Source organism: Saccharopolyspora sp. NPDC045941 (assembly GCF_056431445.1).
Map to the genome: position 1 here is coordinate 1 of NZ_JBWKKU010000075.1, position 44,518 is coordinate 44,518.

Below are 44,518 nucleotides of genomic sequence, written 5' to 3' on the forward strand. Positions count from 1 at the left end.
CCAAAACCTCAGCGAACACACCACACAGAACTTCCTCAACAAAATTCCCCGGCCCCCGCGACACAACCCGCCCCGAAAACCCAGGAACCGGAAGAGCCCCACGATCCAACTTCCCATTCACCGTCACCGGCAACTCATCCAACACCACCACAACAGCCGGGACCATGAACTCCGGCAACCTCACACGAACAAAATCCCGAACCCCACCGACATCCAACCCCCCACCCGAACTGGGCACCACATACCCAACCAAACGCCTATCCCCCGGCACATCCTCACGCACCACCACCGCCGCCTGCCCCACCCCAGGACACCCGGCCAACACACCCTCCACCTCACCCAACTCAACCCGAAAACCCCGAACCTTCACCTGATCATCAACACGCCCCACAAACTCCAAAACACCATCACAACTCCACCGCACCAAATCCCCAGTCCGATACATCCGCGAACCCACACCACCAAACGGATCCGCCACAAACCGCTCCGCAGTCAACCCCGCACGACCCCAATACCCCCGCGCCAAACCCACACCCGCCACATACAACTCCCCCACCACACCCACCGGAACCACACCCAAAAAACCATCCAACACATACACCCGCATATTGCGCATGGCCCGGCCGATCGGAACCGTGTTCCCGATCGAATCGGCGGTCCTCACCTCGCGGTAGGCGCAGAACGTGGTTGTTTCCGTGGGCCCGTAGACGTGCACGAACCTGGTGTTGGGGCAGGTTTCGACGGCGCGCCGGAATGCCTGCGTCGACACCACTTCCCCGCCCGTCCACACCTCCCGCAGCGCCGAAACCAGTTCGATGCGCTCGCCGACGAGGTGGTTGAAGAGAGCCGTGGTCAAGAAGGCGTGCGTCACCCGGTTCCGCGTGATGGTCGAATGCCACGCGTCGAGATCGACCGCTTCCCCGGGGGCCAACACGAGCCGTGCGCCACGGAGCAGCGGAACCCAGATCTCGTAGGTCGACGCGTCGAAGGCCAGCGGCGAGTGCACCAGCACCCGCGCGTCCGCATAGTTGTCGAACGCGCGGTCCCCGGTCAGCTCGACCACGTCCTCGTGCGTCGCCACAACGCCTTTGGGGGTTCCCGAGGAACCGGAGGTGAAGATGACGTAAGCCGCTTGCCCGGGGTGCAGTGCGCCTCCGCGCTCCGCATCGGTGAGCTCGGCCGTCGGCTGCGCGGCGAGCCGCTGCTGCACCTCCGCCGAGTCGAGCACGACGATCGGCGTGCCGCCGTCCTCGACGCCAGGCCGGGTGGCCGCGGTCGTCAGCATCAGCACAGGCGCGGCATCGCGCAGTATCGACCGGACCCGTTCGGCGGGATTGCCCGGATCGATCGGCAGGTACGCCCCACCGGCCTTCAGCACGGCCAGGACGGCGACCACCGCTTCGACCGAGCGGGGTAGCACCAGGCCCACCACCCGTTCCGGGCCGACCCCCGACGCCACCAGGTGGCGTGCGAGCTGGTTCGACCGGGCGTCGAGTTCCGCGTAGGTCAGTTCCGCCTCGCCGGACACGACCGCGATCGCCTCGGGCCGGAGAGCCACCTGCCGGCCGAACAACTCCGGCACGACCGCCGACGGGGTCACCACTGCCGGGGCGTTCAAGCCCAGCAGGCGTTCCCGCTCGACGTCGCCGACCAGGTCGACGTTGCCCACGGGGCAGTCCGGGTTCGCGCACAACGCTTCCAGGAGGCGGCCCAAGCGCCCGAGCAACTGCTCCACAGTGGACTGTCCGAATACGTCCGAACGGTAATCCAGCCGGAGGACGATCTTCTCGCCGGGGAAGACGATCAGGCTGAGTGGGTAGTGCGAACCATCGTGACCGGCGATGCCGGCGGCCCGCAGCTCGCTTCCGGCCGGCGTGATGCCCGCCGTGTCCAGCGGATAGTTCTCGACGACGACCAGGGAGTCGAAGAGCTTTCCGTGCCCGCTCAACCGGCCCGCGTCCGTGAGGCTGAGGTGCTGGTGGTTAACCAGGGCGGCCTGCTCGTCGCGGAAGCGCCGAAGCGCGTCAGCCAGGGGTTCGTGCGGATCGAGCCGGACCCGGACGGGCACCGTGTTGATGAACAACCCCACCATCGATTCCACGCCGGGCAGTTGAGGCGGCCGCCCGGCCACGGTGGTGCCGAACACGACGTCGGAGCGGCCGGTCAACGACCGGAGCAGGATCGCCCAGGCGCCCTGGACCAGGGTGCCGGTGGTCAGCTCCCGGCGGCGGCCGAGAGCGCGAAGGTCCGCGGTCAGTTCCGCGGGCAGTTCGAGGGTCGCCTGTGCGCGCCGGCCCGGTCCGGCCGGGCCCGCTGTCGGCGCGAGCAAGGTCGGCTCGGACAGCCCGGCCAGGGCGCGTCGCCACGCGTCCTCCGCGGCCTGCCGGCCCTGCCCGGCGAGCCAGGCCAGGTACTCCCGGTACGGCGTGACCCGCGGCAGCTCGCTGTCGTCACCACCGCGCTGGTAGAGCTGGAACAGCTCGCGAAACAAGACCGGATACGACCAGCCGTCCAGCAGGATGTGGTGGTTGGTCAGCACCAGCAGGTGCCGCTGCGGTTCGAGCCGGATCAGACCGAACCGGAGCAGCGGGGGGTCGAACAGGTCGAAGCCGGCCTCCCGCTGCTCAAGCAGCAGGCGCTCGCGCTCGGCGCGCTGCTCGTCCACGGTGCGGCCGCGGAGGTCGAACTCCGCCCACGGCAAGGTCACCGAGCGGGGGACGACCTGGACCGGGCTGTCCACCCCCTCGAACCAGAAGGCGGCACTCAGGTTCGGGTGGCGTCGCAAGATCGCCTCCGCGGCACCGCGCAGCTCGGCGGCGCGCAGCGGTCCATCGAGCTCCAGGACGACCTGGACGACGTACTCGTCCGGGCCGCTGCCCTGGTGCAGGGCGTGGAATAGCAGACCTTCCTGGAGCGGGGACAGCGGCAACACGTCTACGAATCCGGGCTGCTCCATCGTGATCTCCTCCACGCTGACTCGAGCTGGTCGATCTGCTGCTGGGTGAGGTTGACCAGCCCGAAATCGGACGGCGTGTGGCCGCCCGCGCCGGGTTGGTCGGTTGCTGTCGTGACGCCGCGAAGCACCTCGAACCAGATCTCCGCGAGCGCCGTGAGCTGGTCCCGGTCGAGTGGCGGCTGCCAGGACCAGGTCGCGACCAGCTGCGGCCGCCCGGCGGTGGACAGCACCGCCGCGTTGAGGTCCAGCAGGTGGACCGGGGGCATTCCCGGCCCGGCGGCAGTAGCAACCCTCAGGGGTTGGCCCGCACCGTCCGCGAGCGGTGCCCACGCGGTGTCCCCGTCGGCGTCATCTGCGGCGGAGAACCGGCCCAGGTAGTTGAACCCGATCTCGGGACTGGGCAGACCCGCGAGTTCCTCGGCCGTCTCCGGGTTGAGGTAGCGCAGCAGCCCGTAGCCCACGCCGTGGTCGGGCACCGCACGGATCTCTTCCTTCAGGTGTTGGATGGTGCGCCGTAGTTCCGGCCCGCCACGCCGAACGTCCTCGCGTTCCAGGGGGCCAGGGGTGAGGCGCACCGGGTGCAGCGTGGTGAACCAGCCGACCGTGCCCGACAAGTCCACGCCATCGGCGAGTTCTTGGTGCCGCCCGTGGCCTTCGACATCGACCACCACTGCCCGGCCCGACCACCCCAGCCGCCGTCGCCATTGCGCAACGGCGGTTCCCAGCGCGGCGAGCAGCACCTCGTGGGTGTCCGCGTGGTAGACGGCGGGCACCCGCCTCAGCAGCGGCTCAGTGTCCGCCACCGGCAACCGCAGCGTCAGCTCGCCGGAGCCCTGATGCCCGGCTGCTCCCCCGCTCTTGGGCACGGCGTCTGCCAGCGTCCGCTTCCAGTGGTCCAGCTCGGCGATTCGGTCCGGACTTCGCGCTTCTGCGGCAAGAATTCGCGTCCAGCGGCGCAGCGACGTGCCGCGCGACGGCAGCGACGGGGTTCGCCCAGCCGCTATCGCCTGCCACGCGGTGGCCAGATCCGCCAGCAAGATCCGCCAGGACACCCCGTCGACGGCCAGGTGGTGGATCACCAGCAGCAATCGGCCCGCCCCTCCGGCTCCGGCATCGAAGAACACGGCTTGCCACACCGTTCCGGACCTCGGGTCCAGACGAGCCTGTGCAGCGGCGAAGTACTCGTCCGCGGCCGCGTTCAACTGGTCGCCGGAAAGACCGCGCACGTCCACCTGCGTCACGCGGTCCGCCACGGGCGACGACCCGACGGGCGCTACTCGCAAGCCCTGCTCGGCACCGTCGTCCACGTACAAGCGCAACGCGCCGTGCCGCTCCACCAGCGCTTCCAAGGCGGCCACCAAGTCCGGGCGGTCGATCCCCGTCGGCAAGGCCACCACCATCGCCTGGCACAGCCCGTCGAACTGCTCGCCCAAACCCCGGAACCAATCCACGATCGGCGTCGAGCCGAGGGCGCCCACGTCGTCGTCCTCGACCGGCTCGGCATCCGCGTGCACGCCGGCTGCGGACGCGATGCCGGCCACGGTCCGGTGCACCAGCACGTCTTGCGGGGTGAAGGTGATGCCGGCGGCCTGTGCCCGGCTGACCAGCTGGATGGCGGAGATGCTGTCCCCGCCGAGGTCGAAGAAGCTGTCGTCGATCCCCACGTCCGGGACGCCGAGCAGATGGTCGAAGAACTCGCACAACGCTTCCTGGACCTGGGTTCGCGGCGGGCGGGACGACGCGGCACGCGTGAACTCCGGCGCAGGCAAGGCCCGGCGGTCCAGTTTGCCGTTCGCCGTCAGCGGTAGTGCGTCCATGGGCACGATCGCCGCCGGCACCAGGTGATCCGGCACGCGGCCGCCCAGGAACTCGCGCACCTCGCGAACGTCCAGCTCCGCGGACGGCGCGGGAACCACGTACCCGACGAGGCGTTTGTCCCCCGGCCGATCCTCGCGGGCGGCGACCGCAGCGCGGGCGATGCCCGGATGCTCGGTCAGGACGTTCTCGATTTCGCCAGGCTCGATCCGGAAACCTCGCACCTTGACCTGGTCGTCGACCCGGCCGACGTACTCCAGCCGGCCACGGTCGTTCCACCGCACCAGGTCTCCGGTGCGGTACAACCGATCGCCGGCACCCGCCGACACGCTCCCCGCCACCGGGTTCTCAGCCGGGCCGAAGGGATTGGCCACGAAGCGTTCCGCCGTCAGCCCCGCCCGGCGCCAATAGCCGCGCGCCACCCCGAGCCCGCCGACGTACAACTCCCCGACCACGCCGGGGGGAACCAACGCCAGCCTGTCGTCCAGCACGTAGACCTGGGTGTTGGCGACCGGACCACCGATTCCACCGCCGTCCGCGTCCGACCCGCACCAGCCCGCCGTTGCGTACACGGTCGCCTCGGTCGGCCCGTAGGCGTTCATCACCCGGCATCCCGGGAACGCCGCCTCCAGCGCGGCCACCACCCCCGTCGGCAGCGCTTCCCCCGCGCACACGACGACACCCGAGAACCCGGAATCCCGCACCGCTGCGGCCACCTGGCCCAGCACCGACGGAACGCCGCTGATCGCGCTCGGAGCCGGCCCCGCGGACAACCGCTCCGCCAGCGCCGAGCCGTCCCGCACCACTTCGACGCAGCCCCCGCAGGCCAAGGGGGCAAGCAGTTCGAACACCGATACGTCGAAGCTCAACGACGTGGACGCGAGCACCCGGCCGAGCCGCTCCCCCAGGGCGCGAACCGCCCAGGACACCAGGTTCACCGCACTGGTCTGGGACACCACCACGCCCTTCGGGACGCCGGTCGAACCCGAGGTGTAGATGACGTAGGCGGGATGCGAACCTCGCAGCGACGACCGGCGGTCGTCGTCGCCGAGCTCGGAGCTCGGCTTCTCGGCGAGCGCGCGGCGCACGTGCCGGTCGTCCAGCATCACGATGTCGACGGGCAGTTGCGCGACGCGCCCGGCGGTGTCCGTTGTGGCCAGCAGCAGGACGGGGTTCGCGTCGGCGAGCATGAATTCGACGCGATGGGCGGGATAGGTGGGGTCGACCGGCAGGTAAGCACCGCCGGCCTTCAGCACCGCAAGCATCGCGATGACCATGTCCGCCGTGCGCGGCAGCAACAATCCGACCACTCGCTCGGGCCCAACGCCCAGCTCGACCAGGTGGCGAGCGAGCTGATTCGCCCGCGCGTGCAGCTCCGCGTAGGTGAGGCTCTTCCCACCGCACACCAACGCGACCTCGTCCGGACTGCGCGCCACTTGGTCGTCCAGCAGCTCTGGCACCACCGAGGAAGTCAGCTCGGCCGCTGCGCCGTTCCACTCCCCCAGCAGCTTGTTCCGCTCCGCGGCGGACAGCACGTCCAATTCACCGACTTCGGCGTCCAAGTCGCCGGCCAGCACGTCCAGCAGGGCGAGGATTCGATCCTGATGGGTGCCCAGGGCATCGCTGCTGTAGCGGTCCGCGTTCCCGTTGAAGTCGACCCGGACAGCACCACCGTCGGGGCGGTCGTAGGCCATGATGGACAGATCGTCGACCAGCCCGTTGGACAAGTTGTGCAGCCGCGCGGCGCACTGCCCGAAGCTCAGGTCGAAGTCGAACGGCATCACGTTCACCTCGGGGCCCATGAGGTGGCGCATGCCGGTCGTCAGGTTGAGATCGCGAGCCAGCTGCTCCGCGCGATAACGCTGGTGCGCCAAGGCCCCGCGAACCTCCCGCGAGGCCTGCCGGAGGAGCTCGTGCACCGTGGTCCCACCATCGACCTTCACCCGCAGCGGAACCACGTTCGCCAGCGTGCCCGGGTTGCGGCGCAGCGTTGCGTTCTTGCGGGCAGCCACTGCGAAACCGACCGCGATGTCCTCCTCCCCGGTGAGCCGGTGGAGGTACACCGCGGTCGCCGCGAGCAGCATGACCGACCAGTGCGTGCGGGCGGCTCGGGCAGCCGCCTTGATCCGGTCCGCGGCTGCGGCCGGCACATGGCTGGTGTGCCGAAGGAAGCTCCGCGGCAGATCCTCCGTCATGGCGGAAATCCGTGCCACGTTGGGCCGGTCGGCGAACCTCTCCAGCCAGTACTTCCGATCCCGTTCGAATTCCCCGGAGTTCCGGTACTCGGCGTCTTCCGCCACCAGTTCCCGCAGTGACGAGAACGGCGCGGGCTCCGCGGGCAGACCTTGCACGCTCGTCGTGTAAAGATGCGCTGCGCGTTGCGAGATCAGGATGCTGCCCGCACCGTCGGTGACCAGGTGGTGGTAGCCCTGGTACCAGTAGAAGCGGTCCGACGCCAGCTTGAGCAGGGCGTACGAGAACAGCCGGTCGCGGGTCAGGTCCATCGGGACGGCGAGGTCTTCGTACATCCAGCGCTCCGCCGCCGCACCCGGATCGGGTTCGGTGCTGAAGTCGAGCACGGGGAAGTCCCAGTCGGGGACGGGGTTCACGGTCTGGTGCGCAACGCCGCCCACCTCGTGGACGCGGCAGTGCAGCACATCCACCTCGGCGACGGTCTTGCGGACCGCGGCTTCGAACTCGGCGCCGTCGATCGCCCCGTCGATCTCGACGTACTGGCCCACGCGGAAGTGCAGGCTATCCGGGTTGAACCGCTGCGCCAGCCAGATCTCCCGTTGGGCGTCCGACAACGGGAAAGCGGAGTCGGCAGCCAGTTGGTCCATGATCCCACCCATCGACACGCCCCTTGCGCCTCAGGACACGGCGACCGCGGTCCCCGCATCACCACTCGACCGGGAGCCGGGACACCCCGTACACGGGCATCTCGGTGCAGATTTCGAGTTCGTCCACCGGAACGGCGAGCCGCAGGGCGGGGAACTCCCGGAAGATCCCGGCATAGCTCGTGCGCAGGATGTTCCGAGCGAGGTGTTGGCCAAGGCATTGGTGCACGCCGTAGCCGAACGCGAGGTGCCCGGCCGACGAGTTGTCGATGTCCAGTGCGGCCGGGCGCTCGACGTGCTCGGGGTCGCGGTTGGCCGCCGGCAGGGCTATGGACACCGAGTCACCGGCCTTGATGGTTTCGCCGCCGAGCTCGACGTCCCGCAGCGCGGTGCGGATAGGTCCGACGTGGGTGACGCTGAGGTAGCGCAGCAGTTCGTCGACGGCCTTGTCGAGCTGGGCCGGGTTGGAAAGCGCCCGAGCCCGCTGGTCGGGGTGTTCCAGCAACGCGAGCGTTCCGAGGGCCAGCATGTTCGCCGTTGATTCGTACCCCGCGGTCAGCAGCACCATCCCGACGGTGGCGATCTCCTCGTCGGGCAACTCGCCCGAAGCCGCCAGGTGCCCGAGGACGTCACCGCTGGTCCCGGCCCGCTTCTTCGCGTCGACGAACTCCTGGAACTGGGTGTGGATCGCCTGGGTCGCTGCCCCGACGTCGGCGGCCTCGGCGTGCTGGTCGAACAGGACTGAGACGCGCCGCACGAAGCGGTCGTGCTCGTCCTCGGGGACGCCCAGGATCTCGGAGACCACGTTCAGCGGCACGAGTTTCGCGAAGTCCCGCACCAGGTCGGCGGGTGGGCCCCCGCGGGCCATCGCGTGCAGGCGTTCGTCGACGATCCGCTGGATCGTCTCGGTCAGCGAATCCATCCGGCGCACCGCGAAATGACCGGCTAGCAACCGGCGGTACCTGGTGTGCTCCGGCGGGTCCATGCGGTGGAACACGCCCGGCGGGATGTCCTTGCGCGCCTGCTCTGCCTCGGCGGGCAGCTCGACGGGGATGCGGGCGAGATCGGCGCGGCTGCTGAAGCGGCTGTCGGCGAGTACCGCGCGGGCCAACGAGTAGCTCGTCACCAACCAACCCAGGTGGCCGTCCCCGTAGACCATCCGTCCGATGGGCTTCCGATCCCGCAGCGACTCCAGTTCCACGGGCAGTTCGAAGATCCGGTCGCGTTCGGTCGGAATACCGACGGGAACACCGATGGTGTCGGACAATTCAGGCTCCTTCCCGAGTTTTCGTCGCGCTGGCGCGAGCCGACTCACCGAACCGCACCACGCGCCGCCGCGGCGCTACCGCGGGTTCGCCGCTCTGGGGTGCTCCTGGTGACGGCGCGGCGGAAACGCCGGCGCGGCCAGCATCCGCAGGCGGCTGTGATCCGGCGGATCGAGTTCGAGCAGCGAAATGTGGAGGTCGACGGGGGCCGCGGTGGGTCACCGTAGGACTCGTCGCTCTTGCGCACCCCGAACCGCCGATCTCTCAACACTTCGTCGCACAAGTCGTGGGTCGTGCAAGTCAGCAACCCGAGCTTGCGGCGGACCAGCGGCCCCTGCGCGCGCATGCCCGCGTAGAGCGGGTACGGGTTGTCCCGCCACGGAAAGTGCGGCAAGCGGGCGAACGGATCGCCTCCCCTGGCGAACAGCCAGGCAACCGCCCCTTGGGCGAACAAGCGCGCGCGAAGGCCGACTTCGGCGAACAGATGCTGATCAGCCCGAGAATGCTGACCGGACATCGGCGCACCTCCGTGACTGCCGACGCAAACGCGACAGCGTCCGGCACGCCGCGTAGCCCTCATGCGCAACCTCACCATGGCCCGCTGAACACCACCCGCCACGCCGCAAGCCACGCTTTGCCATGCACGCCAACAAAATTTGATCATTGTGGGACAGGCTTCAGACGCTATTGCCGACCCATTCGAACAACAAGACGTGCGGCCACAAGCTGTCATGCGCGGTCAGTCGCATGCCGCCGGACGATCTCGTTGGCAAACAACTGCCATTCGCCTGGACAGCGACCATTCGCAGGCCACCGGAAACGCCATGGGGAGCTGCGGGCAGCAATCCGACCTCGGCGGCCGCATCCCGGCTTGGAAACGCGATTTGGCCCCCGGAGGGCACCCGCACCTCCCCGGCCGCCGCTGCGGGGCAGAAGAGCGGCGGAGGAACCCCGCCGCTCCTTCCTCCCGGAACCGCTGGACGTCCTTGTAGAACACCGTGCGCGAGATCTTGTGCTCAGCACAGAACCTCGACACGTTGATCTTGTCCCCGCCAGCCACCGCGGCCACCGCCGCGACCAGGTCTGGATCCATCGAAAACCCTGTTCCGCCCACCACTGATGATCACAGACAGCAGGCCAGCCAGTGTTCACGAGGTCCTGAGACACAAACTGTTCACGAGGTCCTGAGCGAGGACACCCGGTAAGCACCGGATTCGTCACTCACGAGCCCTCACCAGCCCAAACCGTGGCCGAACGGGTACTCGTACTGGTTCGGGTCCACCGGCACCGGCACCGGCAGCTTGCCGACCGGGGCGATCTCACCGAACAACACCTGCGTCAACGACTCCATCGCCACCGCCTTGTCCGAATAAGTGGCGACCCAGGCAGGAAGCTCGACGCGGGCCGCGTCGTAGGGATCCCGAACCGCGACGGCCACGACCGGCTTGCCGGTCTGCTGCAAGGCGCGCACCAGGTCGAGCTGCGACGCGTTGTCGTCATTCCACGCCGCGTTGGTCAGCACGACCGTGACGTCGTTGCGCTTGGCCTGCTCGGCAGCCTGGCTGATCTGCTCCTGCGTCGGGTCCCGACCGGTGGCCAGCGCCGAGGTCTGCGGCCCGCGCGCCTTGATCCGCTCCGCCAACGCAGCAGTGGCCTTGTCACCGGCACCGGTCACGAACACCGTCCCCGGCGGCTTCAGCGGCAGCAGCATTCCTTCGTTGCGCACCAGGGTCGTGGTGCGATCCGTGATGGTCTGCGCTGCTTCCAGGTTCTTCACGGTTCCGACGACGTCGTCCACATTAGACACAGCAACGAACGGGTCCGCCAGCACACCCCGACCGGCCTTCAACGCCAGGACGCGCTCCACGCTCTGGTCGATGCGCTGCTCGCTGAGCCGGCCGGTGACCACCGCGTTGATCACACCGTCGATGGCGACCGGCAGGCTCTTGGGCATCAGCAGCAGATCGGCACCGGCCTGCAGGGCGAGCACCGGGATCTCGGCGTCCGGGTGCTCTTTCCGGACCCCGTCCATCTGCAGCGAGTCGGTGACGATCACTCCCTCGAAGCCCAGCTCCTCGCGCAACAACCCGGTGAGCACCTTCGGTGACAGCGTCGACGGCTCGCCCGAGTCGTCGAGCTTGGGCACCACGATGTGCGCGCTCATCACCATATCGGTCCCGGCGGCGATCGCCTCCTTGAACGGCGGCGCGTCCAGCTGCTCCCACTGCTGCCGGTCGTGCTTGATCACCGGCAGCGAGGTGTGGCTGTCCTGTTTGGTGTCGCCGTGCCCGGGGAAGTGCTTGACCGACGCCGACACCGACTCGTCGGGCGGTTCCGAGTCCTGGTACCCGCGGATCTGCGCGGCGGTCAGCTCCGCGGCCAAGGATGGATCGGAGGAGAACGAACGCACCCCGATCACCGGGTTCGCCGGGTTGACGTTGACGTCGCCGCTCGGCGCGAAGTTCTGGTTCACCCCCATCGCCCGCAGTTCCCGCCCGGTGATCGCGGCCGCGCGTTCAGCGTCCTCGACGCTACGCCCGGCGCCGAGCGCCATACTCCCGGGGAACTGTGTGGCGGGCTCCAGGATGCGGGTGACAAGGCCCTGCTCCTGGTCGGTGCAGATCAGCAGCGGCACCTTCGCCCCGGAGGATACCGCGGCAGTCTGCAAGCCGTTGGACAGCTCGGCGATCTGCCGCGGGGCGTGCAGGTTTTCGGTCCGGGTGAAGTAGATGATGCCGCCCAGGTGGTACCTTCGAACCACCTGCGCCGGGGTGTCGACGCTGAACTCCTCCTGGTTCTTGGGATGCGCGGTGTCGGCAGTGCCCCCGTACGCGTAGGTGACGAACAGGTGGCCCACCTTCTCTTCCAGCGTCATCTCCTCGACCAGCTGTTCATCCTTCAACATTGGGGCTTCCCTTCGAACAACGCAGTGCCTGGAAGACATCAGATATTCGATTTGGTGAACACTGCACGGAGGCGGCAGCAGAAGCCGTGTTGGACAACGAGTTGCTCGTCGCGGTGGTCTCCAGCACCTCCGCGCGCGTCATCTTGGTACCCCCCGTCGGCCCTCAACTTGTTGGCCTCGCAGCAGATTCCGAACAAGAGGAGGACCGCGCATACTCAGGGTCGCGCGAAGGTGCTTACACAGCAAGGGGAACATTCGTGCGCCGCGAGCTGTCCGAACGCCGCTACCACTGGTAGAGGTGCTGTCCCCAGTCGTCGTGCCAGCTGGTGCCGTAGTACGCCCAGGTGTCGGAGTCCAACAGGACCACGTGCCCACCCCAGTAGACCGATTCCTTGAGCTGGAAAACCGCCCACCAGCCGGTGTTGGGCTGCAGCGTGGTACTCGTGCGCACCGCCTTCTCCTGGAACCAGCTCCACATATTCCTGGCCCGCAGGGGCCTTCTGCCTGGTGTGCATCGGGCGTGGATGTGCGGGTTCGCCACCGACAACTCGCCGTACCCGGCACGGATGAACGCGTTCGAAAGGAAGTGTGCGCAGTTGTTGGCGTAGACGGTGTTGTCCCCGCCCGCACATCCGTCCTCGTAGTACGCACCCACCGCGGAAAGCGGCGCATTCGCCTGCGGGGCGGGTCTGTGCAATGTCGACGGATCCCCGCGCACGGGCGTTCCCGGCAACTCCACTGCCAGAGGGGCAGCGACGAACTCCATGGCCACCTCGGGTGGTGCGGTGACCTCCCCGACCGTGAACGGGCTGATGCGGAACGCGCGCACACCGGGACGCACCCAAGCCCGGACCCGTTGGGCGTCGATGTCCTCGCGCTCGACGACATCCGATTTCGCCACGGAGTACACGACGTTCGGGGACTGCACGATCACCAGGTTCCCCGGAATGTTCTTGTCCTCGGCGACGTACCCCTCGAACATCACTGTAGAACTGCGCCTCTCGGCCAGGTCGAGGAGCGACATGAAGTCTTCGAGGTGCTCCTTCGCGAGTGCCTTCGCCATGATCGACCTCCGGAATTCCGAATGGGTGTTTCCTGGACCAACGGCAACGTTCCTCTGCCCCGCCGTACGCGGGGAAGACCGTCTCCCGCATCACCAGCCCATGCTGGGATTCAGCATCCGTGCGGTCGGAGGCGGCAGCCAGAGGCCTACGTACCTGTTTCCCATCCTGCGGGCACCCCGCTGTCCCGCAACGCCATCGCGCGCTTGGTCGCCAGACACGCCAAGGCCGCCGAAGCCACCTGCCCTTCGCCGACCGGCGAGAACGTCACACCGCACATGCTGCGGCACTCCATCGCGGCGAAACCGGAATCGGCTGTCCACTGAGGCCAATGCCCTGCGCGGGATCCACTGCAGGTCGATGGGCTTCGGGCCGTGTGTGGACAGGAGGCCGTCGCGCGCTGGCGCGAGCCGACCGGGCTGACGACCCGCTCGGTGCTCCAAGACCCGAATGCCAACGGACTCATTGGATACCAACTTTCCGGTACGCATCGTTGATCGCGTCGATCTTGTCCGTCTTGTCCGCGTTCCCGCCGAAGTACGTTTGGGCGACGTCCACGATCGACTGCCGCGCTTGGGAGAACGTCGCCAGGGGCGTCAGGCGGGCCATTCCCAAATAGGTCAGCACCGCGACGTCGGTGACTGTGAAGACGCGGCTCCCGTCCCGGGACTTCTGGGTCAGGAGATTGTGGACGGCCTTGTTCGGAATCCCGCTGTTGAAGTGCACCCATCCGTTGTCGTTGGCTCCGTTCGGCAGTTCGCTGGGCCTCAGTGCCCGGAAGCGGTCCATGTGCGCGGGTTGGCCGAGGCGGGTCGGGTCCGCGAAGTCCCGCAGGGCACGACCGTCGGATCGGAGCCCCGGCCCGATCTCCCAGTTCCAGGTGTCGACGTTCTCGCGGTCCGCGGCCATGTACCAGTTGTCGATGATCACGCCGACCACGTCGGCAAAGGACTCGTTGAGCGCTCCGGACTGCGTGACGTACTTGAGCGCCGACGTCGACTCGATCACGCCATGGGTCAGCTCGTGCCCGATGACGTCGAGGAAGCGGGAGAGGCTGACCAGCCGGCCGTCGCGCCGGACCTGGCCGTACCACATCCGACCGTCCGCCCAGAAGGCGTTGAGCAGGGTCGGCGGCGGCTCCTGGCTCGCCCATGTCGTGTTGATCTGCGAGATCAGGTTCATACCCTGGTCGTCGATCCCGTCGCGCTGCAGGACGACGCGGTAGAAGTCCTGCACCCGGGAGGCGTTCACGTGCGCGGAGACCGCGGCCTTGCTTGAGTCCGCGTAATCGCTCGTGGCGGCCTCGACCGGACTGTCCGGGACGGGAGGGTTTGAGTCGATGTCGGCAAATTCGAGGTCGTAAGTCAGGCACCGGCGCAGGGGGTCTTCGAGCTGGACCCTCGTGCCCGACGTGCTGGCCAGACGCCCCCAGAACGTCTGCTTCTTGTCGTCCTCGTCGACTCCCGTACAGCGCGCCGGAGTCGGCAGAGCTGTCGGGACGGCGCTGTACTGGAAGAGGACCTCGCCGTCGTGGGCGTCGACGAGGTAGTCATACCGCGGCGGCGCCGGACGCGGCCCCATGCCGTGGCCGACCGGCACCTCGTCGCCCGTCTCGGGCGGGCGCGCGGGCACGGCGCTGAACAGCCACACGAGGTGCCAGATCTCCTCGTTGTCCTTGTAGAAGTGGAGCCGGCCCGAAACCGCAGCCTCGGCCGGGAGTTCTGTGCCGGTGTACGTGGCCACCCGTCGGAGGGCCTCGGCGCGGCTCAACGACTCCACGGGGTTGACGCCGCTGACCTCGTCAAGCTGGGCGTTCACGCTCACCAGATCCCGCGCCCCGGTGAGCTCGACGACCGCGCGTGCCCCGAAAACGGGGATGCCGCGGTGGGTCTGGGTGAACTGCAACTGGTTGGTTCCCAGTGCGCGGAGGTCCTGCTGGCGCTCGATGACCAGCCCCGGGACGCGCTCCGGGCGCTCTGGCGCCACGACGGCGAGCATAGCCGGGCGGTCGTCGCGACGAAGCAGAGCGTCGAGGAAGTAGCGAGCGGCCGCCTCGTCGCTGGTGAACTCCACCGACGGGCCGTCCTCGTCGGACGCCGCCGCCAGGTCGCCCAACGACAGCGGAGACCGGGCTGTGACGGAGTCAGCGACCTCGGCATCGTCCGCGACGTGGTAGTGGAACGAGGGCAGGGACGGAGTCATGGGAATTCCCTTTCGCTCAATGCACGGTCGAGTTGGTCGACGTTGTTCTCATCGCGTGGCACTCCCCACGCGGCTGCGGCCACGAGGCGTGCGATGTCGGCGGCGTGACCGACGTTGACCTTCGTGTCGGTGGGCAGGTGGTACTCCGGGTTCATCTCCTCCGGTGGCGCCCCCGGACCGGGGCCGGCGAATAGGTCCTCCGAGGTCAGGCAGGCGGCGTAGCCCTCCATCTGGAAGCTGGTGTGATCGCTGCGCTGCTCGGCCGGGTCGCCCTCGCCCTCGACGGCGTAGATCTGAGGCGGCGGCAGGTCGGGTGACACCTGCCCGACCAACTCGTTGAGCGTCCGGGCGAGGACAAGCGATCGCTCCTCGACCGCGGGCGATGGGCCGAACCCGACGTGGACCTCGAACGTCCGGTCGGGCACGATGTCGTACCCGATCATGTCGAGCTGGTAGACGGCGGCAATGGGCGCGTCGAGCTCGGCCTGGTCGCGGGCGTAGGCCAGGCTGCCGATCAGACCGTGCTCCTCGGCGTTGAAGAGGACGAATCGCACGATGCGGCGAGGTACCCCCAGGGCCTCCAAGCTGCGCGCCCTCATGCTGGAACCGCATGCCCGCCCCCCGTTAGCCCGTGAACGCCGAAGCGGCGCTGTCGTCGACGAACCCCAACGTCGACGACGCGCCCCTGATGTGGTCGCTTGCGTAGCGCCAATCAGGTTCGGTGTTGGCCTCTCTCCATAAGCACACATATCTGGATTCGGTGGCAATGGAGCGTAGGATCCAAACGGGATCCATCAGGGTTCACCTAGCATGGCACGGACCCGTCTCGAATCGCCGTGCCAAAGACAGGTTCATACCTTGACACAATCAGTCTGATGCGTTGCCCGGCTCAGCCGAGAGCGGAGCACACTCTGCACGGATGTCGAGGCGTGCCAATGCCACGACGGCGACAGGCGCCGAGGTTACGTGATTCCTCGAGGGCGCGGGCATCAGACCTTGACGTTGCCGCGGACCTCCGCGCACCACATCGACACGTCCTTCTTTGCATCGACCGCTACGACCTCATCAAAGGTCCGCTTGAACCCCAGTTCGGCAGTCGGAAATCCTCAAGACCTTCACCGCCCGAATGTCCAGCATCGACCACGTCACTGCTGACTGCGTCGACGCGATCGTGAACGACGACTACGAAACCGACCAGGCGAAGCTTCACATCGCAGACGCAGTCGGGACTGACATCCGGCTGCGCGATCGCCGGATGCGTCCCCCGCCCCCCTGCGCCGGCCGTTCAGCACCTGGTCACTGAGCAAGCTGTGCGACTACCTCGTCGCCGAGGGCCTCGATCTCTTACGACCACCCGCCCGCCGACGGCGGTGCGCGTCGACGAGTTCGGCCCGCTGAACCTGTTGCCCCACAAGGGAAAATGGTGGCTCCGGGGCACCGATCCCGCAGCGTGCACATCGTCGATCCGCAAACTGGCAAGATGCGGGAACAGGACCCCGAGCACTCCAAGATCAGCGCTCCGAGCAAGTGATCAACTACCCGGCCGGCGCGCAGCGCCCGGATCCATCACGGAAATCGTGCCAGAGCCGTTGATTTGACAGCCCCTCCAGGCTAAAGCCTGTGCTGTGCCGACCAGTGCAGGCCGTGACCAAAGCCGAAGAGCGGAGCGCGAGTGTCGAACGGGACGTCCTCGCGGGCCGCCGCAACGGTGGCATCGGAGCGTGGCAGATCGAACGGAAGCCGACCGCTGACCGTGGCCCGGCCGCTCACCGCGTCCAGCAGGATGTCGTCGTCCACGCCGAAGGTTCCGATCAAGGTGACCCCGGGGAGGGCAGCGAACGGTGTGAGCACAGCGGCGCATTTCTCCCAGCTGCTGCAGTGCGACAACGCCCCCATGCGTTATTGGGCTGCGCAGGGCCTTCTGATGCTCGACTCACTACCGCGCGACGTTGTCGACGTGGTTGCCCGGCGGGGTTTCCGCGACGACGAGCGGACATCGGTCAAAATTCCGCTCCTCGAACTGCTCGCCAAGGAAGGCTCGGACTGCGACGCGGTCGGCGAGCTCGTGCGGGTGGCCCACACCGATGATGTGCCGGCCCAGCTCGCTGCGCTGAACGCCCTGACGTATCTGCCACGCGATCTCGTGGTGCCGCACCTCGATGCTCTCGGACCGCTGTCCCGGCACGACCAAGTTCATGGCGTATACCAGCGAGCTGGCCGAAGCCAAGCGGGCCAACCCGGCTGAGGACGTCATCTCCGACATGGTGTTCGCGCAACGAGCTTTCCCCACCTTCACCGACGAGGACATCGCGCGACTTTCCGCAGGGCTGATCTTCGCCGGCCACGAGACGACCGCCGGTCGCATCGACCTCGGCGTCCTACTGCTCCTGTCCGATGTGGACCGTCGAGACGCCTTCGCCGCGGACCCCGACGACCGAGCCGAGTCCACGGTGGAGGAAATCCTGCGCCGGACCTCACCGAGCGGTCTGGGCCTGGTGCGCTACGCACACGACGATGTCGAGATCTCAGGCCAGACGATCTCCGCCGGTGACGCGGTGATCATCGCCGTCGGCGCCGCGAACCAAGATCCGGCGGTGTTTGCCGAGGCAGATCAGTTCGATCCCGAGCGCAGCCCCAACCCGCATCTCGCGTTCGGCCACGGCGTGCACTTCTGCATCGGCGCGAACCTTGCCCGGACCGAGCTGCGCGCGGTCTTCCCCGCGCTGTTCCGGAGGTTCCCCCGTCTACGACTGGCCGTGGACCTCGATGACATCGAGGTCCGCACGGACCGGCTGACCGGAGGTTTGAACGAGCTCCCCGTCACCTGGTAGCGCCCCGGCTTGCGCAAAATGCCTCACATCCCTTACCAGACGAGGAATCCCGATGAACATCATCGCTGACAAGGACAAGTGCATCGGTGCGGGACAATGCGCACTGATCGCAGCCGACGTCTTCGACCAAGACGACGGTGATGGCCGGGTGATGCTGCTCAACCCCGACCCGCCACGCGAACTGCTGGCGCAGGTCGAGCAGGCTGCGGCCGGCTGCAAGTGCGCGATGGCGAAGTCGCCTCTTCCCCGTCTTGGCCAGTGGAGGGGTATGCGACGGCGCGGACTGCGGTGGTGTGGCTTCGAGCGGCAAATACATGACTCCTTTGCCGTCTCCCGGATTCCAGCGGAGCGTCAACCGGACTGGGCGGTCCGCTGGGGCCGGCGGCCTTCGGAAGCGACGGGTCGCTCGTCGCGCGTCTGCATCAGCTGCACCCAGCGCTGGATCAGCTCGGTGGTGCGGGGCCGGTCGGGGGCGTGCCAGGAGACGGGCACGTTCAGGGCGGCGAGGCGCCCTTCCAGGTCTTCCGCCAAATGCGCGCGGCCGGTGTCGCGCAGGTGCTGGGCATAGCGCGCGGGATCGCTGTAGTACGTCGGCCCGGTCTGCAGGGTCGTCTGCATCGGGTCGGGCAGGGCACCCGGGTGGCCCGCGTACTTGTGCCACCATTCGGCCAGGTACGAGCGCATCCGCGCGGCCAGCTTCGGTTCCTGCTCCAGCAGGTCCCGGGTGAGGTGTGGGTCTTCGGTGACGTGGAAGAGCTGTTCCCACTCGGCGCGGAAGCTGCCGGGGTGGTCGGTGCGGACGTAGAGGTGGTCGCGGGTGCGCACGGCCCGCTGGTAGGTGTGGGCGCCGTGCCCGAGGACCAGGTACTCGCGGGAGTCGATGCGCTGCCCGCGCACCGCCGGCGCGAAGGACTTGCCCTGCCAGCCCGCCGGGACGTCCATGCCGAGCAGATCGCACAAGGTCGGTGCGAGGTCGATGTTGTACAACAGGGCGTCGTTGCGGCGGGCCTCGTCGGGCAGATCGTCGGTCAGGCCCGGCCAATGCACGACCAACGGCAGGCGGTGGGTGGGCTCGTTGGCCAGTCCGTGCTCGGCGTACGAGCCCTGCTCACCGAACGACTCGCCGTGGTCGGCGCTGACGATCACCGCGGTGTCGTCGGCGATGCCCAGTTCCTCCAGGGCAGCCATGAGCTGGCCGAAATGGTGGTCCCAGTAGGCCACGGCGCCGTCGTAACCGTTGATGAGATGCTCGAAGTCGGCGCGGGAGCGGATCGCATCAGGCATGTTGTGGGGGACCGGGGATTTGCTCGCCCCAGTTAGGGAGTAGTGCAGGTCGAGGGCGCTGCGCGGGCCGTAGATCTCGGCGTGCGCGGCGATCGTCTCTTCGTCGGGCCAGGCCTGCACCGGGCCGGAAGCGGCCATCTGGTCGGTCCACTCGGCGGGCTGGGTGTAGTTGGTGTGCGGGTCCCAGTAGGTCAAGTGGAGATACCAGTCGTCCTCGTCGGCGTGGCGCCGCAGCCATTCGATTGCCGCCCGGTTGACGTCTGGTGCCTCCTCGTCACCGAAGCGGTCGGTGGCGCGGATCGACTCGCGGAAGTTGCCGTGGAAGAAGTAGGCGCGGTGACGCTCGGCGAACACAGAGACTGCAGCCGTGTAGTAGCCGCCCCATCCGAGCCGCTGGCCGAGCAGCGGGCGGTCGGGTTCGGGCCCGTGGCCTGCGTCGAGCCGGAACTGGGCGGCCGGCCCGAAGTGCCCGACGACGCCGTTGGTGATGCCGAACTGGCCGCTGGTCAGGGCCGTGCGGGAGGGCAGGCAGGGCGAGTCGGAGCAGTAGTAGCGGTCGAATGTGACGGACTTGTCCGCCAGCTTCTGCAGGTTGGGCGTGGTGGGTCGGTGTAGCCGTACGGGGTGGTGTGGTCAGCGCGGAGGGTGCCCACGTCGATGTAGATGATGCGCATGCGGGAAACTCCAAGGCTCGGTGCGGGGTGTGTCCGGGTACACGTCCGTGCGGGCTCACCCGGCGGCTGCGGGCATGGCGATGCTGCGGGCGGCAGCCCGAGGGCGGATTGGATGTGGATCAGCCGCTCAGGGCGGCGGAATCAGCGGCCGAGTTTGGCTTCAAGGCGGGCCTTCGTCACCTGGAGCCAGGCGATGTACGAGGCGGAGAAGGCGTATCCGTGTTCGTGAGCCAGGGTGTGGACCTCGCGTGCCCAGTCGGCGTCCAATTCGGGGATCTGCGGTTCGTACGCGGCGACGGGCGGTAGGTCGGGCGGGTTCACGTCATGCTTGAGCCGGTACTCCAGCTCCGTGGTCACCAAGTCGAGCGCGATCTCGGGGCCGAGCTGTCCGGCGAAGACGAAGCGGAGAGTGAATTCGGGGTCCTTGGGGCGCGGCGAGGGCTCGTAGGGGGACCGGGCCCACTCCAGCAGCGCCGCACGCCCCTCTTCGGTCAGCCGGTACACCTTCGCGTCGGGGCGCCCCTCGCGCGGGTCGACCTCGAAGCCGACCCAGCCGCGCTCCACCAGCTTCCCGAGCCGGCGATAGATCTGCGGCAGCTGCACGCAGTAGCCGATGTACCGGCCCGGGCCCTCCATCCACCGGCGCAGGTCGTAGCCGGAGACAGGGCGCAAGGCCAGCATTCCGAGGATCACGTAGTCGAGCTGCATCGGGCCACCTATGTTCCTAAGAACCTATGTTCCGATATTCATCCCCGGAGCCGGACGATGTCAAGACCCCGTCACGCGGACGCAACGCAGCGAAAGCCCGCGCCCATGATCATGCCCCTGCTCAATGCCCCGAAACCGAGCACCCGCTACACATGCCGTGGCAGCTACTCGGGCACAAGCCGGGACACCCAACGGCAACCTATCCCACCCCTGCACCAGTCGAACTTTCCGCAGCTCACAAAGCACACCCACCTGTCCCACATCAAGGCGTCCCAGGTGGACGCCGAGTGGGACAGGCGGGACAGCAAAAAGCCCCTGACTCAACTGTTTTTGGGAAGCAGAAGGCGTGTAGTTAGCGCGCAAGTCCGTCTTGGACACTGCTTTGCCCCACGGGTTTCCCGGATCTGCGGCTAGGCGCCTCACGTCGTTGCTTGCCCTCGACATCACGCACCCGGGTGGCCTCACCCGGGAACCCGGGCAAATCGAGCGTGCGGCGGTCGAACCCGGCGGCCGTCGAGGTCATCACCGCCCGCACGACCGGGATTTGCTGCCACGGCGTGTCGGCACCCATGGTGCCGAGCCGGACGGGCGCGCATGTCAGACTGCCAGGCGATGCATACCCCGTCCGACCTCGCCGACCTGCTCGAATGCGAACACCGCAGCATCCTCAAGCAAGCGTTGGCGGCGGGACTGCCCGGCGCGCCGCGCCCGGGCTCCGGGCCCGACCGGCTGGCCGTCAAGCACGGCCATGCACACGAGGCAGCCACGCTCGAACGGCTGCGTGGCGAGCGCAAGACCGTGGTCGAAATCGACGAGCCCGACCAGGTCGCCGCCGCGAAGGCCACCGGGGAAGCGCTGCGGGCAGGCGCGCCGGTCGTCTACCAGGCCGTCTTCCACGATGGCGAGTTCTCCGGCCGCGCCGATTTCCTGCTCCGCGACGACCAAGGCCGCTACGAGGTCTACGACACGAAGCTCGCGCGGCACGCGAAGCCATCCGCGGTCGTGCAGCTCACCGCGTACGCCGACGCGTTGCGCCGCGCTGGTTGGCCGGCCGGGCCGGAGATGCACCTGCTGCTCGGTGACGGCACCACGCGCAGCCTGCGCGTCGACGATTTCCTCCCGCTGCTCGATCGCCTCCGTGACCGGCTCGTCGCGCGGCCGCCACGGCTGCCGGAACTCATGTGGGCCGACGAACGCCCCGCCTGCACCGGCTGCGGCTTCGCCGACCACTGCTCGTCCGCGCGCGAGAAGGACCGGGACCTGTCGCTGGTCGCGGGCATGCGTGGCGAACAGCGGCGCAAGCTCGTGACGGCCGGCCTCGGCACGATCGACGCGCTCGCCACCGCCGAGCCGTCGGACCGGCCGCGTGACATGTCGACGGGCACGTTCGCGACCTTGCGCGCGCAGGCCGCGATCCAGGTGCGGCAGGACGAAACCGGAGAATTGGCGTACGAGGTCATCGACCCGTCGGCGCTGGCCGAGCTGCCGCCACCGAGCCCGGGCGACATCTTCTTCGACATGGAAGGCGACCCGTACGCGCTCGCCGGCGCCGGGCTGGAGTACCTGTTCGGCGCCGTCACGCCCGACGCGCGCTTCACACCGTTCTGGGCGCATACGCGTCGGCAGGAGAAGCGTGCCTTCGAGGAGTTCGTCGACTTCGCCACCGCCAGGCTGACCGACGATCCGGACGCGCACATCTTCCACTACGCGCCGTACGAGGTCACGGCCGTCAAGCGGCTCGCCGCAGTGCACGGAACGCGCGAGGAGGCCGTGGACGAACTGCTGCGCAGCAGCCGGATGGTCGACCTGTATGCCGTGGTGCGCAAGGCTTTGCGCGTCGGCCAGCGGTCGTACTCGATCAAGTACCTCGAACCGTTGTACATGCCGGAAGCCCGCGACGGCGACGTGAAGACGGCCGCGTCGAGCATCGAGGCGTACGAGGACTACCTGACGCTCGCCAAGGCCGGCGACGTCGAAGAGGCCGACGAGGTGCTGCGCGGCATCGCCGACTACAACGAGTACGACTGCGTCTCCACGTTGCGGCTGCTGGAATTCCTGCACCGCGTCCGCGAGGAAGCGGGCATCGAGCTCGCAACCCCGGCGCCGGAGTCCGAAGTGGACGCCCTGCTGCGGCAGACGGAGGAGGAAGAGGCCGCGCTGCGCCGGGCCGAACGCGCGGCCGCGCTGGCGGCGCTGGTCGACCCGCTGCTCGACGGCCTGCCCGACGACCCCGCCGACTTCACCCCGGACGACCACGCTCGCGCGCTGCTCGCCGCCTCCGTCGGTTACCACCGTCGCGAGACGAACCCGGCGTGGTGGGAGTTCTTCCGGCAGCTCGCCGCACCGGTCGGCGACCTCGAGGTGGACACGACCTGTGCTGTGCCGGTGTCGGTGTCCGCAGGCGAGTGGGTGCCGCCGTCGGGACGGCTGCGCACGGCCAAGCGCACGCTCGTGGTGGCGTGCGACCCGGACCGGCCGCATCCGTTCGCGGTCGGGGACGGCGTGCGGCTTCGGTACAGCGCCGATGCGCGGGACGCGAAAGTCGTGGCGGCGTCGGCGGTCGAGCTGACGCTGGAGGAGAGCAGCACACCGGACAGCACGTCGGACGAACGACCGGTCGCGGTCCTGCCGGGAGGCCCGGTGCGGCCCGCGCCGAAGGACGAGGCCGTGGCCGACCTGGCCCGGCTGGTCGGGGAAACGCTCCCGGAGCTGCCCGCGCATCCGGGCGTGGACCTGCTGCGCCGGATCCCGCGGTTGCGCGGCGGTGCGCTGCCCGCGCCCGGCGAGGACTCGGTGGCCACCGTGATCGAGGCGGTCGACGCGCTCGACGGGTCGGTGCTCGCGGTGCAGGGCCCGCCCGGGGCGGGGAAGACGTACTTGGCGGGCAAGCTGATCGCGCACCTCGTGCGGTCCGGGCGGACGGTCGGTGTGACGTCCAACAGCCACAAGGCCGTGGAGAACGTGCTGTCCGCCGCGCTCGGCAACGCGCCTTCGATGGCGTGCGCGAAACGGCCGCGCCGGACGCCGGATCCCGCGCTGCCGTGGGAACAGCCGAAGACGAACAACGCGTTGGCGAAATGGCGCGAGGAGCACAACGACGGGCACCTCGTCGGCGGCACCGCGTGGACATTCGCGAACGCCGCCGTGCGGGAGGAACCGTTCGACGTACTGGTGATCGACGAGGCCGGGCAATTCGCGCTCGCGGACGCGCTGGCCGTGTCGATGTGCGCGAAGAACGTGGTGCTGCTGGGCGATCCGCAGCAGCTGCCGCAGGTCGTGCAGGGCACGCACCCGGCGGGCGCGGAGGCGTCGGCGTTGGGGCACCTGATCGGCGACGCGGACATCATGCCGCCCGAGCTGGGCTACTTCCTGGACCAGACACGGCGCATGCATCCGGCCGTGTGCGCGCCGGTTTCCCGGTTGTCGTACGCGGGTTTGCTGCACTCGCACCCGTCCGCGGACCGTTCGGTCGACGGCTTCGCCTCCGGGCTGTACCTCGCGTCGGTGGAACACCGCGGGAACACCACGCGGTCGATCGAGGAGGCGGCGCAGGTCGTGTCGGTGATCGCGGACTTGCACGGGCGCACGTGGCAGGGCCGTCCGCTGACGGACGCGGATTTCCTCGTGGTGGCGCCGTACAACCTGCAGGCGCGGACGGTCACGCACGCGCTGGCCGACGCCGGTTTCGGCGACGTGCGCGTCGGCACGGTGGACCGGTTCCAAGGCCAGGAAGCCCCAGTGGTGGTGACGACGATGACGTCCTCGTCGGCGATCGACCTGCCCCGCGGACTGGATTTCCTGTTGTCCCGCAACCGGCTGAACGTGGCACTGTCGCGAGCGCAGTCGGTGGCGGTGCTGGTGTGCAGCCCGCGGCTGCTGGAGGCGGACATCCGGACGGTCGAGCAGATGCGGCTCGTCTCCGGGATGCTCGGACTGCTGCGGGACGCCCACCCCTGGCCCGCTCGCTGACCCCCAACCCCGAGTTCCCGTGCGATGCCGGCCACGCTGCACCCTGCGGCACGCTGCTCGAAAATCCACCGCACCCACGGCGCCGTAGCCAGATCCAGCGCCGACCGACTCGGGTGCGGCCCCGCATCAACGAGGCGATATCCATACGGCGGCCGCCGGTTCTGGTGCGATTCCCCCGACGCCTTGCCGCACGCGGGACACCCTTTTCACAGGTCAACGCTCACCTGCTCCTCGAACATGCCGGGCAAGAAGGCCGGGACGCCGGGGATACACCCGCTGTTGTTGACGTCCACGATACGGCGCCAATTCTCCGGCGGGACTTCCCCGAGGTAGCCGAACTCTCGATACCGGCGTTGTTGACCAGCAGCCGGACCGAGCCCAACTCGGGCCGCGCCGAACTCCTCTTCCTGCGCGGGCATCGTGCTCTCCTTCAGGATCGAGACGGCCGAGAGCCTCACGTGCACGCGCCACAACGGGCGAGGTGGCTCGCACCGCTACCCCGGTGCCTGAGGGACCGCACCAATGCCCTTCGGTCGACCTGTCACATGCTCGCTCCGCAAAGCTCCGTTCAGGGCAGGGCCGCGAGGTCCGCCGAAGTCAATGTCCAGCTCGCGGCCGCGGTGTTCGCGTGCACCTGATCCGGCGTGGTGGCTCCCGTGATCACTGACGCGACGCCGTCCTGCGCGGCGAGCCACGCCACGGCCAGCTCCAGGATCGAATGCCCCCGCTCCTCGGCGAACGCGGTCAGCGCCTCGACCCGCTCGAAGTTGTCGTCGCTGACGACCCGGTCGGCGAAGAACGACATCGCGTCGAACCGCGAACCCGCCGGAAATCCGCCGCCTCGGCGGTATTTGCCGGTGAGCATCCCGGACGCCAACGGGAAGTACGGGACGACACCCAGCCCGTTGGCCCGTGCCGCGGGAACGACGTCCCGCTCGACCTCGCGCGAAAGCAGGTTCCACTCGATCTGGGTGCCGCAGAAGCGGGCCAGCGAGCGCTCGGCGGAAGCACCCGCCGCCGTCGCGATCTGGTCCGCGCTGACGTTGGATGACGCGATGTGGAGCACCTTGCCCTGCTGGACCAGCTCGTCGAGCGTCTCCAATGCCTCGTCGACCGGCGCCTCCGGATCGGGGTAGTGCTGGTAGTACAGGTCGATCCGATCGGTGCGAAGCCGGCGCAGGCTCGCCTCGCAGGCTTCGAGGATGCGCCTGCGCAGCGCGCCGGGCACGTACGGCTCGTCCTCCGGACGGGGCAGGAACTTCGTGGCGAGCACGACCTCGTCGCGTCGCGCACCCAGCGCGGCCCCGATGAACTCCTCGGAACGGCCGCCACCGTACATCTCCGCCGTGTCGAAATGGGTGACGCCCGCGTCGAGAGCGGCATCGATCACCGCGGCGCTGGCCTCCTGGTCCAGCTTCATGCCAAAGTTGTTGCAGCCCAGGCCCACCACCGACAGTGCCGGGCCATCACCACCGAGTTGGCGGGTCTCCACCGAATAACCTCCTGATCATCGATCCGGTCAGGGTGCGAGCGAGTTGAACGGGTTGCGCTCGCGCCCGGGACCAGTGAACACGAAGTCCAGCTCCACGACCGACCCGCCGATGCCGATCCCCGTGCTGAACAGGTCGGTCCGGATGTGGACCTGCGCCGCATGCTTGCCGTAGGCGAACCCGTCGGCGTGCGAGAAGACCGGGGACTCGGCCATCCGCTGATCGATCCCGGTGTCACCGTCCTCCCCGCGCGCCTTCAGCACCTGCAGGCTCTGGATCCGGGCCGCGAAAGCCGGGTCGGCGGCCATCTCGTCCCGGATCCGGGAGACCGCGCCTTCGAGTTCCGCCAGCTCCGCGAAGTGCACCCCGAAGTGCAGGTACGACTCCGGCCACTGCGCCCGGTGCTCCAGGAACGTCCGCAGTGCCGGATGCGGGGCGTCCGTGCTCGCGCCGAGCTTCTCCGCGATCACGGCCTCCAGTTCGACCTGGGCCGGCTTCATCGCGAACAGATAGATGATGTTGTCGGCCCCGTCGGGCGCGGCGCTGTCGATCGAGACGATATGCAGCGGCTCGTCCGAGAGCTGGTTGGGGAACGCCCGTACCCGCGCGCCCAGCAACTGGAAGAACCGCGTGGCCGGGGCGCCCTCGCCGGGCCGGAAATGCAGCGCGAGGTGCCCGATGCTGGTCGGCGTGGACGCCAGCATCTCGAAGGCGTTGCCCGGCGCATCTGCGTCGGTTTGCCCCATCTCTCCTCCTTCGTGCGTGCGCTCGGGACGCTCCGGCACCCTCCGCGAGGACCACGACTGTCCTCGTTGGACGCACCGGGCTCAACCCGAGACCGGGGTGCGAGTTCTGCTGGTCCCCGCCAGATCGCGGCCGCGGGTTTCGCCGGTGCGCCAGACGGCCACCAGGGTCACGAGTCCGCATGCGGTGGCGAGGATGGCGAGCGGAGTGCTCGACGGGGCGCCGGAGGCGGTGAACACGCTGCTGGCGAACAGCGGCGTGAAGCCGCCGCCGATGAGCGCTGCCGCCTGGTAGCCGAGCGAAACGCCGGTGTAGCGGACGCTGGTGCCGAACATCTCCGACAGCAGCGGGCCGAGCGGCGCGTACATCGCGTTCTGGATCAGCTGGCCCAGCACCATCCCGGCGAACAGCAGGGCCACGGTCTTCGCGTTGACCAGGGCGTAGATCGGGAAGGCCAGCAGCACGATCGCCACCGCTCCGCCGAGCACCACCGCCCGCCGTCCGACGCGGTCCGACAGCGCGGAGAACAGCGGAATGGTCACCAGACCCATCACCGCGACGATCAGCACCCCGTTCACCACGTCGGCGGTGGCGTACCCGATGGCCTTGCCGTAAGTGATCATGAAGGTGCTGACCAGCGCAGTCAGCGCGAAGGGGCCGATGCCGACGGCGCAGGCGAGCGCGCAGGTGCCGGGGTTGCGCAGCACCTGCACCAGCGGAATCCGCGGCTTCTCCGCAACGGTTCGCGCCTGCTCGAACAGCGGGCTCTCGGTGACGCTGATCCGCACGTACAGGCCGACGCCGAGCAGCACCGCGCTGAACAGGAACGGCAACCGCCAGCCCCACGACAGCAACTGCTCCTCGGGCAGCCGGGTCACGAGGGCGACCGCGATCGTCGAGAGCACCGACCCCAGCGGCGACCCCATCTGCAGCAGGCCGTTCCACAGGCCCCTGCGCCGCGGGTCGGCGTGCTCGACGACCATCAGCGTGGCGCCGGCCCATTCGCCGCCGATGGCCACGCCCTGGACGATCCGCAGCAGCACCAGCAGGGCGGGCGCGCCGACCCCGAACGCGGAGTAGGTCGGCAGCAGGCCGATCAGCACGCTCGCCAGACCCATCATCGTCATGGTGAGGATGAGCATCGACTTGCGGCCGATCCGGTCGCCGAAGTGCCCGAAGACGATCCCGCCGACGGGCCTGGCCACGTAGCCGACGGCCAGCGTGCCGAAAGAGGCGATGGTGCCGACCACCGGATCGGATCCAGGGAAGAACAACCGCCCGAACACGATGGCGGCCATCGTGCCGTAGAGCAGGAAGTCGTAGTACTCGATGACGGTGCCGAGCAGGCCGGAGAACGCCACCTTGCGCAGCACCGCGGAATCCGGTCTTGGCGCGACTGCTTCGGACATCTTGACTCCGTTGTCAAAGGATCTGCCGGATGGCAGGGCTTTCAGTCCAGCGCGGCCAGCGCCGCGACCAGCGGGGCGACTTCGGCGGCATCGGCGGCCCCGAAGTCGACGTAGTTCAAGCCCAGTTCCTCTCGGCGGTGCTGGAGCTGCTCGACGCACTGCTCCACGGTGCCGACCAGCAGGCCCGTCGACCGCCGACCGACCGCTGGATCGACTCCGTAGGCCTGGCATACCTCGGCGAGTGCCGCGTCGGTCTGTTGTGGACCGTCCACCACTCGGCAGGTCCAGGTGATCGAGAGGTGATCCAGCTGGTCGGGGTCGCGTCCGGCACGCTCCGCCGCCTCCCGAACCCACGCGACCTTGCGCGCCATCCGTTCGGGCAGCATGTCCTCGATGACCGCCGCGTTGTAGGCGGAGCCGTGCCGGAGGTTCGAGTGGATCCCGGCGATCTGCGCGTGCTCCCCGGCCATGGTGAGCATCCGCTTCCCGCCGCCGCCGATCAGCAGCGGCGGGTGCGGGGTTTGCACCGGTGCCGGGGAGCCGGTCAGGCCGGTCACCGCGTAGGCCTCGCCTTCGTGGCGCACCGGCCGGCCGGTGAACAACGCCTTGATGACCTCGATCGACTCCGCGAGCCGGTCGACGCGCTGCCCCGGCGGGTCGTAGGGCAACCCGGCCGCCGCGTACTCGGCGGCCAGGTAACCGGCCCCGAGTCCCAGGTCCAGCCGCCCGCCGGAGAGCACGTCGATGGTGGCCGCCGCGTGGTGGGTGATCACCGGGTGCCGGTAGTCGTTGCACAGGACCAGCGCCATGACCCGTAGCCGCCGGGTGCTCATCGCCAGCGCGGCCAGCGCGGCGATGGGATCCTGGCGTCCCACGAGGAAGTGGTCGGACACCGAGACCGCGGTCAGCCCGCTGTCGTCCAGCCGACGCAGTGCCTCCCGCCACGCGTCCACATCGCGCCCGATCGGTGGCGCGTACAGCGCGGTCTTGATGGGTTTCTCCGGCAACACCATCACCTCCGGCGGTCAGCCAGCCGAAGCGGGCGCGAAGCGCGATGCGAAGGCGCGGATGCTGGCCACCACGTGGTCGAGTTCCTCCGCCGTGGTGCCGTGGCTCATCCCCAACGACATGCCACGCTCGAACACGGCGTCCGCGTTGGGCAGCCCGTCGTCAGGAAGCCGGTGTTCGACGCCCCGCATCATCGGGTGCCGGGTGATGTTCCCGCTCCACACGGTGCGCGTGTCGATGCCCGCCGCTTCGAGGGACTCCTGCAGGTCGCTGCGCGCGAACCCGGCGTCGGGCCGGACCAGCACCGGGTAGCACAGCCACGCGGTGTGGAAGCCCTCCTGCTGGCGGGGCAGCGAGAACAGCGTCGGGTAGCTGCCGAAGGCCGCGTTGAAGGCGTCGAAGATCTCCGCGCGGCGTTCGAAGTTCGCGTCGAGCTTCTTCAGCTGCTGCAACCCGAACGCGGCACCGAGCTCGGACGGTTCGAAGTTCCACGGCAGCACGTCGAAGATGAAGTCGTTGTCGTAGGCCACGCCGTCGAGGTCCTCGCGGAACACCCGCCCGGTCTTGGCGGAGCCGAACAGGTGCGGTTCCGAGCGCCGCCCCCACCGCCGCAGCATCAACGCCTTGTCCCGCAACGCTTCGTCGTCCAGGCACACCATGCCGCCGTTGCCGGCGCAGGTGACGATGTGCGCCATCGCGAAGCTGGTGACCGTGATGTCCGAGCGGCTGCCGGTCTTGGTGCCGCGCAGCGTCGTGCCGATGCAGTCGCAGGAGTCCTCGATCACCTTCAGCCCGTGGCGGTCGGCGACATCCCGGATCACGTCCCAGTCCGGCGCGTTCCCCGCGAGGTTGGGGATCAGGATGGCCCGGGTCTTCTCAGTGATCAGCGCCTCGATCTTGGTGGCGTCCACGTTGTAGGTGTCCGGCGCGACGTCGGCGAACACCGGGACCCAGCCACCACGCACGATGGGCGCAACGTCGGTGGAGAAGGTCAGCGGCGAGGTGATCACCTCCGCGCCCTTCGGCAGGTCGAGCAGTTCGAGCGCCAGGTAGATCGCCGACGAGCCCGAGTTGCACATCACGCCCAGTCGCTTGCCGTAGAGGTCGGCGACGGTCCGTTCCATCTCGGCTACGTTCTTACCGATCTTCAAGCCGAACGGCCCGCCGCGCAGAACCTCGATGCAGGCGTTGATCTCGGCATCGTCGTGCACGCTGCGGGCGTAGACAACACGTGGGCTCATGGGCTTTTCTCCTCTGTTGTTGGGGAAATCCGGGTCAGCGGATGGTGGAACCGTCGTCGACCGGCATCGCGACGCCGGTCACGTAGCGGGCGTCGTCCGAGGCGAGGAACAGCAGGACGTTGCTGACGTCGACGGATTCGGCGCGTTCGACCGGGAGGCTGTTCATGAACACCGGCCGGAGGTCCGGCGGCCCTTCCATCAATCCGGGCAGGACCTTGGAATGCCCTCGCGCGGTGTCCACCCCGGCAGGCAGGACCACGTTCACCCGGATGTTCCGGTCGGCCAGTTCCAGGGCGAGCGACCGGAGATTCTCGATCGATCACGCGCGTTCATCCGATATCTGTCCGCTTCGGTCCAGCTGGTCGGCCAGCTTCGCCGCGAGGGCGCCGTCCATCAGTTCGAACACCTGCCCCAGCGGGTCGCGGTGGTAGGTGGCGCCGGCCGGGCTGATGCCCTTCCGGGTCCCGGACATCCACGCCGGTGCACCCGCCAGCTCCAACTCGCGCGTCGCGGTCGCCAAGTCGTCGACCACGAAGCCCAGATGGTGGATGCCCGGAGCAGGCGTCCAGATCTCGGATCCGGGCACCTCGCGGATCAGCTCCAGGTGCGGCGGAGGACCGGTGGAAAGCCCGATGCGCTGCACCACGGTGTGCTCGGCACCGCGTATCCGGCAGGTGAACCGGGTTTCGTCGAAGACCGTGACCGACAGACCGTAGATCCGCTCGACGTCGGCGGCGGCCCGCTCGATGTCGGGCACCACGACGCCGACGTGATGCAGCTCGGCCAGCGAACAGCGCCGCACGAATGGTTCGTCCCGGTCAGGCCCCGCCATCGCCGCTACCTCCGGTCCCAGGCCCTCGACGGCCTGTCGGGACGCAGTATTACTCCCAAGCGAGCGCTTGGTCAATACTCGGAACGACGCCCGGCATCGCTCGCGCAAACCCAGCCGATCTATGAAAAATGCTTTCCCGTAACGCTTTTTGACATCGCTTGCGTGGCACGATTGACCGCGGAGAAGCTTGCCGACTAGGCTGCGTTGAGCAATCGATCAGTCCTTGAAAGGGTGCGGATGGCTGCTGCCGAAATTCGCCGGGCCGACATCCTGCACGCCGCTGCCGAGCTGTTCGCCGACAAGGGCGTCGCGGCGACCACCGTGCGTGGGATCGCATCCCAGGTCGGGGTGCAGTCCGGCGCGCTGTACCACTACTTCCCGTCGAAAGACGCAATCGTACGGGAAGTGATCACCAGCTATCTGGAGGACCTGAAAACCCGCTACAACTCGACCGCGCCCCGCCGGCTCGACCCACGTTCCCGGTTGCGCGCCATCGTCGAGGTGTCGCTGCGCACCGCCGAGGAAAGCCCGCACGCCACCATCGTCTACCAGAACGAGCTGGCGAACCTCCGCGACCTCCCCGAGCACCAGCACGCCAAGAAGCTGGCCGACGAAGTGCAGCAGATCTGGCTGGAAACCATCGATGACGGCAAGCGGGCCGGGGTGTTCCGCGGCGACATCCCATCGAAGGTCTTCCACCGCTTCATCCGCGACGCCGTGTGGCTGTCGATCAAGTGGCGACACCCGGACGACGCCTACACCAGCGAGGACCTCGCCAGGGACTGCATGTCCATCTTTCTCGACGGCTTCGCCGCATGATCTCCCGTCACCACTCCGGGAACCCTGCGGATGCGGACAGACCATCGGCCGACATCGCGGGCGTGATCTCCGGGCTCCGGCTGTGCCCGCCGTTCACGTCGGGGCATTTCCAGCACTGGGTCGTGACCGGCGCCTGGACGTACTGAGCCCCTGGCTGCTGATCTTGCACCGCTGTCGCTCCGCCGAGCTGGTGCTGGGAGGGAACCTCCCCGCCTCGCCCCGCGTCGCACCTGGCGTGATCAACAAGCTGGCCGAACGCATCGGCTCCTGGCGCTCCGTCCACGCGAACTCCGATGGCGTCGAGGCGGACTCGCTCGTGTTGGAGTGCGCCCGCCTGCTGACCGGTGATCCCGGTGGCGAACAAGCACCACTGTGGACCTTCGGGTTGGCGGCGATGTCGGGCTACGTCGCCTGGCGGCCCGGCGACGGTGTCGCGGACGTCGTGGTGGACGCGCTGCTGACCGCCGATCGGGCATTGCGGGACCGGCCGTGCGGTCATCGCGGGCACCCGTACGAGAAGGTGGTGGCCGAACTGGATGACGACGACATCTGGCACCACGGCCCCGATCTCGGCGATCTGGAGCGGCTGCGGGCCGACGAGGAGTGGTGGTGCCCGGCCAACGTCGCCGGTTTCGCCCGGATCACCGCGGACGTGATCGCCCCGTTCTCCGCGGACGAGCTGCCGGAGGACCTGCCCCGCGACCACGAGTCGGACATCAAGGACCTGGACGGCATCCTCAACGACTACCCGTACGCCGACCCGCGCTGGACCTTGGAATACCTGGCCGGCTCGTTGCCCAGCCACCCGACTCGCGCTGTGCGGGCCGGTTACGTCGTGACGATGTACGCCAGCTGCTGGTACGCGGTCTCCGGCCGGATCCGGACCTCGTCCGTGCTCGACGAGATGATCGAGGGCCTGGAGGGGGTGCTGCCCCAACTCGGGGACGGCACCTGCGCCCACGCGCCGGACGAGCACCCCGAAACGGGCTTCGACGCTGCAGGCACAGCCTCGGACGGTATCCGGCTGCGCAGTCCGGGCGGCAGGGCGTGCCTCGCGGCATGGCACGACGAGGACCGGCTCCCGGTGCGGAACTGGCTGTGCCCCGCCTTCCTCCGCGGCCTCGCCGAGACGGCGTTGGGCGAGTTGCGGCAGGGGCGGGAGACGCTGTTCGGCAGCCGGGACACCGCGCGCCTCGACGCGGAATTCCTGCGCCCCGACGGAAGGATCGACATCGGCTCGTTGACCGCGCTGATCGAGGACAACCAGTTCGACGAGCATCGCGACGTGCAGGGGGCAGGGCTGTGGGCAGCCCGCCGGTACGCAGCGCTGGCGGCGGACGCCGATCCGGTTGAGCGGACCGTTCCACTGCTGATCGCCACGTGGTGCGTCGAGATCGTGGAAATGCCCTACGGCGTGGCGAAAGACATCCGGGACATTTTATCCACAGTGGCCGCTGACTCGACGGAAGGTCAGTGCGCTCACGGCGATGCGCACCCCATGGAGAGCCAGGACCTGCAGCAGCACCTCAACCACCTCTACGCGCCGGCAGAGTTCGCGGAGCCCGCCGACGTCAGTGCACCTGACGCCTGGCTGTGCCCCCGCCACCTGGCGACGGCGGCACGGCACGCGATCGAGGAGATCAACGAGAGGTTCGAGGACGAGGACGACTACGCGGCGGAGGACGAGGGCGATTGCGGGATGACGTCAGCCGACTGAGCCTTGACTCACCGATGCGTGCGGGTTGCTGCGTCTTCGGGATCTTCGTGCTCCCATGCCCGAACTACCAGCCAGCCGGCGGCCGTCGGCTCAAGATCGCCCTCGTGCTCCGCTCCCGTGGTCGTCAGCCGCCAAGCGGGGGAAGCAGATCCCCCAGTTCCTCAGCTGCGCCCGGGAGTCGCTCCAGCAGTTCTCCCGCCGGCGCGGGCAGTCCGGGCAGCCAGCCGGTGTCGATCACCGTGACACCGGTGGGCACTGGGATCGGGTCCGCCTCGTCCACGTCGTAGCTCGCGCCCGGGTTCGAGTCGTATTCTGGGTCGGCCGGTGGGTTCTCGCTCTCCGACAGCGGCCAGGTCACCGCCCGGAAATGGCCCGCCGTGACGTAGACGAGGAAACCGTGCTCCTTGCCGTCGACCGTGCCCGTGCCACGCAGCGCCGCCTTCCCGTCCGGCGTGATCACCAGCCAGTCGAAGGAAGTCGTGACCAGTTGCGTGGAGCCCGCGTGCAGCACGTACGTGCCCAGCGGCTTCGTCGAGTCTTCCGCCGGGTACTTCGCCGACGCCACGAACGTCTCATCACCAGTCGTTCCCGCGCTGGCGAGCAGCCCGGCCGTGGGGTCGTACACGACCACGAGCACCGACGCGGTGTCGCTTCCGCCGTCGTCGTCGGTCACCGTTGCCCGGACCGTGTACATCCCAGCGTGGCTGAAAGTATGACCCTGCTCGCAACTGTCCGAGGTGTCCGAGGCCTCCGGGGCATCGGGGTCGTCCCATTCGTAGGAGCACGTGTGCGTGTCGTTCTCCCCCGGGTCGGTGAACGATGCTCCGAACGGAACATCCGTGCCCACCCGGAACACCGACCACGGCTCGGGATCCTGCGACGTCAACTTCGGCGCGACGTTGCGGAGGTCCACCACCGCGCTGTCCGACACCGGCGGATTGCGGCCGTCATCGGCGGTCAACGCCACCGTGAAGCGGCCGTCGTCGTTGCACGAGAACGACGTCGACGTCTTGTCGGGGGATCCGAATTCGCATTCGGTCCCGGCGTCGACGCCTTCGGCGGGCTGGTAGCTCCAATGCACAGCCGGCGTACCGCGATCGTCGGTCGCTGAACCGTTCAGCTTCACCGGCGCGCCCTCGTCTCCGCTGGCGGACGGGCCCGCGTCCACAACTGGTGGTGCATCGTCGACCGGCGGGACGTTCGGGTTGGGAACATCGTGAGCACGCAGGGTCACTTCTCCATAGAGCAGCCGATGATCCGAGCAGTGCCGGATGGCGCTTCCCTCGCATTTTCCACCGTAGAGGGATCTCGCTGTCATGTCCGGAAGGAAGTTCTTGCTGTCAGCGAAGATGTAGTCCAGCTTGCCTTGGGGGTGAGTCTGGAATCCATGCCCATCCTGCTGCCACGCGGCCTCGTAGAACTCACCGTTACCACCGGCATCCGGCGCGTACATGCTTTCCAGATGCTTGTCCGGTACGGCGTTGAAGTCGCCGCCGATAACGTATGGGTATTCGTCGGTAAACTGTCCCACCAGATCGGCGATCGTAGCCGCCTGACCCACCGCTTCATCGACGTTGCCTTCGTCGTCCTGCGGCGCGAGGTGCACTGAGCAGGCCCGCATGACGGTGGCGAACTCGGCTGTCACGCAGGAGAAGCCGCGGTTGGTCTTACCGTCCGCGAGTTCCGTGCCCTCGAACCAGTAGTTGGTCGCATCCCGGATCGGCGCCTTGGTGAGGACCACGTTGCCGGCCACGTAATCGGTATCCCAATCGCCGCAGGAAAACAGCAGAGGACTCGACGCCTGTCCGAAGTTGCCATGCATTTCGATACCGCGTGCGTTCAGCTTCTCGAGCAGGTGCTCATACTGGATCTTGCACACTTCGTTGGCTGTCACGATGTCCGGATCGAACTCTTCGATCTTCTCGACGAGCCGGTCAATCGGCTGATCGCTGCCGTCGTTGTCCTTTTCCCCGTCGATGTTCCACTGGAGCACCTTGAGCGTCGGCCCAGTAGCCCGGACAGTCGGCTGGGTCACCGAACCCGCTGCCGGTCCTACCTGGTCGTCCCGCACCGACCACGCGCTCCCGGTGAGCAACGCCGACGCGAGGACCATGCCGAGCAGCGCAACAAGAACACGCATGCCACATCCCCCAAATCGTCACGATCACAACGGGCGGAATCTCCCAGAAGCGGCCGGGGCGATGCCACACCTTTGCACCGGAGTGAAAACCGCCGGGCAATGGGGATTCAGAGTTCACCCACGCCACCCACGAGCAGCATGGAGCCGAGGTGCGTGACGTGGTGGAGCACCGCGCCGCCGCGCCGCTCGCTGGTGATCAGCCCCGCATCGCGGAGCACAGCGGCCTGCCGGCTGGCGGTCGCGACGGACGTACCGACATCGTCGGCGAGCTCGCTGGTGGTGTGGGGCGCGGCGAGGATCGCCAGGCATTCGGCGCGCGTGCCACCGAGGAGCGCGACCAGCCTCGCCGACGGTTCGACCGCCGCCGGCCGCATACCTTCGCCGGTCTCGGCGGGGTAGACCAGGACCGGGGGCAGCTCGGGGTCGATCAACGTGATCGGGTTGCTCGAACAGAAGTAGCTGGGCACCAGGGTCAGCCCGCGCCCGGCGAGGTGCACGGTGCGCTGTACCGGGTACTGGAGGTACAGCGCTTCACCGTCCCACCCCCGGACACTGGGGATCCCGGCCAGCAGCTTTCCCACCCCGCCCTCGGTGAGCGCCTGCACCCGCGCGGTCCGGTCGGTCGCCACACCGTCGCGCACTTGCGTCCAGTGCGGCGCCACCAGAACGTCGTAGGCCTGGCGGACCGCGCCCACGACATCCTGGAGCCGACCGCGATCCGCGGTGGCCAGCGCCCGCACCCAACCCGGGGCGGTGCGACCGGCGAAAACCGCACGCAAGTCCGCCTGCAAGAGCCCCCGCGGAGTGCACGCCACGGCCTCGCAGCCGGCGCCGAGCTCGGTGACCAGCTTCGCGGGAGTGAGGAAGTCGGGGAAATCTCCTTCCGGCGGCACCAGCGTGAACAAAGTGGACAACCACCGCCGCGCCTGGTCGCTGCGGCGGATCCGGTCCCCTGCCTGCTGCCGCCAGTGCACGTACCGGGCCGCGAGCCGCCGTTCCCGCACCTGGTGCAGGCTCAGCACGAGCTCCCACATCGGATCCGGCGCGGCGGCTACCCGCACTCGTTGCAGATCCTCGCGCTCGAACACCATCCGCAGCGTCATGTCTCTCCCCCGGCCTCCACGGTCACATCCGAGACACCGAATGCAGGGCGGTATCGACCTCGAACGACATTGAGTCCCCTTGCCCTTGTTGTCCCGGTGACAACGATGATCCGGTAAGGCACTTGCGTCACGCTTACGTCGCTCTTCCCCGCCGACCGCCGCCAACGATCATCCGAAGCGAGCAACGAGAGGTTCAGGCGGTGAGTCCGTCGGCTGCGGCCACGGCATCGGCGCCGAGCCTTGTGCTGCTCGAAATCATCGTCACTGACGGCAGACCGGATGTCGGGGCAGGACGGGATTCTCTGCCGCAGCACGAACACCCCACATCTTTCATCAAACACATCCCGGTTGGGGGCCAGCAGCCGCGTGAGGTAGCGGATCTGCTCGCGCCCCAGGGGTGACCCTTTGCGCGTGCGCGCAAAGGGGTGGCCGTCGCTTCGGAGTGTTCGTGATTATGACGGGAAGGCAAGCGGGCCGGTGAGCTCTGCTTCGTGGTGGTGAATGAGGGGTGAGCCGCCGAAGGGAGCACGTTCTGGATTCCGATTCCGCCCTAGGCCGCGAACAAGTTCGCTACCTGGCGACGTTGGGGGACGCCCACGGAACGGAAGATCTATTGCGTAGCGCTTCGTGAGTCGCGGCCGAGGCTGAGTACCGCGGCGACATCAGCCGATTCGGCAGACAAGGGCGAGGCAAGCGTGGCGCAAATGCCTTACCGGATCATCGTTGCCATGGAGACAACGCGAACAAAGGGGGACTCATGTCGTTCGAGGTCGACACAGAGGCACTGAAAGAATTCGGAGACTTCCTTTATGACTGCGGTCGCGACGTGCACGAGATGTTTCGGTTCTGTAATGACGAAGCCGACTTGGGTGTGCACAAGAAAGGATTCATCAACATCCTCATGAGCGGCCACTCCGACGTGCTCTACGCGATGAGCGAGCGGACGTCACTCCTGCAGGAAGTTCTGGATCTTTCAGGGGGCGAGATAGGCAATGCCGCATATTTTTACGATGAAACCGACGAATCCGAGGCAGCTGAGCTGGACGCCTCCTACCCAGAAGCGAAGACCGAGGGAAGTTTGCCACCCGTGGGGCCCACCATAGTAGGAGGCTTCGCTTACCAAAGCGTCCTGGACGAGCTGAAGACAAAGAAGGACCCCGCAGAGCTGGAACCGAAGGCCAGCGAAATAGAGCAGTGGTGCCGAAAGACCTTCGACAAGTATAGCTTCATGGCTGCCGTCCGAGCGCTTTTCAAAGAATTGTTCGAGGTCGATCCTATCGACTGGGTTCTCGAGTGCTTCATCGGCGAGTGGAAGGCGTGGGCGAAATGCGCCCTCGTCTGGGAGGCCTGCAGTGTCGCCACGAAAGGGATCGCGGAAAATTTTACCCCCGCCCTCGTCAAGCTTCCGGAGATATGGGAAGGGAACGCGGCGGAGACCGCTGCGGATTACTTCTCCCGGCTGCAGCAGGCGATATTGACGGAATCCGAAGCATTCCACGCATTGGGGGAACAATACAAGCTCTACATGGAGATGATCTATGAAGTCCAAATGATCTGCAACGATGCCATCAACACCATCATAGACCTTGCCCTGAACGCACTTCTGCTCGTGCCGTCGCTGGTGGTGGATGTGGTCAACGGAGGCGAGACCCTTCTGACGTTGCAGAAAATTTTCGATATCGTCGGAAATACGATGACCGCCGTTACGGCCACATTTGACGCGTGCAGGTACTTCGAGACGATCTTCGCAGCATCTGATCTACCAGGTTGCCCACGCTGCGAACTGGAAAAACTGCCGGGCGATAGTCCGAGCAGTCACTCGTATGAGCATCCTGATTCGTCTGTGTGAGCATCTTGAACATGGAGGCCGACCGTGAACGAGGAACTACTTGGCCGTATCCCGCGAATAAGTGTGGACATGGAGGAAGTTCGCCGCATCCATGAGGCCGCGCTCCAGAAAGCGGCGAACGGGAAGAATCCGATCTTCGCCGAACTGGCCCGCGAGGTACAGGCGGGTCGCATGTCCCTCCGCGACGCAGCATGTAGCTCTGCTTACGGTGAAGCGTTCGCCGAATCCGCCGACCGTTTTCTCCATGCGATACGCGGATTGAGCACGGATGACATCCGCAAGGCCGCGGAGGAGCACACCATCGACGGCCTTCTTGCAAGGGAGATCGCCAGTGAAGCGCTGGCGCGGACCGAGGCCACGATGCAGACCCCGGAGCCTGAATGGAAGCTGAACGAGGACGACGATGATGCATACTTCGAAGGCTCATTCTTGCAATCCGCGATCGAAGTCGACCGGAGCGGCTCTTCACAGCAGGTCAACTGGACCCGTCGCGGGAGACGATGACGTCGCGTGGGGGAAGCCCTGTGGTCGCCGTCCGCGGCAAATCCTGACGGTCACGCGGCGACTGCGATCGACGCGAAGGAGGCCCGCGCGGCAGAGCTCACGTTCGTAGGTGGCGCTTTCGATGCCAGGGCGCGGTCAGGACCTGGCTCGCGTGAGCTTTGCCCAGCGGCGGCAGGGGGATCAGCGAGGACAGGGCCTTGAGCCACAGGCGATCCGCAGGCTGGGCCTACTGGGCGGGCTGGAGGTCGTCGCCATCGCCATGGGCATGTTCGGCATCGGCGAAATGCTCCACAACCTCCACCACGGCTCCGGCCAGGACGGGCGTGCCGGACCGCACGCGACGATCGTCTACTGTGGCCTATCTGCGCAGCGGGTCGAACGGTCGGAGTTCTGGAGGGGTCTTGCCGGTCACGATGCGTTCGGCGAGCAGCTTGCCGCTGATCGGCCCCAACGTCACTCCCCACATCCCGTGGCCTCCTGCGACGAAGATGCCAGGCGCACTGGTCGCTCCGAGCAGCGGAAGCCCGTTCGGGGTCATCGGCCGTGGACCCACCCACACGTCCTGCGCATCCGACCAGTCCACACCGGACAGCAGTGGCTTCACCGAGCGGACGATCGCATCGACGCGGCCGGGCTGCAGCGGATCGTCCGGGCCGCGGAACTCCATCGTGCCCGCGATGCGCAGCCGGCCTCGGTACGGCGTGCACGCCACCTTCGCGGCCGGGAAGTAGACCGGCGTCTCGGCCGGTTCGTCCGTCGGGACGCTGAACGAGTAGCCGCGACCGGCCTGCACCTGGGTGCGCACACCGAGCTTCCTGGCCAGTTCCGGGAGCCACGAGCCGGTCGCGACGACCACCGCGTCGCCGACTTCCGGGGCGCCGGCGAACGTTTCCACCGCGATACCGCCCGGGCCGTGCCGCATCGCCCGTACTCGTGCGCCTGCAACGATGCGTCCGCCGCGGTCGCGGACCGATTCGGCGAGGGCGTGCACGAAGGGGCCGGGCTCCAGGTAGCGCTGCCCCTGGAGTTCCAGGACCTCGACGATCCGTTCGGACAGCTGGGGAATCGTCGGGTTCGCCGACTGCCAGCGGACGTCCAAGCCGGCGCGGCTGACCTGTTCGAGCTCGTGGCGCAGCGCGGCGCTGTGGGCCGGATCCGCGAACCCGACAAGGATGGGGCCGCTGTGGGTGCCGGCCCGCACACCACCGGTGGTCAGCTCGTCGAAGGTCTGCAACGCCAGTCGGTTCAACGGCACCAATGCCGCCATCGACCGTTGCCAAGCCCGGGCGTTGCAGCGGGCGGCGAAACGAGCGAGGAACGCCAGCACCGCCGGGTCCGGACGCAGCGGAATGTGCAACGCGGCGTTCGGATCCCCCAGCGACCGCAGCGCCGACACAAGCACGCTGGGCTCGCCCAGCGGGGTGGCGAGGCTCGGGGTCAGCCAGCCCGCATTGCCCCACGAGGCGCCCGCGGCGACGCCGCTGCGGTCCAGCACCACGACCTCCACGCCGCGTTCCTGCAGGAACCAGGCGGTGGAAAGGCCCACCACGCCGGCACCGACCACCACGACCCGGCGAGGCGCGGGTACATGCGAAAACACCTGTCACCCTCCTTGAACGCGCAGTTGCAGGCCCACCGCGAGACGGGCATCCGGATTGCTCAGGTCCAGGCCGCTGACCTCGGTGATCCGTCGCAGCCGGTACCGCAGGGTGTTGGGGTGCACGTGCATCACCTGCGCGGTCCTCGCCACATCACCGAACGCGTCGAGGTAAGCGGAGAGGGTCGCGACGAGCTGGCCGTGGTGGTCGGCGTCGTAGGCGGTCAGGGCCTGGACCGGCCCATCGCGCAGTTCCTCGTCGTCGACCACCAGATCCCGCAGCCGCACCAGGAACAGCCGCTCCCACACCTCGTCCACCCGCGCAGTCCGCCGGTCACCGCTGCGCAGCACGTCCAGCACCGCATCCGCGTCCGCGCGAGAACGCGGCGCCTCCCCCGGCGACCACGCGACGCGCCCCATCCCGACGACCGCTCCAGCGTCGCGGCGAGTCGCGAAACCTTGCAACAAGGCCAATGCGTTCCTGGACTCGGCATCCGGATCCGCCGTTGTCAGCGGCAAGATCGCGTAGGCGGTGCCCAGTGCCGACGCCGTCGCGACCTTGGATTGCCGCACCGCGAGGTGCAGGCCCAACAGCTCGCACAAGCGCTCCGCTGCGAGCTCGCGCTCGGCGCCGTCCTCGTGCCGGTCGGACGGCTCGGCGGGCACGACGCACAGCGGGACCTCCGCCAGCTCCAGCCGCCGTGCCGCTAGCTCCGCGCCGCTGCCGCCGGTCAGCACGCGTCGGACCAGCTCCGATCGACGCCACTTCCCCGCGTTCTCGGCCGCGCGTTGTTGCAGCAAGTGCAATGCCGCCGTCTTCGCGGCAGCGACGAAGGCGCGTTCCTCGTCCGCGGTGAACGGTCGGCGCACCGCCGCCCACATCGCGCCCAGGATTTCCTCGCCGGCGCGTACCGCCACCGCCATGCGGGGAAGCACATCCGCATCGCCCAAGTCGACCCAAACCGGGTCGCTGGTGCGGTAGAGCCGCTCGAAAACCCCGTTGTCGGCGAGTCGTCGCTGCCATTCCTGCGGCACCTGCCTGGCGAGCACGGTCGCCGCCCTCGGCGCGTCGGCGGCGGCCTGATCCGCTGAGAAGGCCACCACCCGCGCCGAGCGGTCCTCGATGGTCACCGGCGTGTCGAGCGCCGCTCCGACCGCGTTGGCCAAGGCGAACAGTTCGCCGATGTGGTTGCCGGTCAGCTCCGCCTGCCGTTCGTCGAGCTCACCGTCCAGCAGAACGGTGCGCACCAGCAACAAGATCTGGGTCCAGGACGCAGCGTTGCTCGCGCTCAGCAGCGCCACTCCGGAGGATCGGACGGCTTCGCGCAGCGGCTCGTCGACGACCAGCGGTCCGCGGACCACCAGGGCCGACGCGGCATGTCGTCCCAGTTGCAGCAGCAGATCCCCCGGATCTGCCACCCCGACGCCGAGCACCAGGGCACCGGCCGGTGGTTGCAGGTGCTCTTCGGGATCGTGCACGGCGACGGTGGTGACCTCCGACGGCGCCGGTTCCGGGCACACCGCGACGTCGAGCACGGTGCTGCCGAGATCTTCCAGAATGCGGGCCAAGCTGGCCCTCGGCCGAGCGTTCATCCGCCGATACTGCCTCAGAGCCTGTTGGTGGATGGTCTGGGTGGGTGGTCGCTCAGCGGAACCTCAGAGGTTCCGTGGACTGTGGGTGCCCCTCCTCATGTATGTCCAGAGAAGGTGCGTTCGGAAGGTTCCCGGGTCACGACCGAGGCCTACCGTTCCTAGGGTGAATGGCCGCTGTTGGCCAGATCGCCACAATCCGGACTGACAGTCCGGTGATCTCCCGAACGGTCGTGGAGATCGGGGAACAACACGAGTTGCTCACCTCGGCGCAGACAGGTCTTCCCACCACGTCGTGGTGTGCCCGCTGTCCTCGGTGGTCGCGTGCTCCCACATGGCCTGGGGGCGGGTGCGGTCTGGCCGGTAGCTCTCCGCGAACCGATCCTCCGGTCGGGTGCGGTCACACCTGGCCGACGCCGCACCCGGTGTCCCAGGCCACGTCTGCCGATGGCCACCGCGGCAGCGTGATGCCGCGTGACCACAGTCTTGCTTTGCCCTTGGAGTGGGGTTTTCCAGTGCTTCTCGCCCCACCTGCTGGTGTACGCCGGATCGACAGCGATCACCAGCAGCCCGGCGTGGTAGGCCATCCCGCGAAGGCGTTCCCGAAACCGCGCGGTGGGAATCCCGGCCACGGTGCGGCGAAACCGCTTGCCGCGCCGGCCGCGTCCCATCGTTTCCCGGCCGGTGGTGCGGGCGTCAGTGAAACCGAGGTCTTCGGTCGCGATCCCAACACACCCATGCTCGCGGGCGAGATAGATCAGATCGCTGACCGCCTGGCGCAACCTCCCGTCCCGCCTGGAGGCAGGCCCGGCGAGATCACACGGGACGGTGTGCGGTGCACCGACCGGGTTGCCGTGCGGGTCCACCACCGTTGCGGCGAGGTGATCGGCATTGAGATCCACGCTCAGCAGGCGCCCACCCTCGGTGGTGATCTCACTCGGGGTGGGAAGCACAGCGGTGGATGTGGACCAGGAGGCGTCGAGATACCAGCGGCCACGGTCGACGTCGAAGCCGATGTCGTAACGCACGGCGGTATTCGTGGTGACGCGATCCAGCCATTCCTCGCGTCGGTGGTGAAACCTCACCGTGCAATCGAGCCGGTACCGGCCCCGTGGCGCGTTCGCCAAGTGCCGCAACGGTTCCGGGAGCACGATGGTCACCGCACCGGTGTCCGGGTGAACGGTGATGGTGTAGTTCCCGAACGGGGCACCGGACTCGCCGTCAGCGGTAAAGAACCACCGGGCCGCGTCCCACTTCGTACGCCACTGATCAAGGCTCAGACCGGCATCGTCGAGATGGTGACGAGCGTGGGCCAGTCGCCGTCCACCGACCACGATGGACGGCCGGCCTTCGCTGATGCGCTGCTCGACCTCGGCCAACCGTGCCTGAAGCACCTGAGCGCGACGGTGCTTCTGCCAACGCTCGCCGGCGTCGGCATATCCCCGGACCCCGTTCGTACGCTGACCACACGGCGCGGACAAGCGGCGCTTGATCGTCCTGATCGCCTGCTTGAGACCAATTCGGTCGGCGTGCAGGCACCGCATCGACAGCCGATACTGATCCTCACTGACCCGGGTAATCGCACCCGCCCACCGCGACGACGACACCGCCGTCAGAGCTTTCTTCCGCCACGCACGCCCGCCCTCTTTTGCCGAAACATCGCCGATACGGACTCTTTCGGCCAGATCAGCACGGGCAAGACTGCCAAGATGCCGACCAACGAGCGCCAGAACCCTCTCATCAGCCGACGAGACGCGAAGCCGGTCGCGAATGCGGGCCCCGGAAGGCGCGGCGACGGTAAATGACGGCGCAACCCGCCGTAACCGTCGCTTTCCCACCAGCCACACCCCCCACACAAGAACACAGAAAAACTGGCTCTGTCGCTGGTTGCGTGATCAACTGTCGGCCTGGTGGCTGGTGCTGTTCGGGTCTTTGTGATCATGGTCGGCGTGTGATCATCAGTGTTTG

At 68.0% G+C, this 44,518-nt stretch carries 33 protein-coding genes and 1 pseudogene; 8 read left to right on the top strand and 26 right to left on the bottom strand.

Going from position 1 to position 44,518, the window contains the following annotated elements; genetic code table 11:
• From AC07FN_RS38805 to AC07FN_RS38855, 11 genes are all read right to left on the bottom strand, one after another.
• On the bottom strand, positions 1-2,956 hold a 2,956-nt coding region (locus AC07FN_RS38805; RefSeq protein ID WP_478400139.1), incomplete at its 3' end, for a non-ribosomal peptide synthetase.
• Entirely contained in the window at positions 2,935-7,611 is a 4,677-nt protein-coding gene (locus tag AC07FN_RS38810; RefSeq protein WP_478400140.1) for an amino acid adenylation domain-containing protein, read from the bottom strand. The genes AC07FN_RS38805 and AC07FN_RS38810, both read right to left, overlap by 22 nt.
• A 58-nt stretch (positions 7,612-7,669) precedes the next feature.
• The gene (locus tag AC07FN_RS38815; RefSeq protein WP_478400141.1) at positions 7,670-8,875 is read right to left on the bottom strand and encodes a cytochrome P450; all 1,206 of its coding nucleotides are present in this window, start codon (positions 8,873-8,875) and stop codon (positions 7,670-7,672) included.
• Positions 8,876-8,919: 44 nt separating this feature from the next.
• The gene (locus tag AC07FN_RS38820; RefSeq protein ID WP_478400142.1) at positions 8,920-9,390 is read right to left on the bottom strand and encodes a hypothetical protein; all 471 of its coding nucleotides are present in this window, start codon (positions 9,388-9,390) and stop codon (positions 8,920-8,922) included.
• 222 nt (positions 9,391-9,612) lie between these two features.
• Entirely contained in the window at positions 9,613-9,966 is a 354-nt protein-coding gene (locus tag AC07FN_RS38825) for a helix-turn-helix domain-containing protein (protein ID WP_478400143.1), read from the bottom strand.
• 138 nt (positions 9,967-10,104) lie between these two features.
• Positions 10,105-11,778 (bottom strand): glycoside hydrolase family 3 protein, encoded by a 1,674-nt coding sequence (locus AC07FN_RS38830; protein WP_478400144.1) that lies wholly within the window; start codon positions 11,776-11,778, stop codon positions 10,105-10,107.
• Between the two features lie 283 nt (positions 11,779-12,061).
• On the bottom strand, positions 12,062-12,841 hold the full coding sequence (locus tag AC07FN_RS38835; protein ID WP_478400145.1) for a hypothetical protein: 780 nt from the start codon (positions 12,839-12,841) through the stop codon (positions 12,062-12,064).
• 460 nt (positions 12,842-13,301) lie between these two features.
• Positions 13,302-15,041, bottom strand: a complete 1,740-nt coding sequence (locus tag AC07FN_RS38840; RefSeq protein ID WP_478400146.1) for a M4 family metallopeptidase — start codon at positions 15,039-15,041, stop codon at positions 13,302-13,304.
• On the bottom strand, positions 15,038-15,790 hold the full coding sequence (locus AC07FN_RS38845; protein WP_478400170.1) for a M28 family metallopeptidase: 753 nt from the start codon (positions 15,788-15,790) through the stop codon (positions 15,038-15,040). Before AC07FN_RS38845 ends, AC07FN_RS38840 begins: the two co-directional genes overlap by 4 nt.
• An 862-nt stretch (positions 15,791-16,652) precedes the next feature.
• Entirely contained in the window at positions 16,653-16,838 is a 186-nt protein-coding gene (locus tag AC07FN_RS38850) for a hypothetical protein (protein ID WP_478400147.1), read from the bottom strand.
• A 139-nt stretch (positions 16,839-16,977) separates the two neighbouring features.
• Complete coding sequence (locus AC07FN_RS38855) at positions 16,978-17,238, bottom strand: hypothetical protein (RefSeq protein ID WP_478400148.1); 261 nt, start codon at positions 17,236-17,238, stop codon at positions 16,978-16,980.
• On the opposite strand from AC07FN_RS38855, the gene AC07FN_RS38860 reads away from it, so the two are divergent.
• Both AC07FN_RS38860 and AC07FN_RS38865 read left to right on the top strand, forming a co-directional pair.
• Positions 17,237-17,872, top strand: coding sequence for a cytochrome P450 (locus AC07FN_RS38860; protein WP_478400149.1), 636 nt, complete (start codon positions 17,237-17,239; stop codon positions 17,870-17,872). The two genes, AC07FN_RS38855 and AC07FN_RS38860, sit on opposite strands and share 2 nt — an antisense overlap.
• Positions 17,873-17,924: 52 nt before the next feature.
• Positions 17,925-18,440 (top strand): ferredoxin, encoded by a 516-nt coding sequence (locus AC07FN_RS38865; RefSeq protein WP_478400150.1) that lies wholly within the window; start codon positions 17,925-17,927, stop codon positions 18,438-18,440.
• A 194-nt stretch (positions 18,441-18,634) separates the two neighbouring features.
• On the opposite strand, the pseudogene AC07FN_RS38870 reads toward AC07FN_RS38865, so the two are convergent.
• A pseudogene (locus AC07FN_RS38870) lies at positions 18,635-19,747 on the bottom strand (sulfatase); the annotation flags it as partial.
• A 224-nt stretch (positions 19,748-19,971) separates the two neighbouring features.
• Positions 19,972-20,538 (bottom strand): PadR family transcriptional regulator, encoded by a 567-nt coding sequence (locus AC07FN_RS38875; protein ID WP_478400151.1) that lies wholly within the window; start codon positions 20,536-20,538, stop codon positions 19,972-19,974.
• A 612-nt stretch (positions 20,539-21,150) separates the two neighbouring features.
• On the opposite strand from AC07FN_RS38875, the gene AC07FN_RS38880 reads away from it, so the two are divergent.
• Positions 21,151-24,507: a TM0106 family RecB-like putative nuclease gene (locus tag AC07FN_RS38880; RefSeq protein ID WP_478400152.1), complete on the top strand. Its 3,357-nt coding sequence runs from the start codon at positions 21,151-21,153 to the stop codon at positions 24,505-24,507.
• Positions 24,508-24,713: 206 nt separating this feature from the next.
• Here the strand turns inward: AC07FN_RS38880 and AC07FN_RS38885 are convergent, their stop codons facing one another.
• The 8 genes from AC07FN_RS38885 to AC07FN_RS38920 all read right to left on the bottom strand — a co-directional run bounded on the left by AC07FN_RS38885 (position 24,714) and on the right by AC07FN_RS38920 (position 31,231).
• Positions 24,714-24,926: a hypothetical protein gene (locus AC07FN_RS38885; protein ID WP_478400153.1), complete on the bottom strand. Its 213-nt coding sequence runs from the start codon at positions 24,924-24,926 to the stop codon at positions 24,714-24,716.
• A gap of 149 nt (positions 24,927-25,075) precedes the next feature.
• Entirely contained in the window at positions 25,076-25,999 is a 924-nt protein-coding gene (locus AC07FN_RS38890) for an aldo/keto reductase (RefSeq protein ID WP_478400154.1), read from the bottom strand.
• Positions 26,000-26,026: 27 nt separating this feature from the next.
• Positions 26,027-26,743 carry a hypothetical protein gene (locus tag AC07FN_RS38895; RefSeq protein WP_478400155.1) on the bottom strand — a complete coding sequence of 239 codons (717 nt, stop codon included), beginning with the start codon at positions 26,741-26,743 and terminating at the stop codon, positions 26,027-26,029.
• An 81-nt stretch (positions 26,744-26,824) separates the two neighbouring features.
• Positions 26,825-28,150: an MFS transporter gene (locus AC07FN_RS38900; RefSeq protein ID WP_478400156.1), complete on the bottom strand. Its 1,326-nt coding sequence runs from the start codon at positions 28,148-28,150 to the stop codon at positions 26,825-26,827.
• Positions 28,151-28,191: 41 nt separating this feature from the next.
• Positions 28,192-29,157: a TIGR03621 family F420-dependent LLM class oxidoreductase gene (locus AC07FN_RS38905; protein ID WP_478400157.1), complete on the bottom strand. Its 966-nt coding sequence runs from the start codon at positions 29,155-29,157 to the stop codon at positions 28,192-28,194.
• Positions 29,158-29,175: 18 nt separating this feature from the next.
• On the bottom strand, positions 29,176-30,399 hold the full coding sequence (locus AC07FN_RS38910; RefSeq protein WP_478400158.1) for a DegT/DnrJ/EryC1/StrS family aminotransferase: 1,224 nt from the start codon (positions 30,397-30,399) through the stop codon (positions 29,176-29,178).
• Between the two features lie 34 nt (positions 30,400-30,433).
• Entirely contained in the window at positions 30,434-30,715 is a 282-nt protein-coding gene (locus AC07FN_RS38915) for an SDR family oxidoreductase (RefSeq protein WP_478400171.1), read from the bottom strand.
• A gap of 3 nt (positions 30,716-30,718) precedes the next feature.
• Positions 30,719-31,231 carry a VOC family protein gene (locus AC07FN_RS38920; RefSeq protein ID WP_478400159.1) on the bottom strand — a complete coding sequence of 171 codons (513 nt, stop codon included), beginning with the start codon at positions 31,229-31,231 and terminating at the stop codon, positions 30,719-30,721.
• A gap of 237 nt (positions 31,232-31,468) precedes the next feature.
• Between AC07FN_RS38920 and AC07FN_RS38925 the strand changes: the two genes are divergently transcribed.
• From AC07FN_RS38925 to AC07FN_RS38935, 3 genes are all read left to right on the top strand, one after another.
• On the top strand, positions 31,469-32,050 hold the full coding sequence (locus AC07FN_RS38925; RefSeq protein ID WP_478400160.1) for a TetR/AcrR family transcriptional regulator: 582 nt from the start codon (positions 31,469-31,471) through the stop codon (positions 32,048-32,050).
• On the top strand, positions 32,047-32,196 hold the full coding sequence (locus tag AC07FN_RS38930; protein ID WP_478400161.1) for a hypothetical protein: 150 nt from the start codon (positions 32,047-32,049) through the stop codon (positions 32,194-32,196). Before AC07FN_RS38925 ends, AC07FN_RS38930 begins: the two co-directional genes overlap by 4 nt.
• Positions 32,197-32,285: 89 nt before the next feature.
• Positions 32,286-33,767, top strand: coding sequence for a hypothetical protein (locus tag AC07FN_RS38935; protein WP_478400162.1), 1,482 nt, complete (start codon positions 32,286-32,288; stop codon positions 33,765-33,767).
• Positions 33,768-33,891: 124 nt separating this feature from the next.
• Here the strand turns inward: AC07FN_RS38935 and AC07FN_RS38940 are convergent, their stop codons facing one another.
• A complete protein-coding gene (locus AC07FN_RS38940; protein WP_478400163.1) occupies positions 33,892-35,907 on the bottom strand; it encodes an endonuclease/exonuclease/phosphatase family protein in 2,016 nt (671 codons plus the stop codon).
• Between the two features lie 107 nt (positions 35,908-36,014).
• Entirely contained in the window at positions 36,015-37,010 is a 996-nt protein-coding gene (locus AC07FN_RS38945) for an ArsR/SmtB family transcription factor (RefSeq protein WP_478400164.1), read from the bottom strand.
• 757 nt (positions 37,011-37,767) lie between these two features.
• Here AC07FN_RS38945 and AC07FN_RS38950 point away from each other — a divergent pair.
• A complete protein-coding gene (locus tag AC07FN_RS38950; protein WP_478400165.1) occupies positions 37,768-38,859 on the top strand; it encodes a hypothetical protein in 1,092 nt (363 codons plus the stop codon).
• Between the two features lie 24 nt (positions 38,860-38,883).
• Positions 38,884-39,363: a hypothetical protein gene (locus tag AC07FN_RS38955; RefSeq protein ID WP_478400166.1), complete on the top strand. Its 480-nt coding sequence runs from the start codon at positions 38,884-38,886 to the stop codon at positions 39,361-39,363.
• Positions 39,364-39,721: 358 nt separating this feature from the next.
• Here AC07FN_RS38955 and AC07FN_RS38960 read toward each other — a convergent pair whose 3' ends face one another.
• The 3 genes from AC07FN_RS38960 to AC07FN_RS38970 form a co-directional block, all read right to left on the bottom strand.
• A complete protein-coding gene (locus tag AC07FN_RS38960) occupies positions 39,722-40,963 on the bottom strand; it encodes an NAD(P)/FAD-dependent oxidoreductase (protein ID WP_478400167.1) in 1,242 nt (413 codons plus the stop codon).
• Positions 40,964-40,966: 3 nt separating this feature from the next.
• Positions 40,967-42,553, bottom strand: a complete 1,587-nt coding sequence (locus AC07FN_RS38965) for a PucR family transcriptional regulator (protein WP_478400168.1) — start codon at positions 42,551-42,553, stop codon at positions 40,967-40,969.
• Positions 42,554-42,711: 158 nt separating this feature from the next.
• On the bottom strand, positions 42,712-44,388 hold the full coding sequence (locus AC07FN_RS38970; RefSeq protein ID WP_478400169.1) for a nuclease/transposase family protein: 1,677 nt from the start codon (positions 44,386-44,388) through the stop codon (positions 42,712-42,714).
• Between the last annotated feature and the right edge of the window lie 130 nt (positions 44,389-44,518).

Coding starts and splice junctions, on each gene's coding strand:
- AC07FN_RS38810 (WP_478400140.1), bottom strand. CDS start 7,611: ATGGACCAACTGGCTGCCGACTCCGCTTTCCCGTTGTCGGACGCCCAA.
- AC07FN_RS38820 (WP_478400142.1), bottom strand. CDS start 9,390: ATGTCCGGTCAGCATTCTCGGGCTGATCAGCATCTGTTCGCCGAAGTC.
- AC07FN_RS38825 (WP_478400143.1), bottom strand. CDS start 9,966: ATGGATCCAGACCTGGTCGCGGCGGTGGCCGCGGTGGCTGGCGGGGAC.
- AC07FN_RS38830 (WP_478400144.1), bottom strand. CDS start 11,778: ATGTTGAAGGATGAACAGCTGGTCGAGGAGATGACGCTGGAAGAGAAG.
- AC07FN_RS38835 (WP_478400145.1), bottom strand. CDS start 12,841: ATGGCGAAGGCACTCGCGAAGGAGCACCTCGAAGACTTCATGTCGCTC.
- AC07FN_RS38840 (WP_478400146.1), bottom strand. CDS start 15,041: ATGACTCCGTCCCTGCCCTCGTTCCACTACCACGTCGCGGACGATGCC.
- AC07FN_RS38845 (WP_478400170.1), bottom strand. CDS start 15,790: ATGTGTGCTTATGGAGAGAGGCCAACACCGAACCTGATTGGCGCTACG.
- AC07FN_RS38860 (WP_478400149.1), top strand. CDS start 17,237: ATGGCGTATACCAGCGAGCTGGCCGAAGCCAAGCGGGCCAACCCGGCT.
- AC07FN_RS38855 (WP_478400148.1), bottom strand. CDS start 17,238: ATGAACTTGGTCGTGCCGGGACAGCGGTCCGAGAGCATCGAGGTGCGG.
- AC07FN_RS38865 (WP_478400150.1), top strand. CDS start 17,925: ATGAACATCATCGCTGACAAGGACAAGTGCATCGGTGCGGGACAATGC.
- AC07FN_RS38875 (WP_478400151.1), bottom strand. CDS start 20,538: ATGCAGCTCGACTACGTGATCCTCGGAATGCTGGCCTTGCGCCCTGTC.
- AC07FN_RS38880 (WP_478400152.1), top strand. CDS start 21,151: ATGCATACCCCGTCCGACCTCGCCGACCTGCTCGAATGCGAACACCGC.
- AC07FN_RS38885 (WP_478400153.1), bottom strand. CDS start 24,926: ATGCCCGCGCAGGAAGAGGAGTTCGGCGCGGCCCGAGTTGGGCTCGGT.
- AC07FN_RS38895 (WP_478400155.1), bottom strand. CDS start 26,743: ATGGGGCAAACCGACGCAGATGCGCCGGGCAACGCCTTCGAGATGCTG.
- AC07FN_RS38900 (WP_478400156.1), bottom strand. CDS start 28,150: ATGTCCGAAGCAGTCGCGCCAAGACCGGATTCCGCGGTGCTGCGCAAG.
- AC07FN_RS38910 (WP_478400158.1), bottom strand. CDS start 30,399: ATGAGCCCACGTGTTGTCTACGCCCGCAGCGTGCACGACGATGCCGAG.
- AC07FN_RS38920 (WP_478400159.1), bottom strand. CDS start 31,231: ATGGCGGGGCCTGACCGGGACGAACCATTCGTGCGGCGCTGTTCGCTG.
- AC07FN_RS38925 (WP_478400160.1), top strand. CDS start 31,469: ATGGCTGCTGCCGAAATTCGCCGGGCCGACATCCTGCACGCCGCTGCC.
- AC07FN_RS38930 (WP_478400161.1), top strand. CDS start 32,047: ATGATCTCCCGTCACCACTCCGGGAACCCTGCGGATGCGGACAGACCA.
- AC07FN_RS38940 (WP_478400163.1), bottom strand. CDS start 35,907: ATGCGTGTTCTTGTTGCGCTGCTCGGCATGGTCCTCGCGTCGGCGTTG.
- AC07FN_RS38945 (WP_478400164.1), bottom strand. CDS start 37,010: ATGACGCTGCGGATGGTGTTCGAGCGCGAGGATCTGCAACGAGTGCGG.
- AC07FN_RS38950 (WP_478400165.1), top strand. CDS start 37,768: ATGTCGTTCGAGGTCGACACAGAGGCACTGAAAGAATTCGGAGACTTC.
- AC07FN_RS38965 (WP_478400168.1), bottom strand. CDS start 42,553: ATGAACGCTCGGCCGAGGGCCAGCTTGGCCCGCATTCTGGAAGATCTC.